This is a genomic window from Fulvivirga maritima (assembly GCF_021389955.1).
In the GTDB taxonomy this organism is placed as follows: Bacteria; Bacteroidota; Bacteroidia; order Cytophagales; family Cyclobacteriaceae; genus Fulvivirga; species Fulvivirga maritima.
Genome location: NZ_CP089980.1, coordinates 5,509,379 through 5,567,049 on the forward strand (window position 1 = coordinate 5,509,379; position 57,671 = coordinate 5,567,049).

The 57,671-nt window shown below is 39.1% G+C and carries 34 protein-coding genes and 2 pseudogenes (1 of these 36 cut by a window edge); 13 read left to right on the forward strand and 23 right to left on the reverse strand.

From position 1 onward, the window contains the following. Window positions 1-387 precede the first annotated feature (387 nt). The 9 genes from LVD15_RS23195 to LVD15_RS23235 form a co-directional block, all read right to left on the reverse strand. Window positions 388-2,352, reverse strand: coding sequence for a glycoside hydrolase family 97 protein (locus LVD15_RS23195; protein WP_233777570.1), 1,965 nt, complete (start codon window positions 2,350-2,352; stop codon window positions 388-390). Between the two features lie 71 nt (window positions 2,353-2,423). Continuing rightward, on the reverse strand, window positions 2,424-3,296 hold the full coding sequence (locus LVD15_RS23200; protein ID WP_233777571.1) for an alpha/beta hydrolase family protein: 873 nt from the start codon (window positions 3,294-3,296) through the stop codon (window positions 2,424-2,426). Window positions 3,297-3,396: 100 nt separating this feature from the next. Beyond that, a complete protein-coding gene (locus LVD15_RS23205) occupies window positions 3,397-4,644 on the reverse strand; it encodes a DPP IV N-terminal domain-containing protein (protein ID WP_233777572.1) in 1,248 nt (415 codons plus the stop codon). 11 nt (window positions 4,645-4,655) lie between these two features. Then, a complete protein-coding gene (locus LVD15_RS23210) occupies window positions 4,656-7,097 on the reverse strand; it encodes a glycoside hydrolase family 127 protein (RefSeq protein WP_233777573.1) in 2,442 nt (813 codons plus the stop codon). Window positions 7,098-7,218: 121 nt separating this feature from the next. Beyond that, on the reverse strand, window positions 7,219-11,130 hold the full coding sequence (locus tag LVD15_RS23215; protein WP_233777574.1) for a family 43 glycosylhydrolase: 3,912 nt from the start codon (window positions 11,128-11,130) through the stop codon (window positions 7,219-7,221). Between the two features lie 76 nt (window positions 11,131-11,206). Further along, window positions 11,207-13,537, reverse strand: a complete 2,331-nt coding sequence (locus LVD15_RS23220; RefSeq protein ID WP_233777575.1) for a glycoside hydrolase family 127 protein — start codon at window positions 13,535-13,537, stop codon at window positions 11,207-11,209. 508 nt (window positions 13,538-14,045) lie between these two features. After that, window positions 14,046-18,074: a hybrid sensor histidine kinase/response regulator transcription factor gene (locus LVD15_RS23225; protein WP_233777576.1), complete on the reverse strand. Its 4,029-nt coding sequence runs from the start codon at window positions 18,072-18,074 to the stop codon at window positions 14,046-14,048. Window positions 18,075-18,119: 45 nt separating this feature from the next. Further along, entirely contained in the window at window positions 18,120-19,832 is a 1,713-nt protein-coding gene (locus LVD15_RS23230; protein WP_233777577.1) for a DUF885 family protein, read from the reverse strand. 16 nt (window positions 19,833-19,848) lie between these two features. Then, window positions 19,849-22,623 (reverse strand): DUF5695 domain-containing protein, encoded by a 2,775-nt coding sequence (locus LVD15_RS23235; protein ID WP_233777578.1) that lies wholly within the window; start codon window positions 22,621-22,623, stop codon window positions 19,849-19,851. 324 nt (window positions 22,624-22,947) lie between these two features. Between LVD15_RS23235 and LVD15_RS23240 the strand changes: the two genes are divergently transcribed. Both LVD15_RS23240 and LVD15_RS23245 read left to right on the forward strand, forming a co-directional pair. Next, window positions 22,948-24,429, forward strand: a complete 1,482-nt coding sequence (locus LVD15_RS23240; protein WP_233777579.1) for a sodium-dependent transporter — start codon at window positions 22,948-22,950, stop codon at window positions 24,427-24,429. A 10-nt stretch (window positions 24,430-24,439) separates the two neighbouring features. Then, the gene (locus LVD15_RS23245) at window positions 24,440-26,074 is read left to right on the forward strand and encodes a M1 family metallopeptidase (RefSeq protein ID WP_233777580.1); all 1,635 of its coding nucleotides are present in this window, start codon (window positions 24,440-24,442) and stop codon (window positions 26,072-26,074) included. Window positions 26,075-26,213: 139 nt separating this feature from the next. On the opposite strand, the gene LVD15_RS23250 is transcribed toward LVD15_RS23245, so the two are convergent. From LVD15_RS23250 to LVD15_RS23265, 4 genes are all read right to left on the reverse strand, one after another. Then, entirely contained in the window at window positions 26,214-26,567 is a 354-nt protein-coding gene (locus LVD15_RS23250; protein ID WP_233777581.1) for a hypothetical protein, read from the reverse strand. Window positions 26,568-27,794: 1,227 nt separating this feature from the next. After that, complete coding sequence (locus tag LVD15_RS23255) at window positions 27,795-28,283, reverse strand: hypothetical protein (protein WP_233777582.1); 489 nt, start codon at window positions 28,281-28,283, stop codon at window positions 27,795-27,797. Window positions 28,284-29,950: 1,667 nt separating this feature from the next. Further along, window positions 29,951-30,976: a zinc metalloprotease gene (locus LVD15_RS23260; RefSeq protein ID WP_233777583.1), complete on the reverse strand. Its 1,026-nt coding sequence runs from the start codon at window positions 30,974-30,976 to the stop codon at window positions 29,951-29,953. A 164-nt stretch (window positions 30,977-31,140) separates the two neighbouring features. Further along, window positions 31,141-32,010 carry an AraC family transcriptional regulator gene (locus tag LVD15_RS23265; RefSeq protein ID WP_233777584.1) on the reverse strand — a complete coding sequence of 290 codons (870 nt, stop codon included), beginning with the start codon at window positions 32,008-32,010 and terminating at the stop codon, window positions 31,141-31,143. Between the two features lie 152 nt (window positions 32,011-32,162). On the opposite strand from LVD15_RS23265, the gene LVD15_RS23270 reads away from it, so the two are divergent. From LVD15_RS23270 to LVD15_RS23290, 5 genes and pseudogenes are all read left to right on the forward strand, one after another. After that, window positions 32,163-33,083 (forward strand): dihydrodipicolinate synthase family protein, encoded by a 921-nt coding sequence (locus LVD15_RS23270; RefSeq protein ID WP_233777585.1) that lies wholly within the window; start codon window positions 32,163-32,165, stop codon window positions 33,081-33,083. A gap of 16 nt (window positions 33,084-33,099) precedes the next feature. Beyond that, window positions 33,100-34,683: an aldehyde dehydrogenase (NADP(+)) gene (locus tag LVD15_RS23275; RefSeq protein ID WP_233777586.1), complete on the forward strand. Its 1,584-nt coding sequence runs from the start codon at window positions 33,100-33,102 to the stop codon at window positions 34,681-34,683. A gap of 123 nt (window positions 34,684-34,806) precedes the next feature. Next, window positions 34,807-35,809 (forward strand): annotated as a pseudogene (locus tag LVD15_RS23280) (4-hydroxyproline epimerase). 10 nt (window positions 35,810-35,819) lie between these two features. Beyond that, window positions 35,820-37,070, forward strand: coding sequence for an NAD(P)/FAD-dependent oxidoreductase (locus tag LVD15_RS23285; RefSeq protein WP_233777587.1), 1,251 nt, complete (start codon window positions 35,820-35,822; stop codon window positions 37,068-37,070). Window positions 37,071-37,098: 28 nt separating this feature from the next. After that, entirely contained in the window at window positions 37,099-39,321 is a 2,223-nt protein-coding gene (locus tag LVD15_RS23290) for a S9 family peptidase (RefSeq protein WP_233777588.1), read from the forward strand. 426 nt (window positions 39,322-39,747) lie between these two features. Here the strand turns inward: LVD15_RS23290 and LVD15_RS23295 are convergent, their stop codons facing one another. Beyond that, window positions 39,748-42,345 (reverse strand): T9SS type A sorting domain-containing protein, encoded by a 2,598-nt coding sequence (locus tag LVD15_RS23295; protein WP_233777589.1) that lies wholly within the window; start codon window positions 42,343-42,345, stop codon window positions 39,748-39,750. 394 nt (window positions 42,346-42,739) lie between these two features. On the opposite strand from LVD15_RS23295, the gene LVD15_RS23300 reads away from it, so the two are divergent. After that, window positions 42,740-43,276 (forward strand): RNase A-like domain-containing protein, encoded by a 537-nt coding sequence (locus LVD15_RS23300; RefSeq protein WP_233777590.1) that lies wholly within the window; start codon window positions 42,740-42,742, stop codon window positions 43,274-43,276. A gap of 68 nt (window positions 43,277-43,344) precedes the next feature. Continuing rightward, entirely contained in the window at window positions 43,345-43,713 is a 369-nt protein-coding gene (locus LVD15_RS23305) for a contact-dependent growth inhibition system immunity protein (RefSeq protein ID WP_233777591.1), read from the forward strand. A gap of 813 nt (window positions 43,714-44,526) precedes the next feature. Here LVD15_RS23305 and LVD15_RS23310 read toward each other — a convergent pair. Then, window positions 44,527-44,880 carry a hypothetical protein gene (locus tag LVD15_RS23310; RefSeq protein ID WP_233777592.1) on the reverse strand — a complete coding sequence of 118 codons (354 nt, stop codon included), beginning with the start codon at window positions 44,878-44,880 and terminating at the stop codon, window positions 44,527-44,529. Between the two features lie 816 nt (window positions 44,881-45,696). Between LVD15_RS23310 and LVD15_RS23315 the strand changes: the two genes are divergently transcribed. From LVD15_RS23315 to LVD15_RS23325, 3 genes are all read left to right on the forward strand, one after another. Further along, window positions 45,697-46,467: a sporulation delaying protein family toxin gene (locus LVD15_RS23315; RefSeq protein WP_233777593.1), complete on the forward strand. Its 771-nt coding sequence runs from the start codon at window positions 45,697-45,699 to the stop codon at window positions 46,465-46,467. Window positions 46,468-46,641: 174 nt separating this feature from the next. Next, window positions 46,642-47,181, forward strand: coding sequence for an SdpA family antimicrobial peptide system protein (locus tag LVD15_RS23320; protein WP_233777594.1), 540 nt, complete (start codon window positions 46,642-46,644; stop codon window positions 47,179-47,181). 54 nt (window positions 47,182-47,235) lie between these two features. Beyond that, complete coding sequence (locus LVD15_RS23325) at window positions 47,236-48,120, forward strand: HTTM domain-containing protein (protein ID WP_233777595.1); 885 nt, start codon at window positions 47,236-47,238, stop codon at window positions 48,118-48,120. A gap of 787 nt (window positions 48,121-48,907) precedes the next feature. Here the strand turns inward: LVD15_RS23325 and LVD15_RS23330 are convergent. From LVD15_RS23330 to LVD15_RS23360, 7 genes and pseudogenes are all read right to left on the reverse strand, one after another. Then, a complete protein-coding gene (locus tag LVD15_RS23330) occupies window positions 48,908-49,330 on the reverse strand; it encodes a hypothetical protein (RefSeq protein WP_233777596.1) in 423 nt (140 codons plus the stop codon). A gap of 116 nt (window positions 49,331-49,446) precedes the next feature. Beyond that, a complete protein-coding gene (locus tag LVD15_RS23335) occupies window positions 49,447-49,680 on the reverse strand; it encodes a hypothetical protein (protein ID WP_233777597.1) in 234 nt (77 codons plus the stop codon). A gap of 4 nt (window positions 49,681-49,684) precedes the next feature. Continuing rightward, a complete protein-coding gene (locus LVD15_RS23340; protein ID WP_233781001.1) occupies window positions 49,685-50,323 on the reverse strand; it encodes an RHS repeat-associated core domain-containing protein in 639 nt (212 codons plus the stop codon). Next, window positions 50,239-50,424, reverse strand: coding sequence for a hypothetical protein (locus LVD15_RS23345; RefSeq protein ID WP_233777598.1), 186 nt, complete (start codon window positions 50,422-50,424; stop codon window positions 50,239-50,241). The genes LVD15_RS23340 and LVD15_RS23345 overlap by 85 nt, the downstream gene beginning before the upstream one ends. A 1,004-nt stretch (window positions 50,425-51,428) precedes the next feature. Then, window positions 51,429-52,247: an RHS repeat-associated core domain-containing protein gene (locus tag LVD15_RS23350; protein WP_305038986.1), complete on the reverse strand. Its 819-nt coding sequence runs from the start codon at window positions 52,245-52,247 to the stop codon at window positions 51,429-51,431. Between the two features lie 1,251 nt (window positions 52,248-53,498). Continuing rightward, a pseudogene (locus LVD15_RS23355) lies at window positions 53,499-54,734 on the reverse strand (RHS repeat domain-containing protein); the annotation flags it as partial. Between the two features lie 391 nt (window positions 54,735-55,125). Continuing rightward, the gene (locus tag LVD15_RS23360) at window positions 55,126-55,602 is read right to left on the reverse strand and encodes a hypothetical protein (RefSeq protein WP_233777600.1); all 477 of its coding nucleotides are present in this window, start codon (window positions 55,600-55,602) and stop codon (window positions 55,126-55,128) included. An 80-nt stretch (window positions 55,603-55,682) separates the two neighbouring features. On the opposite strand from LVD15_RS23360, the gene LVD15_RS23365 reads away from it, so the two are divergent. After that, a complete protein-coding gene (locus tag LVD15_RS23365; protein ID WP_233775818.1) occupies window positions 55,683-56,921 on the forward strand; it encodes an IS256 family transposase in 1,239 nt (412 codons plus the stop codon). A 77-nt stretch (window positions 56,922-56,998) separates the two neighbouring features. Here LVD15_RS23365 and LVD15_RS23370 read toward each other — a convergent pair whose 3' ends face one another. Continuing rightward, a protein-coding gene (locus LVD15_RS23370) for a hypothetical protein (protein WP_233777601.1) crosses the window boundary here: on the reverse strand, window positions 56,999-57,671 show its 3' portion. Its footprint extends 74 nt past the window's final position; the window shows 673 of its 747 coding nt (coding positions 75-747); the start codon falls outside the window, past its right edge; it ends in the stop codon at window positions 56,999-57,001.

Below are 57,671 nucleotides of genomic sequence, written 5' to 3' on the forward strand. Positions count from 1 at the left end.
TTACTTTTTTGATCGATTGCAAAAAGGTAAGAAACCTCAGCTATGAAATGCAGACAGTGGATTAAGCAAGCAAACAGCTGTATGAAAAGCTTTACTTAAACCAATAAATAGATCTCTCCTGCCGTCGAGATGACCCTGATTTTTAGGAAGTAGATCATGAATCAGTACCGATCGTCTACACTTCGACGCGGCTCAATGTGACTCGATTGTGGTTTCATCTTGCTGTACTGTCGTGAGGTGAAAGAAGTTTGAAAAATAGGCCTTTCTTAAATCCTTAGCTTTATTGAAGATTTCTGCACAAAGGCTTAGTAAGTATACTTGATAATAATAAAAAAGCCCCTGAAATTTCTCTCAGGGACTTTTCCTCACTTCAATATAATTAACCAATTATTTCTTGCTGATAATAGCAGCCCAGCCGCCACCTTTGGCCATATGCAGGGTTACTTTCTTATTATCAGATAGTGTTTTTTGTTCTTTTTTATAGTCTTCAGCGTACTTTTCGGCGTTTATACCATCTTTCATCAGTTCTATAGTATAGTTTCCATCTTCCAAAAAGCTTAAGTCCAGCTCCATATCTCGGGCTGATGAATTGGTCATAGCTCCAATATACCATTTGTCGCCACTTCTGCGAGCTATTGCTATGTACTCTCCTATTTTACCTTCAAGCACTTTAGTTTCATCCCACGCAGCAGGAAATTGAGCAATAAAGCTGGTAGTTTCTTTATCTTCAAGATAAGCTGAAGGCGCATCGCACAGCATTTGTAAAGGGCTTTCATACACAGCATACATGGCTACTTGATGGCAACGAGTTCCTATGCTCATAGGTCTGTCAAAAGAGACGTGGTAGTTAAGAGGTTGGGCATTAGCCATTGCTCCGGGAGTAAAGTCCATAGGTCCGGCTACCATGCGAGTAAACGGCAAAGTGACCGTATGCTCTGGCGTAATTTGTTCGCTCCATTTATTGTTTTCATTACCTAAAACCCCTTCATAAGTCATTACGTTAGGGTATGCTCTCCTTAAACCAGCCGGCTTAAATGCACCATGAAAATCAACCATCAGCTCATTTTCAGCAGCAATTTTAGCAATGCGTTCATAGCTATTTACCATATACTGATCTGCTCGCTGCATAAAATCGACCTTAATACCTTTAACTCCCCACTGATGGTACAAGCTTAATATTCCTTCAATATTCTTATCTAAAGGATGCCATAATAACCAGAGAATAAGATTTACATTTTTACTTTTAGCATATGAAACTAACTCTGGTATGTCAATATCAGGGTTAGACTCCATCACTTCGGTAGTAGTTTTGGTCCATCCTTCATCCAGAATAACGTACTCTAAGCCGTATTCAGAAGCAAAATCGATATAATATTTATAAGTCTGTGTATTAATGCCTGACTCAAAATCAACTCCATAGATGTTGTTAGCGTTATACCAATCCCAGGCAATACGGCCGGGCTTTATCCAGTCGGTACTTTTAAGGGTATTAGGTCTTGAGAGTTGCATTACCAAATTGCTCTTCACAAAATCACGATCATCATCACTGATGACAAATACTCTCCATGGAAATGATCTGGAGCCTGTGGTTTCGGCAATATAATCGGCCTGCTTTACAAATTCCTCTGACCTATCTGATCTGCCTTTTAAAGGTCTGGTTTCAAGAACTACAGGTGCAGCCGAAGCTTCAAAACCACCTGTAGTCTTTTTCTCCAGAAACAAACAAGGGTAATCATACAGATCGGCCTCCGTTAAGAGCACTGCCGCTCCATCTTTGGCATCGAACCGTACGGGCATAGCGCAGAAATCACCAGCAGGTATAGTATCTATAGCCTGATAAATGAACTCCTGCTCAAAATGAGAATACATGCTTTTTTCCTTAGGGAAATAAGAAGTAGAGCCTTCCGGAAAATCAAGATCCAGCTGCTCATTATAAACCTGAATATTCTTCTTGCCTAATGCTGTTATAAATCGGTAAGCCACGCCATCATTATAAACTCTAAACTCAAGGCTAAACTTCTCCTTAAATTTTAAAATGAGTTCATTATAAGCGGCCGTCACTTCTTTGTCTTTACTAGAAACTACAAATGAGGTAGTCTCTTCTTTTGAATTGATGCTATTGGACTTTAGCCGAGCATCTTTTCCGAGCACTTTGCCAGAACCTAAGTCCAGTGCAATAGTGGCATTTTTTACGGTGAGCTTGTTTTTATGCTTCACCTGAAATGAAATCTGATCACCATGGGTCACCTGTAATTGCAGGTCTCCATCGGGTGATTTTACATCAAAACTTTGCTGTGCCTGAGCTGCAGACACCAGTAGTAGTAGCGTTATTATGAAAGAAAAACGAGTCATAAGTTATATTTTAGTTAGTATGCTAAAATTAGCCTAATACTATAAAAATCTACAATAAAGTACCATCAATCTTACTTATTCCAATCAGGTGTTTTTTCACCCTGAAGCTTTCTGATAAAGAAATCTCTTCGCTTTCTCTCTCCATACTCTCCACCCAAAGTATGATTCATACCTGGCAACACTACTAATTCGAATTCCTTATCTGCCTTAATCAGTGCATCAACCAATTGCATGGTAGAAGAAGGGTCCACATTATCATCCATTTCTCCCAGAATAAGCATGAGCTGAGACTGCAGCTTATCGGCATTTTCAATAGCCGAGTTTTCAATATACTCCTGCCCTGTCGGATACCCCATCCAGAGCTCATTCCACCAGATTTTATCCATACGGTTATCATAACAACCGCAAGCAGCCACTCCCGCTTTATAAAATTCAGGATATTGCAATAAACCGTTTACAGTACTCTGCCCACCTGCGGAACCTCCGTAAAGCCCTACCCTATCAATATCCATGTAAGGGTATTTTTCAGCGGCCTCTTTTATCCATTTCATTCTATCAGGGAAGCCCGAGTCCTTGAGGTTCTTATAGCACACTTCACCAAAAGCCTTAGAACGGTTTCCGGTACCCATGCCATCTAGCTGAACTACTATAAAGCCCAGCTCAGCTAACCCTGAAAACCAATATGAAGTAGTAAAGTCTTTTGGTACATAGTTAGAGCCGGGGCCTGCATATATGTACTCTATTACCGGGTATGACTTATTAGGATCGAAATTAGTAGGTCTGTAAATAATACCCCAAATATCCGTTTTTCCATCTCTGGCTGTGGTAGTAAAAACTTCTGGAGCCTTCCAGTTTTTAGCCGTTAATTCGCTTATATCAGCCTCCTCCAGTTTTTTAATCACTTTACCGCTTTCTCCATCTCTAAGAACGAGAACCGGAGCCATATCTACTCTGCTGTAACGATCTATGATGTGCTTTTTATCAGGCGAAAGCCAGGTATGATGGTTAGCATTCTCAGTTGTAAGGTCTTTAAAGTGCTTTCCATTAATATTTACTGTGCAAAGATGAATCTGATATGGATCTTCTCCCTTTTTTCAAGCCCGAAGCTTCAAACCAGATTTGTCCTGTTTCCTGATCAATATCTACCACATTACGCACAAGCCATTCACCTTTAGTGATTTGCTTCTGTTGTTCACCGCTCACTGCATCATACAAATACAAGTGAAACCAACCGTCGCGCTGTGATTTCCAAATAATTTGTTTATCATCGTTATACATCCATTTGCGCAGCTGAGGATATTCTACATAAGTATTGCTGGTTTCTTCAATAAGCACTTTGGTCTTACCTGTAGCAGCATTAACCCGCACTACCTGATACTTCTGATGACCTCTTTCATTAAAATCAAAAATAAAGCCTTTGCTATCTTCCATCCACTGGATGTGAGAAAGGTCAAATTGATTTTCAAAAGGCTGACCATCAACAGCTATTTGCTTTAAAGTTTCAATATCAAATAGTGCAGGCTGCTTAATAGGTACTGCGTCTCCGGGCTTTAGGTATTCCCTTTTGTGCAGCTTAGGTTGTAGTTGATCGTTTGGCGAAGATTCTATTAAATAGAAATACTTTTTCACGTTAGGACGAACCTGATACGTAGCTAATTTTTTAGAATCAGGAGACCAGGCAAGGTAAGAAGAATAGAGATTACCTTCAGCTCCATCAAAACTTAATACTGTTTCTTTACCAGAAGCTTTATCTTTTACTACTACATTATAGTTTTTGATAAAGGCAACCCACTTACCGTCAGGTGAAGTTACAGGATCGTTGCCCAATTCATCTCTGGCTTCTGCCCAGTAGCCCCAGTCAGGCCTTTCGGGTAGTTTTTCTTTAGATAATGATTTATTTTTTAGTCCATAGGTCCATTTAAACCCATCGAGGTGGAATGAAAATGAGGTTAAATCATCTGAAAATTTCTCATTTCTTAGGGGTAGTTTAAAAGGCTTAAAGTCTTTGCTTAAGCTATCATTAAGTTGGGCAGCCAGGTCTTCCTGATTAAGCGGCGTAGACGAGCTTTCCTGCTCCATATCATATACCACATACTCATTACCTTCCTTCCTGTTTATTTTATACCAAAATAAAGAACCATTGAGCCATTCCGGCTCTATTCTGGTACCATAAGCCAGCTTTCCATAACCTGCTACCTCATCAGCATGCTTATAATCCTCACGAGTGGGCTGCGCTTGCAACCCACCCATAAGGAAACATAACAAGAGGCAAAATAAAAATGCTCTTTTCACTTTCACGTTCATTAATCAACTATCCATTCATGAATACCGGCTGAGAATTTTTCAGGAAGCTGTATTTTAAGCTTCACAGCTGTAGCCGTAACCGGATCAAAAGAAACTGCACTCCAGTCATCTTTTACCACAGGATAGTCTGCTTTTATTGTTTTCCAATCTCCATTGCTGGTTTTGTATTGCATTTCCCATGAAGCAGGAATTCTGCACTCACCGAAAGGCTCATCATCAAACCAGTATACTTTAGATGAAGATATAGTTTTAGTACCTTCAAAATCATATTGTACCCACTCAGCTGTACCTTTTTTGGGCCACCAGTGATAGTATGGCCATTCACGGTCACCTGAGTTTTCTGGTAGCAACTGGTCGTTTAGCGCTACCAACATTTTGTTTTCTCTGGAAGCACTCACTTTACTGGTACTTGCAATAGTAGGTGAAGGCAATGGTCTTACACTGCTTTCGTTAACAGGTAACCAAACCATCATTTCACCTGCTCCACGGTTATTCCAGGTGTAATAAGGGATAAGTTCTATCTCTTGTTCCTCACTGTATTCAATACCGCCTTCAAGTTTAGCTTTGGCCGCTTTGGCTTTAGCTTTTACCACTACTACTCCACCTAATTTATCAGCTTCGTACGCACTAGTGAATTCTTGTTTCTCATCAAAAATAAGGTTAAGCACTTTACCTCCTTCAGCATCAGGCCACTCAGCAGCATATACTATTGGCCCTCTTTGGATAGCCATCTTACCTTTATCAGCAGCTACACTATCGCTAGCTTCCACTATGCGCGGAGTCATATCAAAATCAATAGTTACTACATCTCCTTTTGCCCAGCTTTTATTCACTACAGCATAGCCATTATCCATTGTGAAATCTACTTCCTCACCATTCACAGTAATGGAATATTTATCTTCATGACCATCAGCATAGTGATACAGATCTCCAGGGATAACATCATCATTAGCCCAGCCCGGAATACGCATTTTTAAAGCAAACTCTTTTTCAGTAGCAGGATCAAGTTTAATGTTAACCTGCCCTTCCCAGGGGTATTTTGTTTCTTGCTCTACTTTTACACTTTCACCGCCAAGGTCAATATCAGCCGTGTTAGCCATATATAAATTCACATAAATAGAGTTAGGGCCTTTAGCGTAAACATAACCAGGTACTGAAGGTAGTGTACGCGCTACGTTAGGAGGACAACAAGCAGTACCGAACCATGCACCTCTGTTATGCTGACCTAATGATTCCAACACATTTGGGTAGAAAAATCTATCTCCTGTAAGTGATACTCCAGAAAGGAAAGCATTATATAGCGTACGCTCCATCACATCTATATAACGAGCGTCACCATCATAAAGAAACATACGCTCGTTCCAGTTAATGTTACCTACTGAAGCACAAGTCTCACAATAAGCTGACATGTTAGGAAGCTTGTAAGCAGCGTCGAAGCCTTCATTACCTCCACCTGAACCAATACCACCGGTAATGTATATTTTCTTATGTACAAGATCATCCCAAATAGCGTTGAGTGCTGTTAAGTAATCTTTTTCATCATAAAGCGTAGCGATATCCGCCATAGCAGAATACATGTAAGTAGCTCTTACAGCATGACCTACAGGCTCTCTTTGGTCGATCACTTTTTTGTGCGCCTGGCTATATTCTTCACCACCGGGGCCACGTACATCTAGGAAGAACTTGGCTAAGTCTAAATATTCCTTTTTACCTGTAGCATGGTACATTTTCACCAAGCCCATTTCTACTACCTGATGGCCAGGGCCAAACTCTAGTTTTCCGGGGCCAAAATCTTTCACCAACAAATCAGCTGTTTTAGTGGCTATATCCAGAAGAGAAGAATTTCCTGTAGCAGCATAGTGAGCAGCGGCAGCCTCAAATAAGTGACCACAATCATATAGCTCATGGCTACCGTACCATCCTTTAGCAGCGGCAGTCCAACGGGTAGTATCAGCCCATGGGTGTGGGTGCTTAGGATCTATAGTACGGCTGGTATAAATATAACCATCGGGCTCCTGAGCTTTACCTATGTAATAAATTAAGGTATCAACACGAGCTTCTAACTGAGGGTCAGGATGGTTTTGTAATGAATAACTAGCCGCTTCTATAAGCTTGTAGATATCAGTATCATCAAAAGGCATTTGAGTCTGGTATTTACCTTCCATCAGTCCACCCGCAATTTTAAAATTATCAACCCTGCCAGTAGTATAGCATTGTTGAATGGCAATAGGTATAGTTACCTCACGGTTACGGTCTAGCTTCTCTGACCAAAAAGTGTCAGTGATCTTTACTGATGTAAATGGCACATTAGTAATAGGACCTTCTTCTGACTCTTGCGTTTGCTCAGCCACCTTCTTATCACAAGAAGTGAGCAGCATTACGCAGCATAAAGCGATCAGCATTATCCTGGTTACTTTCATTTTTCTTAATCTCAAATTCATGTTTATTAAATCTGTTATCTGCTTTCTCTTTCAAGTTTATCAAAAATCCGACTTTTTTAACCTCACTTATGTTCTATTGACCAACACAAATGTTTAAATAAGGTCAGAATGCGCTTACCTGCTACTTTTGTTCTGATAATCTAAAATCATCAAACTCCACATACCCTTCATTATTAGAATAAGTAGCATGCCATAGACCTACCCACAATTTCTCGCCCTCAAAATCATCTCTTTCTACCGGTGAGCCGGGCATCTCTGTCCACTCTTTGCCATCTTCACTGGTGCGTAAATGCAGCTGCTTGCCTGATTTCTGAATCTGTAGAAAACGGTGCGCTTTCCACCCCAATAAGTTACCCTGCTGATAGCGCATATGTTGAGACTGATTAGTGAGCATGTTACCCTGATTGTATAATGGGAAAAAGCTCAGGCTTACCAAACTCCAGTTTGACTTCCCTTCTGCTTTGGGTAAAGCAACCATCAGTCCGCCATCATTATAAGCTACTGACTCATGATTAGCCAGGCCAGCATAATCTTTCACTTCTACCTCTACCACAAAATCACCCTGTACTTCTTTATAAATGAAAGCGCCATTTTTAAGCTGGCCGTCCCAGCCACCACCTACAGATGCTAATTTTATGTTTCCGTCGGTTGTTTTTAGCTCTGTGGCACCATTATCTGTATTTCCGGGCAGCAAAGCGCCATCAAAGCCCAAAAAGTCATTTGACTTCACTTCTTGCTCTTGATCAAAAGTTTGTAAAAACTCATTATAAGTACTTTTGTTGGTAGCCACTGAAACTTCATCAGAGGTGGCTATTATATTACCATACTGATCCTGCACCAGGTATTTGTATGTGTAAGAATGATCAGGTTGTAAAGAATGATCAATATATTCTGCTGATCGCTGCCACTGTGAATGTTTGTTTTCACCACCAATAAACAGATATTTCACTGGCTGCCCTTCAAATGACTTTGCGACCATATGAGCTGCTACAGAATTCATAGCCTCAGGCTTTTGAGCAAATGAAGCTTTGGAACTGGTTTTATTAATTCCTTTTAAAGTTTGCTGCCACTGCGCTTGCACTTCAGCAGCAGTAAGAGATCCTTCAGTGAAAGTAAGTGATGCCATTGTAAGGCTTCCCTTCCAGTACCAATGACCGGTAGAAAGTAGACCATGGTTCATCTTATCTAATATTTTGGCTTTACCTGGTTCGCCATCTACGTAAGTAGTGATATCAGCTCCTTTTTTAGTCAGCACATATTCATGCCATTTACCTTTATCATAAGCATTAAGAACTATGTGATAATCTCCCGTGGTTTGCACTTTATTATCGGCTTTCCATGACCATAGCCCCTTTTTATTCACTACCAAAGCGAGCTTACCATCTACCACTTCTACCTGAGCCTGTTCCCCTGCCACAGTAAGCTTACCTGCTGCCTTTCCTTGATTAGGCCAGCTATCGAATTGATCATAGCCCAAACCTGCTGCAGAGAAGTAAACCGCTATTTTATCATTATCTCCTTCGGCTGTATAATGGCTTTTGATTTCATCATAGCTGAGCGCTTTATCATACATTTTTAAAGAAGCCAAAGCACCAGAGAAAGGCACTTCTTTATTAGCCGAATTCCCTACATGAATGTAACTGCCAGGCTCGACAAACAGCATTTTCTGTTCTTCACCATTTAGTACCCCATCAACGTACACCTTTTCCATGTAGCCATCGAAAGTAATAACGATGTGATGCCATTTTGATGCTTCAGGAGCTCCGCCATTGAAGCCCATATCAGCCCACTCCTGATGGCTCACCGCTCCGCCTTCAGGGTTACTGCCATACAAAACCCTGGAAGAAGTGAGCAGCCGTCCTTTCTGAGCAGCCCAATCTACCAGGCACTCGGCAGGAGCGATTTGTTCATTGTACACCCATGATTCTACCGTAAAAGGATTATCACCAGTTAGGGTAATGAGTGTTATAAAATCAGATTTCAAAGATTGATGTCCATCAAAAACTAAGGCCTTTTTACCGGCTACTAATTCCACTACCGGAGCACTGCCTTCCGCCTTAAAGGTGCCGTTTACTTCACCATTATTATCTAAAGCCTCAGTAAGGCTACCTAACTCCAGTTGATCCGCGTTTAATGAAACCACTAAACCTTTTGATTTTACAGAGGCCTTTGTCGGTTCTTTATAGGCAAGTTTACCATAGTAAGCTGCTTCTGAAGGAGCTAACATGCGATTAAACACCTTTAAGCTTACCAGTTTTTCATTGGTTTGTAAACGACCCGTTTCAAAATATGGTTTGAGTACCTTATACCATTTATTGTGTGTTGCCTGATTGATTTTTATCGATCCTTTCAAGCTTCCAAATGCATCTTTAGCAAAATGATTCCAGGTGAAATAGACATATTCCAGCTTGTCATCCTTCATAAAAGAAGCTACTAGTGTATAATCCATTTTAGGATTAGTTTTAGCAACCACAGGCACATTTCCTGTGATGCCTTTTTCTAAACTCACCCAATTATTCCCTGCTAAAACACCAGTCTCAGCACCAACTAACTGATATTCTCCTCCGTACATACCCCGGTTATTTTGCCAAACGGCACCATCAATATCTGCGGCTTGCAGGTTCACGAGCATTTGTTCCGGGTCTTGCTCATATCCTTCATAGGCTCCAAAATCCCATAAAGCCAATGGGAAACCCTGCTTACCTACACCGGTGATGGTTAACTTCAGATAGCGAGCCTTCACCTCATTATAGTCCGTCATAGGGCTACCATCCTGAATGTTATTTCTTTTGTCAGCATATACTTGCCATGTCTTGCCATCAAGCGAATACTCTATGAGGTACTGAAAAAAATGAGTGGCATATTGAAAAGCAATGCGTGTTCTTTTAATGTCTTTTTCGCTTCCCAGATCTACCTCCAGAGTTGGGGTATAATCATCAGAAGCAGGCATCCATAAGGTGCCATAATTATTATCTACAGCATAAGCCGCTTGGAAATCTTCACTGTACTGAGATGAAGCTTTTACTTTTTTCTGGTAAAGAAGGTTAGGAAACGGATTGGTGTCTTTACCCAATAACCCGATACCTTCATGAGTAGGAACAACTTTTTTAATTCTTCCTTCATCATCAAACTCCAACTTATCGGCAGCTACCTGACGGTGAAAGCCATTACTGGAATGAGGATTATCATGACGATGATAAATGATATAATACTGATCACCCTCCTTCAATATAGAGTGGTGCCCAGGACCGTGGACAGAACCATCTGCATTAGTAGACAGAATGGGATTATTATCAGCAAAAGTGAAAGGCCCTGTAGGTGATTTGCTGGTAGCATACTGCACGCGGTAGGTACCATCATGGCAAGAGCCTGAAGAGTAAGTAAAATAATAAGTATCGCCTCTTTTAAACATAAAAGGCGCTTCAAAAAAATCTGTAGCCTGCGTATTAGGAATGATGCCTTTGCTCTCGAAGGACTTCATATCAGGATTAAACTTACCCCAACCTGCACCAAAGCCATCATAAATACCCCAGGTACCCCAATATAAGTATCTGGAGCCGTCATCATCCAGAAAAGACTGTCCATCCAGGGTAATTACATTTTTAACAAAACGGTCAGGCACTATAGGTTCATCATCTGGAGTAAGCCCTTTCCATGGGCCATAAGGTGTATCTGCCGCGCCACCATGCAGCTGCACTGGCTGACTGTAATACATGTAATACTGATCATCTTTACCCAACCATACATCTGGCGCCCAGTATACTTCTGTGGTAGGCCAATTCATTTCTGCTTTGGTCCAGTTTACAAAGTCATCAGAATACCACACTTGTGAAGGGCCCAAGCCCCAACCGGTACCATCAGTAGTAGCATAAATGAAATAGCGGCCATTGAATTTTTTAACAGTAGGATCTGCAAAATAGCCGGGTAATATAGGGTTGCCTGCTCCTGGTGAATTATGTTTAAGCTGCTGCGCCTGAAGTTTTAGACTGGCACCAGCTATTAGCAGGGCAAGACATAAGATTAGTCGATTCATAGTATGATTAAAAGAAGTTAAAAGGAAAGCCCGAGAGCTCTCCCTTTAACTTTTGAAACGTTAAATAAAAAATACACTAAATACTCTCACGCTTCATTGTCCTTACGTTGAATACAGGGCCTGCTCTGTGACCTTCGTGAGGTTTAAAGGACACTTTAACCTTATCCTTACCTGAGGTAAGCTCAGTAGGAATTTCGTATTCCACGTATAAAAATTCTCCTGGTTTTTTATCTGTGATATTTTCTGTGGCGATTTTCTCACCATCAACCAGTATATCAAATGTTTTAGATCCGGTATAACCGCCCCAATATTCTGCTACGAGCGTCATAGGGGTGTCTCCTTTCACTTTCATAGTAAACTCAAAAGAACCGCCTCTTTCTGCCTGACGAGCCTTTCTATGTCTCATTTCTACCACATGTACTTTGTCTCCAGTAAAACTATGATCTCTCTCTGGCTGCATCTCTCCCATCTGGAAGAAGTCAACAGTTTTAGCTTCCATTGCTTTTTTAGCCTCTAGCTTAGCCTGGTATTCAGCCTGGTATGCTTGCCATTTCTCTTGGCTGAACATATCAAAGTATACTGAATATCTTCTATCAAAAGTTTTATTGAAAGGCTTAAGCACAAACTGACGAGGTGTACCTACTTCTACAGTTTCAAAAGTATTAGGCTCCCCTTCTACTGGTCTTAACCAGTTAGCAGGATCACGATCTGTAGACATAATTACTGGTACATATAAAGGATCATAAGCAGATGAGTCTTTTACTTCACCTAAATCTCCGGCTAATACTAACGGTCCGTACATTACAGCTACACGATCACTATCATCAGGCATGGTTTCTAATCTTAGAGAGAACGGGAATTTAACCTCAATTACATCTCCATCTTGCCATTCTTTCTTAAGTGTTACAAAGCTTTGAGCATCTTGAGATACTTCTTGCTCTTTACCATTTACAGTTAACACTACACCATCTTTAGCCCAGTATGGATATCTTATTTTAATAGCCAACTCCTGAGGCTTTTCTGTATTAATTGTAAGCTTAGTGCTTTGCTCTTCAGGATATGACGTATTTTGAGTTACTTTAAATCCATTTTCTTCCCAGTTAAGCGTAGAAGCAATAAACTGAGCTATATATAATTCGTCTTCACTATGGTAATAGATGTTTCTACCATATTTAGAATGTGTTTCCAAGGCACTTGCCACACAGCAAGTAAACCAGTAAGGGTCTTGATACTCTTTATAACCACCCATTTCTAAAGACAGGTTGTAAATCACCTTACCTGTTTGAGGATGTTGAGAAGCAAGAATATGGTTAAACAATGCTCTTTCGTAGAAGTCAGCAATTTCGGCATCAGGTTTCCACTGAAATAAATGACGAGAAAGCTTCAGCATGTTGTATACATTACAAGTTTCTGTAGTCTCGTTGCTTAAACGGTTAGTAAGGTGATCTGGCTCACCAAAATATTCATGATTACAGTGACCTCCTGTAACATAAGAATGATGATGCACCACTCTGTCCCAGAAGAACTTAGCCATTTTCTTATCCTTATCATCACCAGTTATTTCATACCTTCTGGCAGAAGCAATAAGCTTAGGAATTTGAGTGTTTGCGTGTTTTCCAGGCAACACATCTACTTCATTAGCCAGTGAATCTAGTATCACATTATCATAAAAAGTTTTAGAAAGCTCTAAGTACTTTTCATTATTAGTAATGCCATAAAGCTCTACAAAAGACTCGCTAATACCACCATATTCGCAATGTAGCATATCCTGAATCTCTTCATGGCTCAGATCGTTAACAACAGTGTAAACCCAATCTGAGAACTTTTCAGCTACTTCTATTCCTTTTTCATAACCTACTAATTCATAAGCAGCTATAAGACCAGATAATACTTTGTGCTGAGTATAATATGGAGCCCAGATGCCGTTAAGGTCAAAGCCTTGAGAACGGATTTCTCCTTTAGCTATCTGCTCAGTAAAAATTTTCTTTCCGTTAGCGAAAGCACCGATGTACCCATCAGGGTCCTGAGCCTGACACTCGGCCAGCTCGTCTACTATATGCCTTACAATATCAGCAAACCTTTCATCGCCCGTAGTTTTATACATAAGCGCACAGGCTTTTAGATAATGACCCAACGTATGCCCTGCAATGGTCTCTGCTTCCCAGCCACCGTATGGTTCTGCCTTTGGCTCCAGACCAGCCTCTATTCTAAACCTGGCTAATAAGCGATCAGGTTCAAAAGTCTCTAATAATGTCTTAATGTTTAGCTCTGTAGCATGTTTAAAAGGGCCATCCAAGAGTTCTACCGCTTCGATATCGAACTTCTTGGCCTCCTTGAGCTCTCCCGTTTGTTTTACAACGAATGAGTCAGAAGTATTACTACACGAATATGAGATTGCTACAAGCAAAATCAATAAAGCACATTTCCAATGCCGGGTGTTCATTTTTACCTCCAATATTATTTGATATTAACACTAATAAATTAACCATCAATGTACCCTGTTATTGCACATCAAATTAACATAACAGAAAAGGATGGGCATACAAAATTGTATGTTACAAAAAACGATGAATTGGTTTATTAGTAAGCCAACTAATGTTCACAAAACCAGCACATAAGTTGAATTTCACCTTAAAACATGTGCTATAGAGGCCATTCTGCACTATTGTTCACTTTTAAGGCTTTACTAAAACATAAGTTAGTTTTTCTCATAAATCATTGCTCCTCACCTCCTAACCAGCGAGTTACGGAGTAGAAATTTTATGACTTTGAGAAGGAAGAAATAATTGCTTTTGCAGAAATGACTCATGGGGATAAAACAAGAAGAGGTGCCGCAATCCCGATTACAGTCACCTCCTCTTATAAAAAGTATCAAAAGCGTTATTTATACAACAAACAGTCCCTTGTAAGTTCCCTTATGAAGGCTCTTTTTGTAAAAAATCTCTTGGGGTCTGTCCATAATACTGTTTAAACCTGCGAGTGAAATAGGTAGGACTAGAAAAACCAGTTCTATATGCAGCCTCTGAAACATTACAACCAGAATCCGCCATTAACTTCAGAGCCTCCTTCAGCCTTACAGTATTAATAAACTCCGTAGCAGAATTACCCGTTATTTTCTTCAATTTAATATGTAACATTGAGCGGCTCAGCCCTATTTCATTCATCAGAAAGCTAACATCTAAAGAAGGCTTATCAATATTCTCTTTAATAATGTCAGTAAGCTTATTTATAAATTCTTTGTCGGCATCTGAATGGGTCAGTTCAGTCACAGGCATCAGTGCGTCTACTTTAAACCTTTTGATCAGGTTTCTTCTGGTATTTAAGGCGTTGAAAATATTATATTCGAGAATATGAGCCATAAAAGGCTTTTCAATATAATAATCAGCCCCTGTTTTCATGCCTTCAAAAGTATTTTCGGGTCCTCCTTTAGCGGTAAGCAACATCACGGGTATATGAGAGGTCTCAATATTACTTTTCACCTTACTGGTAAATTCAAGACCATTCATAAGCGGCATCATTACGTCACTCACAATAAGATCTATCTGCTGATCTTCCAGCACTTTTAAACCTTCCAATCCATTACCAGCCTTAAACACCTGATAATGTTCACTTAGCGTGCCCGAAATAAACTCTATAAGCTCTAGGTTATCTTCTACTACCAATATAGCCGGCCTCTTATCTTCCTCCTGTCCTGCTTCTTCATTTTCGTCATCGATAATAGCTGGAGTAAGCACTAAAGGTTCATGCTGTAAGTCTGGAACATACTCAGAAGTACGTCTTTCATCTTCAGAATAAGATTCCATATTTACAGGAATCTGCACTTTAAACACCGTACCTATATTTGGAGTACTTTTCACTTTGATAACTCCTTTATGCAGCTCCACCAGACTTTGAACGAAAGCCAGACCAATACCAGAGCCAAAGTATTTCTTCACATCCACATCATTTTTCTCTGATTGGTAAAAGCGATCGAAAATGCGGCTTACTACGCGCTGTTCCATACCTCTGCCGGTATCCTTTACCTTAATGGTGAGCCTGTTTTCTTTTACCTCCGCACTTACCGTAATGGTTCCGTTTTGATCGGTAAACTTAAAGGCATTAGAAATCAAATTGATGAGCACCTTCTCTACCTTAGATTGGTCAAACCATATTTCCTGATTAGCATTTTTGTAATCAAAATTTAAGGTAAGCTTATTCTCCTTAGCGGTATTTTTAAAAGATTGCTCCAGGTTATCCATAAGATCACTGATGCGCGCTTTGCTCACTTTCAACGCTGCATTTCCGCTTTCTATTTTCCTGAATTCTAACAACTGGTTAAGCAATTTCAACAGCCTTCTTGCATTTAAATCAATGGCAGAGAGCCGCTTTTTTACCGTTGGACTCACTTTAGCATCAGAAAGCAATTTAGAAAGTGGCCCAATAATGAGCGTCAATGGTGTTCTGAGTTCATGAGATATATTGGTGAAAAACTCCAATTTCACCTGATTAAGCTCTACTGCATGCATACGCTCTTTCCGCTCAATCTCCACCATGGTTTTCGATTTTTGAATGCGTGCACCAACCCAATATATGATTACAAAAACAGTAAGAATAATGAACGCATAAAGCGCATATCCCCATCCGGACATCCAAAAGGGAGGTTTTACCACTATTTTAATCTCTGTAACCGGGCTGTCCCAATTAACATTATTGAGTGATGCTTTTACCTTGAAAGTATATTCTCCAGGGCTCAGGTTAGTATAAGAAGCAAAATTACGACTGCCGGCATAGTTGTAACCACTCTCGAAACCTTCCAAATAATAAGCATAATGGCCTTTTCCCTTATTGGCATAATTCCTCACGGAGAATTCTAAAGTGAATACATTCTGTTCATATTCCAGCTCTATCTTGTCAGTAAGGTTAATAGACTCATCTAAAGGTGAATTTTCAGTTCCTGGGCGAACAGATTCATTAAACAGTTCAAAATCAGTGAATGCTACCCTTCCAGGACACTCATTGAGCAAACCACTTTTCTCTTCATCAAAGTATATAAGACCCTGATTACTACCAAAATAAATAATTCCCTTACTGTCTTTGAATGCAGCTCTATAGTTAAACTGACTAAAAGGAACCCCTGAATCATTATTAAACACAGTGGACGTAGAATCTTCCAGGTTCAGCCGAATCAGCCCTTGATCAGTACTCGCCCAAAAATGGCCATCAGCCCCTTCTTGCAAACCGTAAAACCAAGTGCCAACAAAATCATTATGTTTATTGAAGCGATAGACCTTATCAGCCTCCTCAGAATAGCAATAAAGACCTGAAAAACTGTCCCCAATCCATAACCGGCCTTTAGAATCACTTTTTACGAAGTTGATGCCTTTTAAATCTATTTTCTCTAACTTCTTAACTACTTTTTTCTTCGAATTATAGCTATAAATGGCTTCTCGGGTAGAGAACCATACCAGATCCTTAGTTAAGGCTATGCTTTCGACTACCAGACCTTCAAATACATCCTCAAAGAATGGCATCAGGTTATCTGTTGAACGCTGATAGACATTTATACCATTACTGGTAGCTATAAATATTGAATCTCCTTTATTCTGAAGATCATATATATTATTGGCCATCAGCGCACTATTAGTCTTATTGATATAGTCAAAATGCCCTGTTTCGGTGTTGAGAATATTAATACCTCCGGTATAAGTGGCTATCCAAAGCTCGTGTTTACTGGCGAAATACAAATCATGAACATTACCATAGCTTAAACCATGATGTGCTCCATTGTCAATAGGATAGTTCTTTATTCTTCCCGTGCGCTTATTAAGCATGTTAAGTCCCATATCTTCCAAGCCGATCCAAATATTGCCCTGATCATCTTCGGTTAGAGAGCTAACTGCATTCCCCCTCAGGCAGAGGTCACAGATACCGGCTGGCAGCATGTTAAAAAAGCTACTCCCAGAGTTCCATAGATTGATACCACTAAAGTAGGTACCCAGCCATATGTTATCAGACCGATCTTTAAATGCGGTGTAGATAGGGTTAGAACTTAAGCCATCAGTTTCTTTGAGATCATGCTTATAGTAGGCAAAAATCTGCTTTTCAGGAGTCCATAGACAAAGACCTCCTTCGGTACCAATCCATAGGCGTCCTTGTGCATCTTCCTGCAGGCAGTGCACCATGTTATGAGGCAGATGCAATCCGTTTTCAGCATTACTAGAGAAGAACTCGAGGCTGTGGGTATCCAGATCTATGCGGCATAACCCATTTTGGTGGCAACCCACCCAAAGGTTATTATAGTTATCAAAATAAAAGGCCGCTATATCTTCCTCAAAGGGCAAGTTGTAATAAGACACGCCTGCCTTTTCGGCTATTACAATATCAGAATGATCTCCCGCTATCGCTAACTTACCTCCTTTTGATACTACTCTGGTAGCTGAGATTTTACTCATATCCAGATCAGGGAAATAATTAGATAGCTGAATAAGCTCATCTCCTTGTTCCTTTAAGTGAAATACCTGCTGCTCTTTGAGCACCCAGAAGCCGTTATCTACTGCAGGAATCACTTCATCAAAGCCTCCAAATTTATTGAAGGCTTCATAAGGGCTGAACACCTCGCTTTCCTGATTGAAATAGTAATATTGGTTATCCATTCCTTTGCATACCACCACAGAATCTGAGGTAGTAATCAAGGCACTTGTTCTGAGATTAAACTCTACTCCATCAGCAGTATAAGCGGGGAAGGTTTTAAAATTATAACCATCAAAACGGCATACATTCTCACGGTTAGCCAACCAGATGAAGCCATACTTATCCTGAACTATGTCTTTAACATAGGAAGATGGCAGCCCCTCCTGCGATGAATAATGAACAAATTTAAGATCAGGCTGCCGCCCCTGAGCCAGGCCTAACCTGCTCAGGGAAAGCATAATAACTATGCTGCAAATTATAACATGAGTCTTCAAGTTATTATTTAGGTTTAATCGTCTCTTAAATATTAAAATATCTTATTATCTAAAATCAGTGGAGAACTTCCATTTGGTTTTGAAGTTTTTGTCCAGCTTCTTCTTCATCAAAATAGATCTCAATATTTCTATAGGCATATTGCCTTCTTTCATTACAGCGTCATGATATTGCTTTTCTGTCCAGCCCTGAGCGGTTAACTCTTTTTGCAAGGCGAAAAACTGAAGACCACCAATCATATAGGCCACTTGATACAAGGGATCATATCCTCCTACAAACGAACGTCTTACCTCAGCTTCAGCGTTAGCATACTCATGCCCCACTCTGTCTACCAACATATCAATACACTCTTGTGGAGTCATTTTATTGAGATGGTAGCTTAAAGAGAAAATGATTCTTGCACAGCGGTGCATTCTCCAGAAGAGCATACCAATTTTTTCTTCTGGTGTATCAGGAAATTGCTTATTCCACAGGTTAATCTCCCAGTAAAGTGACCATCCTTCTGTCCAGAAAGGGGTCCAGAATATTCGGCGATAAGGCTTGTATCTTTGGTTCATATACTGCTGCATGTGGTGACCAGGTATAAGTTCATGATGCACAGTAGCACTAGAGAAATTAGGGTTATTGCCCCTCATACTCATCATTTTATCTTCATGAGACATGGTGTTAGTAGGATATGAAATACTTATTACTTCCCCACCTGTGAAAAATGGATTCACTTTTTGTCTTTCAGGAGTCATCATAATCATTCTCCAGGTCTCTTTAGCCATTTCAGGAACGGTGATGAGGTCATTATTTTCTACAAAAGCAGTAGCTTCCCAAGCCAGAGAATCTATTAACTTAGGTTGTTCTGCTGGTGGCACATAAGTGTTTTTCACATATTCCAAAGCCGCTTTCCAGTCTTTACCAAAGCCTAGCTCTTTTGATGCCTTCAACATTTCTGCCTCACAGTATTGAAACTGTTCTTCCGCCGCTTTGATGAGCTCCTCAGGACCGTAAGGGATCATTGAAAAGCTCAGACTTTTACGTATCGCCTTCTCTCCTATGGGCTTACCTATAATACCACTGCCATCATCTTTTATGCTGGTTGTATTATAATTCTCTTTTAAAAACTCACTGTAAGTGCCCAGGGCTATCTCTAATGTTTTATAAGGCTCTTCCATCCACCAGGTAAATTGCGGATCATAGGCATAATAAAAATGATAGGCCTCATCTAATGATCTCTTTAAAGATTCCACAGCATCAGAAGCCTTCTGAGCTACCAACCAGTTTTCAAATGGTTCCTTTTTTAATGATTCTTCCTCAGTCTTTAACTTCTCAGCAATAGAAGCAAATGAAGCGGCCAGCTTTTTATATTCAGGCACAGCTCCGTGTCTGCGAGATTTAACAAATGCATATAAAGGCTCTGCTACCTCTAACACCTGACTGATTTCATCAAACTTATCATGCTCGATATTTAGAAAATACAGCCTTTTTTCTACCAGATTTTTGAGTAATACATAATCTGCCTGACCTTGGGCTGACATGGCATCAAAATCCATATCACTGATGCTCTTGTTCCAGCTATCATAAAGCTTGGTCATGCGCTCATAATACTCTGTACTCTCATGTATATTATAGGTTCTGCTCAGTGCTCTTTCATCTGCTTCAAACTGAGCAATGGGTTCGTACATTTCACTTCCCTGCGCATAAGAAGCCGAAATAGTAATACACTGCAAAAGCACAAACACCAAGAAACAAGAATGTATATTCTTTCTCATAAAGTTTTATATAGGTTTAATGTTGTATAATAATAGTCACCTGAGGTGATTGATCTCTCATTTCTATATTAGCATAGTAACTCCCCTCTTTTCCTTTATTAATCTTCACTTCTGCCCCATTTACTAAGCATTTAAATTTCAGATTCTGATAATTCTCTATGTACAATCGGTTAGTATGATCAGTACCTGATCTGTTTTCAATTTCAAAGCTGATCTCCTTCTGGTCTTTACTTACCGTAATGGGTTGATTTTTGGCAAAACCATCCGTTTCCAGCCGAAGCTGTATTCTTTCTTGATCGGTAACTACAGCAAACTGAGCCCTCAGCCCATCTTGAGGTATGATATGAAAAGCCTTTTTCTTTCTGTCTAACTGCCCCCCATAAGCTATCCACCCGAAGAGAGGATCTTCAGTAAGAATAGTGGCTGCCATTCTAAAAGCTGCTCCATTACCAAGATCAGCCTCACCATCATAATACCACGGTCCGCGATCCATTTCCTTTCTTATCCAGCTTGGGCCTCTTTTCACTGAAGTGAATGCCCAGCCCATAGCGCCGTCATTTTCTTTACCCGGAAACCAAAAGCCATAGTTACTTGCCTCGGTACCGGTATTCATTAATGACCAGGGGCTTAAATAAGATGCATACCCAAGCTGTAGCCAGTCAGAAGGTTGTTCTGAAAAATGAATGCCATAATCAAGCACAGACCAGCCGCCCATACGCGCCATATAACTGAGTGCATGATGATCAGAACTGCCATTGAAATCTGACCCGAGTAGAAAATATTTAGCTTCTAACCATCCTCTTACTGACAGGTTAGCATAATGCTGTCGATCCATAAAATCACGTGCTGCCTTTTTATTCACTTCCGGGTGAGACATCCATTTTTCAGCAGTTTTATCATACCAAAGGCGCTCATCAGATTGCATATCATGGGTAAATCCGTATTTGGCAAAAGCATAGCTAGACTCAAAAGCGGTCCTATCAAAAGAATATTCAGAACCATAAGGATAGGGATCATCATAGATAAAGTATTTTACCTTTTTCTCATATTCATTTCTTAGCCAATCAGCATCCTTTTGCCTGCCTTCTTCTTCAAGATATGCTATCAGGTTTTCAATCACCAACTCGTTATAGCACCCTTGCTTATAGGTCTCATAATACTCTCCGAAAATCTCATAAGGGTAAGTAAAATAGGCTTTCGCTGTTTGGCAGGCTCTTTCCAGATACCCTTCAGCATCCAGGTAATGTACCTTTTCAGGATATAGCTTAGCCACCTGATACATGTGATAGTAAAGCATCACAATATGAGGATAGTCATATGATCTCCAAATCTGCATCCGATCCAGCTGGCGACTACGCGTGCCCGCTCTGGCCAGAGGATCTCTGGCTACCTTCCAATTAGGCACTCCATATATTCCATAAGGATAAGGATCATCTTTATCTGTACGTTGTAACTTATCCCACACGTAGTTCTCAAGGTAATATTCCACAGAAGCTATCTCTTCCTCATTAGGATAATAAACATTTTTGGCAGCCACATAAGGTGCCTTACATAAGCCAGGATCATCACTGGCAAGAACATAACCCCACCAGCCATCAAAGCCATCAGTATTATCCGGACCACGGAGTACGCCATGCTTCATATCATAAACGGAATATAGCCCGTTATACCATTTGGAAGAATCTCTATGCTGCTGAGAGTGAACAATAAAATCACTACGCTTTTTATATAAGGTTTCTAAAGGTTCGGTGACAAAGAATTCCAGATTCATATAATGATCACCGTTATAATGCACAGTAATTAAATTCTCACCTAGTTTTTTAAAAATGGCTTTATAGATATGATGCCCTTTTTTTGTTTCCCGCACATATTCAATAGAAGTCTGCTCAGGAAATTCAGCTTGTAGTTTATCAATTTTGTTTTTAGTTCTCAGAGAAAAAAGCACTTCCATACCCGTAGGCACTGACATACCTGGTACTAATCTAATGTCAAAAAGGCCTTCATCATAAAGAACCTGCCTCATGTCATCCCAGTTTTTAGCCCAGCGGAACTTCACGCCGTAATGAACTTCTCTACTTTCGCGCTTAGCACTATCTAAATGAATACTTGTATGAGGCTGCCTCCAAGTACCGCCTTCTATTTCTGAGGCTGATTTAAGTGAATGGATAAATACCTCATAATTGCCCTCATGGCTTTCATAATATTCGAATTTTGTCCCCTTTTTAGGTAAAACCATGAGAAATGGACCTTTGCCAGAGGGCCTGGTGAAATAAATAAAAGAACCATGCCCTGATATAAAATGGTGTTTTGTGAAGCCTCTTTCAAAAACTTCTACCTGTCCTCCTCCTGCAGGTAACTTCCACGGTAGCTTTATAGATAAATCTCCTATTTCAATAGGAAATTGCATAGCTGCCTTCACCGTCACGTCCATATCAATAGCATTGGGTTGCAGTGAAAAGTGCTGCTCCATCACTACCGGCATTCCGGGTTGGTTATCTATAATGGTGGCAGTACTGTCTGTGGCTTCAAAAGTGGTATTATATTTATTGATAGAAAGCCATTCTCCTCCAGGCACCCTATACATTAGGTTTACTCTACCCCAATCTGACCGACCTACCACATTCGCCTCATAGCTATCGTCAGGATCTATTAGTGTAGGCATGCCTCTCATAGTTACAGTACCAGAAATGGACTGATTATTCAGCTCAGCGGCGATGGGAGATTGCGCCTTGATACTGAAGTAAACAAATAGAGATAACACCCCAAATGTTGCGGATACACTAAGTTTCATAAAAGAGGTTCTATAAATATTCTGCTAATGAACATTAAATCTATAAAACATATTTCATATTAGCACTAACGAATCAAAATAAGGAAACGATCTGTCAATATAGTATCAAACAGAATATTATATGGCACACTTCAAATAATACAGTTTAAAATCGATAATAGGATATTTACTATAAAACCACACTTATAGAAGGAAACAAAGTTAAAATAATACCTATTCTGGCTAATATTCTCTCTGTTTGGCAGTTGGGTGCCATATATATTTGTGATTACACTCTTTATGCTGCATTGTGCAGTATCACCATTGTCTACACTAAACCAAATTATGAACAAAACATCCAACCAAAGATTTTCTTCAAAACTTGCATTTTTACTCAGTGTTTTAGGTATAGCCATAGGCACAGGCAACATCTGGCGCTTTCCCAGAATTGTAGCACAAAACGGAACCACAGAAGGAGCCGGAGCATTCATTTTTGCCTGGATTATATTTCTATTCATGTGGAGTATACCACTTATAATAGGCGAATATGCCATTGGTAGAAAATTCCGATTAGGCCTTGTGGGTGCATTTAAAAACGCCACAGAAGGCAAGCTTACCTGGATGGGCGCTTTCATGGCTTTTGTAGCCACTGCCATCACCTTCTTCTATTCTGTAATAGTAGGCTGGTGTATTTACTACTTTATATACATGATCATAGAACCTTTGCCACTAAACACCCAAAGTGCCATGCATATTTGGGATAGCTACCAAAATAGCGTTTGGCCTTTGGTAACACATGCTATTGCTTTAATAGTTGGTTGTTTAGCCATATGGAAAGGGGTTTCTTCTATAGAAAAGATTAATAAATTCCTTATTCCCAGCCTGTTAGTAATCATACTAGGTTGCCTGGTAAGAGCGCTTACCTTAGAGGGCGCCACTGAAGGCATTGCTTACCTGTTTACCCCTAACTGGTCACAGTTAACCTCTCCCAGAATATGGATAGAAGCCTTAACTCAAAATGCGTGGGATACCGGCGCCGGCTGGGGCATGTTTCTCACCTATGCTGCTTATATGAATAAAAGCCAGGGAATAGTTAAAAATGCCTTTTTCACAGGGCTCGGAAACAATACCATTTCGCTACTATCAGCCATGATCATTTTCGGGACAGTATTCGCCATACTGAGTAATGAAGGCGGCATGAGCAGAGGGGAAGTACTCAATATTGTAAAAACCAGTGGCCCGGCTTCTACCGGACTTACTTTTATATGGATGCCGCAGCTATTCGCTAAAATGTTTGGCGGGCCGGTTTTAGCTGTTCTATTTTTTATGGGCTTAACCTTTGCAGGCTTTTCATCATTAATCGCTCAGCTAGAACTACCCACGCGTATAGTTATAGATTGCGGCGTTACACGTCCGAAAGCGCTTTTTATAGTAGGCGCTATCAGTTATGTACTAGGAATACCCTCAGCTATTAATCTGGATATTTTAACTAACCAGGACTTTGTTTGGGGTGTTGCTCTATTGGTATCCGGCGTATTCTTTGCCATAGTGCTCATTGTTTATGGCCTTGATACTATTAGAAATGAAGAAAACCAATTTGCCAATTCTGATTGGTCTATCAATGTGATATGGAAGTATATCTTGAAATTTTTTATACCTGTAGCCGGTCTGGTACTCATTGTTTGGTTTCTGGCCGATGCCGCTCAGGTAGATCAGTGGTATAACCCCCTTGAATCTTACAGCTTAATGACCTGCATTGTTCAATGGGTTTTAATCATTACAGCATTGTTTTTACTAAATAAAAAAATAAATAAGAAAGTTGTTTAACGTATTTTACATGAAGAAAAACTTATTATTCCTCATATTTTCATTTATCAGTATATGTGCTTTCTCGCAAAGCTACACTCATCAGGACTCACTACGAGGAACCATAACGCTGGAAAGAGCCTGGTGGGATTTAAAATATTATCATTTAGACATTAAAGTAACCCCTGCTGATAGCAGCATCAATGGTAGTGTTACTGTTGCCTATAAAGTACTCAAACCCTACCAGGTTATGCAAATAGACCTGCAAGCCCCACTAAAAATAAAGAAAGTGGTAGATGAGGCAGGCAATGAGTTACCGGTAAAACATAATGGCAACGCACATTTTATCACCTTAAAGGAAACACAGAAAAAAGGTGATTTTAAAAGTGTAGTAGTTTATTATGGCGGGCGCCCTCAGATTGCCATTAGACCACCCTGGGACGGAGGTATTTCGTGGGATAAAGATGAGGAAGGTAATGATTTTATTCATACCAACTGCCAGGGCATCGGAGCCAGCATCTGGTGGCCTAATAAGGACCACATGTATGATGAGCCGGACAGCTTGCTCATGAGTGTAAATGTACCTAAGGACCTGATGGATGTTTCCAATGGCCGATTAATTAAAACAGACAAGCTAAAAGATGGTACTACCACTTACCACTGGTTTGTGAGCAACCCGCTCAATAACTACGCGGTAAGCATTAACATAGCTAATTATAAGCACTTCTCTGAAGTGTATAAGGGAGAAAAAGGAGACTTGGATATGGACTACTATGTGCTCCCGTATAATTTTAAAAAGGCTAAAAAACAGTTTAAAGATGCTCCAAGAATGATGGAAGCTTTCGAATACTGGTATGGCCCCTACCCTTTTTATGAAGACGGTTACAAACTGGTAGAGGTACCCAGCACCGGCATGGAACACCAGAGTGCAGTAACTTATGGCAACCGATATGCTAACGGATACCGTGGCAAAGATGCCAGCGGCACTGGCTATGGTTTGAAATTCGACTTCATCATTATTCATGAATCAGGTCATGAGTGGTTTGCAAACAGCATCACCTACAAAGACATGGCTGATATGTGGATACACGAAAGCTTCACCAATTATTCAGAAAGCCTTTTCATCGAATACTTCTATGGTAAAGAGGCAGCGCAGGCCTATGTGAGAGGAAACAGAAGAGGCATTTCTAATGACAAGCCCATCATAGCTGACTATGGTGTTAACGCTAAAGGAAGTGGAGATATGTATCCTAAAGGAGGAAATATGCTCAACACACTCCGCACGGTGATTAACGATGACAAAGTTTGGCGTTCTATCTTAAGAGGACTGAATGAAACCTTCTATCACCAAACAGTAGAGACAAGCCAAATAGAAAATTATATCAGCGAAAAAAGCGGAATGGAATTAAAACCATTCTTCGATCAATACCTTCGAGACACTAAAATTCCGACTTTAGAATATTATCAAAAAGACGGGCAATTCTTTTTCAGGTGGGGTAATGCTGTTACTGGATTTGATTTACCAGCCAGAGTTTTGCTAGATGGAAAAGAAGTTTGGATTAAACCAACAAAAGAATGGGGCAATATAGATATGAGCACCCCTTTTGAGCATTTAGAAATGGATCCTAACATATATGCAGGAATTCTTAAAATAACTGATTATTAAGACAATGAGGCAGTCTTAAAAGTAAATTTCTGATCAGATTGAAGTCACTCGAAATCTTTGCTATTTTGAATAGAAAGACATTTAGAGAACCAAGTGATATTCACCAGTGATAACTTTTAAGACCGCCTTATTCTATTTTTCAAAAAGTAGCCGCTTCGTATAGGTTTTTAAAACCATGATTTTTAACAAACTCAGCCAGCTTTTCCAGATCATCTCTTTTTTCAAGTTCTGTCTCCTCTTCCTTCTGACTGATCACTGCCTTTAGTCCAGCTTCTTTTATAGGGAGTATAACAAATCCACCATCTGCATCAAAGAGTAAAGGTTGCCCTCCGCTCCACCGTTCTTCCACATCACTTGCCATAATTTCAAAATCCAATGTAAGTAAAACGTCAAGTTCTACTTTTGGAAGTATAGCTGCTTCCATCATGTCATCAAATGTCATATCAGAAACAGCACTGGCATCATCCACCTTAATAATTGTACTTCCTACCATATAAAATCATCTACTTTATTAATATTCTATACTCATTTTGCACCGCCTTTTTAATTATAAGGCCCGTTAAGATCAAACTAACAAACCTTATAGCCCGGCGACATCTTTTCAATTTTTAGCGCTGAAAATTAATCAATACGATCCACCTGTACAAAGTGACCAGTGAAAATAAAATACATTCAGAATCACACTCAAATTATAGAATCACTAAAACCAATTACACATTAGGAAAGTACCATTTTACTTATAATACGAGTATCATAATCCTGGACGGAATGAAGTGAAGAGTTGGGGGCTCAGCGATCAGTACTGATGGCCGAGCAGAAAGATTCCTGATATCATTCCGCTATTGCTTCATAATTCAGGAATGACGTCTTTTTTTTACCTGGTAATTACGAGGAAGACATGACGAAGTAATCTCGGAACTATGGAATGCAAGCTGCAATAGACTGTATTAGTAACTTCGAGATTGCTTCATTCCGCTTCGCTGCATTCGCAATAACCAGTTTTCAAAGGATAAACCAACATCAAACCGTCATCCCGGCCGTAACGAAGTGGAGAGCCGGGATCTCACTGCTCGGGTAGTGCTGGCTGATCAGCAAGATTCCTGATATCATTCCGCTATTGCTTCATGATTCAGGAATGACGCCCTATCCTACCTGTTGATTACGAGGAAGTTATGATGAAGTAATCTCGGGACTATAGAATGCAGGCTGCAATGGACTGTGGTAGTAACTTCGAGATTGCTTCATTCCGCTTCGCTGCATTCGCAATAACCAGTTTTCAAAGGATAAACCAACATCAAACCGTCATCCCGGCCGTAACGAAGTGGAGAGCCGGGATCTTAATGATCAGTACCGCTGAGTGAGCAGAAAAATGGTTTTAATACCGTGTCTGAGACACTAGTGATCATTTGAAAGTTAGTAGTCACAGACTACATACAACTGGAGGGATTAAATCATTATTAGAAAAAATTTACATTATGAAAGAAATAGATTTACAAGAAGCATACGCATTCATTAAGAAAAATCATTATAGTTTTTATGAAGAAATGATCTATAATTATGAAAATTGACAATACCAACTGGTGCAAGGCTATTAGAAAACCTGGTGCATACATCCCATTGCACCTCTAAATTATAAATTTGACCGGTACTCAATTGATAAAGGTACCCCATGCAAATGAGTCGAATATACAAATTCAGAGATCAGGAAAAACAATTAACGTTATCTTCCCTTCACATAAAACACCTCCTCCACTGAAAAGGTGGAGTCATAGTCATGCGATGTATCACTTTTCCATTTGATTCTAAACTGATATACCCACTTAAATTCCTCAATACTATCTCTTGGCAACTCCGGCACTTCAATATCTAGCTCAACAAAAGCGGTATCATTATTAAGTCGTGGTTCTTCGTACACCTGTGCACCCTTATATAAAAAGGTATACTTTACATCCATATAATTCTGTATGCCATTTTTTTTAGCTAAGAGAATCAAACTGTCTTGATTGAAAAACAGCTTAGTTCTGTATGTAGTATTATTAAATATAGTATTTACATAATTTGATTTAACAGGTCTTAAATAGCTGTATGTTCTTCCTACTTGATCACTTTCAATCTCCCCAACGTCATATTGCTTTTCTTCATCCTGCTGTTCGGAATTGTTACAGCTCAGTAAAAAAATTATACCACAAAACAACAATACTCTAATCATATCATTCAAATTAACTAATTCAATTGAGTCTGTTAAACTACACCTATATCAAAAGCAATGATTATCTATTTATCAAAAATACCGTAAGCCATTACTGAATTAAATCCATGTATACCTCTATCGTGAATATTAATTCATATGTCAAACAGAGCCATTGCTACTCAACTATTAAAAGGAGTATAGCTTAATCTGCATCCTTCCAATTTTTTATAAACTCAACACAGAACCGCCAGATAGTAATACCTAAACTCAACAAAAAAACATTACTTCATAAATAGAGATACATCCACCATAATCCATTTTTATCTGGCGGTAATATATAAATCCACCGATTAATTACGAGGAAGTTATGATGAAGTAATCTCGGGACTATGGAATGCATGCTGCAATGGACTGTAGTAGTAACATCTAGATTGCTTCACTGCACTTCGTTTCGTTCGTAATTACCAGTTCATTTTGGTTAGTACGTTATTGCTGCACCGTCGTGTGATGAAATAGGGTTGAAAAACAGGCTATCCTCAAGTCCTTAGTGGCAGTTCATTACTATGGAATGCTTCAGCGAGCGGAAGACCTCACAGCAAGAAAGAGTTTTTTGTTACTTTTTTGATCGATTGTAAAAAAGTAAGGAACACAAACTATGGAATGTAAACTGTGTGTCAACAAGTTGGCTGTTCTCTGAAAAGCCTATGTTAATTCAATACATAGATCTCTCCTTTCGTCAAAATGACAATCGACTTTTTTTAAAATTATTGAGAGGAGGTCTATATAAAAACCGTCATCCCGGGCCGTAACGAAGTGAAGAGCCGGGATCTCACTGCTCAGGTAGTGCTGGCTGATCAGCAAGATTCCTGATATCATTCCGCTATGCTACATGATTCAGGAATGACGCCCTACCCTATCTAGTGATTACGAGGAAGTTATGATGAAGTAATCTCGGGACTATGGAATGCAGGCAGTGGCTTCTTAAAGCCAGCAGATCTTTGAAAAGCCTATGCTAATTCAATACATAGATCTTTCCTTTCGTCAAAATGACAATCGACTTTTTTTAAAATTATTGAGAGGAGGTCTTCAGAAAAACCGTCATTCCGGGCCGCAACGAAGTGAAGAGCCGGGATCTCACTGCTCAGGTAGTGATGGCTGATCAGCAAGATTCCTGATATCATTCCGCTATTGCTTCATGATTCAGGAATGACGCCCTATCCTATCTGGTGATTACGAGGAAGTTATGATGAAGTAATCTCGGAACTATGGAAAGCGGACTGCAATGGACTGTAGTAGTAACTTCGAGATTGCTTCATTCCGCTTCGCTGCATTCGCAATAACCAGTTCATTTTGGCCAATACGTTATCTTGCTGTACCGTCGTGAGGTGAAATAGGGTTGAAAAACAGGCTATCCTCAAGTCCTTAGTGGCAGTTCATTACTATGGAATGTTTCAGCGAGCGGAAGCCCTCGCAGCAAGAGAGAGTTTTTTGTTACTTTTTTGATCGATTGTAAAAAAGTAAGGAACCTCAGCTATGGAATGTAGGCAGTGGCTTCTTAAAGCCAGCAGATGTTTGAAAAGCCTATGCTTGATGAATATATAGATGTGTATTCAACATAAAAAAACCACCTTGTCTCCAAGGTGGCTCCTAATCAATTGCACAAGTATTTATTAAAGATTAATTATTTAGTTCCAAGGCCAGCTACCCCAAGCTTCGCAGTAGTTACCTTTATCGTTTTCGCCTAAGAAACTTCTATCTTCTCCTATGTAACTGGCATTCATAGTGTTCACTGGTTGGTAAACCAATTCACGCACGCCATTTTCATACATAGCTTGTAAGATACCGAAGTGTCCTAAATTTAATGAATGACCAAATTCATGCAAAACTACAGATTCAATATCTATAGCTCCTGGAGTAACACCTTCAGACCAGGCGAAACCATCGTTAAACCAAATTTCAGCAAATGCTTTATCTGTTTTTCCTCTGGTTGTACTGGTGGGATTACCATCTTCATCTACAAAAGTAAATGAAAAGGTTACCCCTAAGATGTTCTCAGCTCCTAACAAAAGCTCAAATATGTAAGATGGTAAATAACCTACTACAGAAATATCTACATAAGGACCATTGTCTGGTAAACCAAAACCTAGGATCTGACTTGGGTTACCCATATCTAAACTATATGGTACCTCATCTATAGCTACTGTGGTACAATATCCATCATTCTCCCATTTATCAAACATAGCAGAGTAAATAGGCTCTACATCTATACTTCCGTTAGCCACGGCATAAGGAGTAAATGAAGACCAATCGATATCATCCAAATCCCCGTCACCATTCCAGTCACGGCGAGTATCTCCAGGCACCCAGCGAGAGGGTATAGTACTTTGAAATTGACTGTCAAGAGTAGTCACTGAATCATAACGATCTACATATCTATATAGACTCACTTCTTCCACTTTTATATTTCCTTCTTTAAAAACGGTTTCGTTCATCATTATTTTGATTTCTTCTTCATCAGAAATCCCACTTTGTCTTGCGTTTTTAGGATGTGCTGACCGGTAGTCTAATAATTTTTGAGGTATAGTCAGGCTCAGTTGATCCTCACTTTTTACCATTTCCTGATCAGTATCCTTTGCTGATTCCGGCTCCTGGCACGATGCGAGTGCACATAATAATAGAGCCAATAAAATTAAGTTGTTTCTAGTTCTCATTTAAATACGGTTTAAGTCGATTAATATATTACTAAATACTTAGTGCAATATTATCTTCAATATAACCGGTTTATATTACAATTGAAAGAGAAATAATTAAAATAAAAGCTAAAATCACATAATACATTACCTTGATAGGTATATTTCAATGATATATTAGAATATCACTTTTTATTGACCCCTTTTAAGGCGTTATGATACTTTAATGGGGAGTAACCTGTCATCTGTTTAAACTTTCTATTAAAATAGGATAGGTTATTAAATCCAGACAAAAAGCAAATTTTAACAATGGTCATATCCTTGTTGAGCAGTAACCTACAGGCATGCCTTATTCTAATTTCATTGAGAAAATCGAAATACGTTTTTCGTGTTCTCTGTTTAAAAAATCTACAAAAAGCAGAAGGAACCATGTTGGCAATTTCGGCTACTTGCTCCAATGTTATCTTTTCGGCATAGTTCTCAAATGTAAATTGTATTACATCATTGAGTCTTTTACCATCATTTTCATCAATAGATTGTTTAATAATCTCCTGGTTGAGGAGCATCATATTTTCTTCATCAGCCAGCATATCAATTATGCTAAGCACCTGTATGAGTCTTTCTAAACCTTTTACCTGTAATAATCTCTCTATACCTCTACCTACCTTTTCTTTCAGATCTCCTTTTAATTTTATGCCCTGCTTAGCCGCCACAAAAAGATCCTGCACCAGCTGATAGTTTAACATAGCATTATCAGGCATCAGCTCGTCAAGAAAAACATAAATTACATCTGCCTCTATAAGATCAGTGTTTTCATAAAATGATTCATCATTCCTAAACACATGAGGCACATTAGATCCTATTATAAAAACATCTCCTTCTTCAAATTCCCCTATATGACCTCCTATTACAGCAGTGCCAAAGCTCTTCCTAATAAGAGTCAGCTGCAGCTCAGGGTGCTGGTGTAAAATATGATATATATGGCTCTCCTGATCATGTTGCACCATGATCATTTCAGCATTGTTTCTAGGTATCTTAAAGGGTAGAACTTTCATGAGAAATTGAATTTAGTTGTAATATATACCTATTTTAACTTATAAAAGCCACACCAAAGCTAATATAGTACCTTATTTAGTCAAAATACTGAAAAATTCCGGGCATAGATAAAACTACATTTGTAAAAAATTAATAACTAATCCGATAATAGATGAAAGTTACATGGACAGGGATTTATCCTGCAATAACTACCAAGTTTACCGACAACGACGAACTAGACTTACCTTTATTCGAAAAGAATCTTAAATTTCAACTAGAAGCAGGTATCGAAGGCTTGATCATAGGCGGAACTCTTGGAGAAGCCACTGCGCTTACTGATGAAGAAAAGAAAACGCTTATAAAATCTTCTCTGGAAACTGTAGGACACACCATACCTGTCCTTCTAAACATTGCGGAGCAAACTACAAAAGAAGCTATCCGTCAGGCGCAAATGGCCGAAGAGCACGGAGCACACGGGTTAATGTTACTCCCTCCTATGAGATATAAAGCTACTGATTATGAAACAGTAGAATATTTCAAAGCTGTAGCTAATGCCACTTCACTGCCTATCATGCTTTATAACAACCCTGTTGATTATAAAATATTGATCACTTTAGATATGCTAGATGAGCTCAAAGAATGCAGCAATATTCAGGCAATCAAAGAATCAACCAGAGACATCACCAACATCACTCGTATGAGAAATAAATTTGGTGATAGGTTTAAAATATTAGGTGGAGTAGATACCCTGGCTTTGGAAGCACTACTTATGGGTGCTGACGGTTTAGTAGCTGGTCTTGTTTGCGCTTTCCCTGAAGAAACAGTAGCCATTTACAAACTAGCAAAAGCTGGTCGTATAGAAGAGGCTTTAGAGATATACAGATGGTTCATGCCACTTTCTGAGTTAGATATAGATGCTCAGTTGGTACAAAATATTAAATTGGCAGAGGTATATACAGGCATAGGTTCTGAAAATGTAAGAGCTCCACGCCTTATACTAAGAGGTAAGCGTAGAGAAGAAGTGATCAAGGTAATAGAAGATAGCCTTGCTTGCAGACCTACCCTGCCTAATTACAAGAAAATAGAAATATAATTTAAAAAAATCAAATATGCACGGAAAAAACAGAATAGGATATAACCTTTTAGAGACCGAACTCGGCACTGTTAAAGCTTTTAGTCCTATCACTAAAGAATCCTTGCCTGAAAAATTCGATGTAGCCGGACAAGATGAAGTAAATGCGGCACTGGAGCAAGCCGAAAAGGCATTTGGTGCTTATAAATACGTCAGCGCAGCTAAGAAAGCTGATTTTCTTGATGCCATAGCTGATGAAATATTAGCCCTTGGAGATGCGCTTATAGAAAGAGCCTGCCTCGAGTCTGCATTACCAGAAGGACGCATAAGAGGAGAAAGAGGGAGAACCATGGGGCAGCTTAAAATGTTTGCCACACTACTTAGAGACGGCTCTTGGGTAGAAGCCAGTATAGAGCCTGCTATGCCAGACAGGGAACCTTTACCTCGTGCAGACTTGAGAAAAATGCTTAGACCTGTAGGGCCAGTAGTAGTTTTTACTGCCAGTAACTTTCCATTGGCATTCTCTACTGCAGGTGGAGATACCTCTTCGGCGCTGGCCGCAGGAAACCCTGTGATCGTAAAAGCTCACGAATCTCATTTAGGTACTAACGAGATGGTTTCTGATGCCATAGCCCGAGCTGCAGAAAAAACAGGAATGCCTGACGGTGTTTTCAGTAGCCTTACAGGAAATGGATATGAAATAGGTAAGCAATTAGTGCAACACCCTAAAGCTAAATCTGTAGCCTTTACAGGTTCATTCAAAGGGGGTAAAGCGCTATATGACCTGGCTAACGAAAGAGAAAACCCCATTCCGGTATTTGCAGAAATGGGAAGCATCAACCCTGTTTTTGTAATGCCAGATAAAGTAGCAGCTGATCCTGAAGGTTTAGCTAAAGCTACAGCGGGCTCTATTAACATGGGTGTAGGTCAGTTTTGTACTAATCCAGGCCTTATCATAGGTATTGAGTCAGATGCACTCAGCACTTACATTAGCACCCTAGCCAAAGAAACCGAAAGCATGCAAGCTACTGCTATGTTAAATAGCGGCATAGCTAAAGCTTATAAAGCTGGAGCCGAAAATGCCGGTTCTCAGAATGGAGTACAAGTATTAGCTAAAGGAGCTGAAGCAGAAGAAGGCCTGGAAGGGCAGTCTACTGTGGCCACCGTTTCGGCAGCTGACTTCTTGAAAAACCCTGAACTACAGCACGAAGTTTTCGGACCATTTTCATTAGTAGTAACCTGCGCTGATAGTGCTGAAGTAGAAAAAGTAATTGCTTCTTTATCAGGACAGCTTACCACTACCTTCTTAGCTACAGAGAAAGATGTGGCTGAGTTTGATCAAATTATTAAAGATGCCTCTGAACTATGTGGAAGACTTATCTTCAATAGCTTCCCTACTGGCGTAGAAGTGTGTCATAGTATGCAGCACGGTGGTCCGTACCCTGCGGCTACTGATTCTCGCTTTACCTCTGTAGGTACTGGAGCCATCAAAAGATTTGTAAGACCAGTTTGCTATCAGGATGCCCCTAAAAGCATTCTTCCTGAAGAGCTTCATGATGATAATCCTCTTGATATATGGAGGTTAGTCAATGGCGCTTGGACTAAGGACAAAATAGCATGATAAAATATAGGTTTTGATAATGAGTGATAGCTGGGTATAATAAGGTTGAAATTTCTTTGTCATCTGCCAAATAGCTATCACTCTTTTTTTTAATTATTGACATTAACACCCCGTTAAAATTAAATGGCAGTAAGTGAATTCATCTGCATTGATGCTCATACCTGCGGCAACCCGGTAAGGGTGGTAAAAACAGGCGGCCCTCAGCTAGAGGGCTCTACTATGAGCGAAAAAAAGACAACATTTCCTGAAGGAATATGACTGGATAAGAAAAGGACTCATGTTTGAGCCAAGAGGCCATGATATGATGTCTGGAAGCATCCTCTACCCTCCTGCTGATCCTCAAAATGACTCAGGTGTATTGTTTATTGAAACCAGTGGCTGCCTGCCTATGTGTGGCCATGGCACTATTGGTACAGTAACCATAGCTATAGAACAAGGCCTTATTATACCTAAAACTCCTGGCAGACTGCGTTTAGAAACCCCCGCCGGATTAGTTTTGGTAGAATATCAGCAGACAGGAAAGAAGGTAGACTGGGTAAGACTTACCAATGTAAAATCATATCTGGCAGCACAAAACCTCACTATAGAAGCCCCAGACCTAGGCACACTAACCTTTGATGTAGCCTATGGTGGTAATTTTTATGCTATTGTAGATGAACAGGAAAATTTTTTAGGAGTACATAATTACGCAGCTGCAGAGCTCATACGCTGGAGTTTGGTAATCAGGAAAATGATCAACGAAAAATACACTTTTGTTCATCCTGAAGACGAAACGATAAGAGGCCTATCACACATGCTCTGGACTGGTGCTCCCTTAGACGCTAAAAGTACAGCTCGTAATGCTGTGTTTTATGGAGACAAGGCCATAGACAGATCACCATGTGGCACGGGCACCTCTGCCCGTATGTCACAGTGGTACGCTAAAGGCCTTCTTCAAAAAGGAGAAGAATTTATCCATGAAAGCTACATCGGCTCACAATTTATAGGAAGAATAGAAGAAGAGACCGAAATAGACGGCAAGCCAGCAATCATCCCCAGCATACAAGGTTGGGCAAGAGTTACTGGCTTTAACACCATCCTTATAGATGATGATGATCCATACGCCTTTGGATTCCAGGTTATTTGATAAATAAGAAATGAAAAAGAAAGTTGCCATAGTCGGAGCCGGTATGATCGGGCTCTGCAGCGCTTATTACTTGCGCAAAAAAGGTCATGAAGTAATAGTTATAGATGATCACGATGGTTATGGAGGAGCTTCTGTAGGTAATGCAGGCTTCCTATGCCCTAGCCACGTAGTCCCTCTCGCCTCTCCGGGTATTATTACCCAGGGTATCAAATGGATGCTAAACGAAAAAAGTCCTTTCTACATTAAACCCAGGTTAAACAAAGAGCTGATCTCCTGGGGACTTAAATTTAAAAAGGCGGCTACAGCCGAAAAAGTAAAAACAGCGGCTCCTTTTCTACACCAGATTACTACTGCCAGTCAAAAATTAGCTGAACAGCTGCTGGAAGATGAAAAAATTGATGCTGGCTATAATAGAAATGGCCTGCTTATGCTGTGCCAGTCAGAAAAAGAGCTACACCATGAGCAAGAGGCAGCAGATATAGCCAAAGGTTTTGGCCAAAGTGCCGAGATACTTACCCCAGAAGAAGTGGCTAAGCTCAACCCGGGCCTGGACCTCAACATCTGTGGCGCGGTATATTTCCCTAACGATACTATGATTAATCCACACATCTTCCTGAAAGAATTTCAGAAAGTGCTAAAAGCTGACGGCGTGGAGTTTATGTTCAATACTAAAATAAAAGCTTTTGAGAAAGAAAATGGTGAAGTCACCGGACTAGTCACCTCTTCTTCTACTATAAAAGCTGACGATTATGTTTTAGCTGCAGGCAGTGCAACCTCTCAGTTGTTAAGGTTACTGGGAGTGAGCCTGCCTATGGTGGGTGGTAAAGGCTATAGCTTTACCGTTAATAATCCTCCTGCCACGCCTAAAGTACCAGCTATTCTGGCCGACGGAAAAGTGTCTATGTCACCAATGATGGATGGCCTGCGTTTTTCTGGCACTATGGAAATCAATGATCTGAACAGCGCCATCAATCACAAAAGAGTGCAAGGTATAATAGATACAGTTACTTCATTTTTGCCACAGTTTAAAAAGAGTAATTTTACTGATATTAAACCCTGGTCTGGCTTCAGGCCGTGCTCTCCTGATGGGCTGCCTTATGTGGGTAAATCTAAAAAGTTTAGTAACCTTACTGTGGCTGCAGGCCATGCCATGCTAGGCATCACTCTTGGGCCGGTTACTGGTGATATTGTAGCTAAAATCATCAATGAAGAGCCTAGTGACATGGATTTATCTTTACTGGCAGTAGACAGATATAACTAAATTTAAAATCAAACAAACCGAATATTAAATGATATATAGAGCCATTACTTTCATCATTACCTGCTGCTTTCTTGTGGGGCAAGCACACGCACAGGATGACACGATCACCCTGGAAAAAATATTTTCAACAGCCGAATTTCGGTCTGATTATTCAGGGCAAAAAAGGTGGATAGATGAAGGTGATGGCTATACTATGCTTCAAAGAAATGAAGCCGGCACTGGCCTGGACATAGTAAAATATAATACGGCTACGGGTGATCAAACTGTACTCATTAGTGCTGCTTCTTTAATACCTAAAGGTGCCAGTGAACCTCTGCGTATTGAAAACTACGAGTGGTCTCATGATAAATCAAAGTTGCTTATCTACACTAACTCCAAGAGAGTATGGAGGCAAAATACAAAAGGAGATTACTGGGTTAAAGATCTGGAAACCGGCGCTCTAAACCAACTAGGTAAGGACTTGCCTGCTTCTTCACTTATGTTCGCGAAATTTTCACCTGACGATAGCCAGGTAGCTTATGTTAGTAAGCACAATCTATACACAGAAACTGTGGCTAATAATGAAGTAACGCAGCTTACTTTTGATGGAACCGAGAAAATAATCAACGGTACTTTTGACTGGGCTTATGAAGAAGAATTTGGCTGTAGAGATGGATTTAGATGGAGTCCTGACAGTAAAAAAATAGCCTATTGGCAACTAGACGCCAGCCCTATCAAAGACTTTTTAATGATCAACAATACTGATTCTTTATACTCTTATACCATTCCTATTCAATACCCTAAAGTAGGCATGGATAACTCCACTTGCAAAGTGGGTGTGCTTAGCCTTTCTGATAAAAAAACCACCTGGATGAAGGTAGGTGAAGACGAAAGCAATAACTACATCCCGCGTATGTACTGGGCTGATAATTCTGACCAAATACTTATTCAGCGACTGAACAGAAAGCAAAACATTAATACCGTAATGATGTGTAACGCAGCCAGCGGAGCATCTGAGGTTATTTATACTGATAAAGATGACACTTGGGTAAACGTAGTGGACGATCTACTATTCTTCAACAAAGGAAGAGATTTCACTTGGGTGAGTGAAAAAAATGGTTGGAACAGTGTTTACAAAGTCAGTAGAGATGGCAAAAAGGAGACTTTACTTACTCCCGGCACTTTTGATGTTATCAATATTGAACTTATTGATACCAAAAATGGCTGGATTTACTACAAAGCTTCTCCTGATAATGCCACCCAGAAATACCTGTATAGAAATAAGATTTCTTCCAACAAAAAATTTGAAAGACTCACTCCTAAAAACCAGCCCGGCACACACAGCTATGACATTAGCCCCAATGGAAAATGGGCTTTTCATACTTATTCTAAAGCAGGCATGCCTCCTGTAACTAATTTAGTTTCCTTACCTGATCATAAACAGGTACGCATGATAGTAGAAAACAAGGACCTGAAAAATACGCTAGCCAAACTCAACATCTCAGAACAGCAGTTTTTCACCATTGAAAAGGAAGGCATTTCATTTGATTATTACATGATCACACCTCCTGATTTTGACGAAAGCAAAAAATACCCCGTGCTATTCAATGTTTATGGAGAGCCTGCTGGCCAAACAGTACTTGATGCCTGGGGCGGCAGAAACTTCCTTTACCATCAGATGCTAGCACAGCAAGGTTACATTGTAATGAGCATAGATAACCGAGGTACACCAGCACCAAAAGGTAGAGAGTGGAGAAAAAGCATATATGCTAAACTGGGCGTAATTTCATCTAAAGACCAAGCCGATGTTACCAAACTGCTTATTGATAAATATTCGTTTATTGATAAAGACAGAATTGGCATCTGGGGCTGGAGTGGCGGCGGATCTATGACGCTCAATGCACTTTTCCGTTATCCTGAAATTTATAAAGCCGGCATCAGCGTAGCTCCTGTTGCGGACATTCATCTTTATGACAATATTTATCAGGAAAGATATTGTGGATTGTTAACCGAAAAAGCTGAGGAATACATCCAGAGTTCACCAGTAAACTTCGCTAAAAACCTGGAAGGAAAGCTTTTATTGGTTCATGGTACAGGAGATGACAATGTTCATTATCAAAACTCAGAAGTGCTTATTAATAAACTCATTAAACAAAATAAAGTATTCTCTTTCATGTCTTACCCTAACCGATCTCATGGCATCTATGAGGGGTATAATACTTCAAGACATCTCTATGAAACCATGTTTAGTTTTATAAAAAGTAATTTGTAAAAAAAGAGGTTGTATATAAAATATCAAAACAGTTGAGATGTGATAAATTATGAATCAGTACCGATCTTCGACTCGCCTCAGTGAATCGGCTTTGTTACTTTTTGATCGATTGTAAAAAAGTAAAGAGCCTAAGCGATGGAACACAGGCACTAGATGATCCAAATGGATTGGTATTTGAAAAGTCTTACTTAAAAGAATAGATTAATGTATACCTTCAAACCAATGATTTGTCATTATTCTTGGTACGATTGAAACAAGTATTAGGTCTCAACATAACCTCAATTTAAGAAAGTCAATATAACTCAAAGCGCTTTACATTTTGTTTGCTTTGAAGCCGCAGAAACAAAAAAGCCCCGCAAGAATTAATCTTGCGGGGCTTTTGTATGTTGTATATTAGCTACAACCTCTTCTAATTTACACTAAGTGTTATTTTATCTGCACTTTTCTTTTCACATCAGTCACTGCATTCTTTATTTTAATAATATACATTCCTGACTTCATTTCTGCTCCACTTAGCAAGTCAAAACTATTAGTATTAGTTTGACCTTTATACACTTCTTTACCATAGATATCTACTACTGAAATATCTGTAGGCAAGGCATTTTTATTAGCAAATTCTACTTTTAGCACTCCACCTTCTGCTACTGGGTTAGGATATACCATCAGGTCAGCATCGGTAGCAGCTTGTGCCACTTCCATATCTGAAACCGGAGGATTAGAATGGAAGCAGTATTCTGCCCAGTCAATACCTGTTTGAGTTTCTACACTACCCGATCTGGCAGAAGAATTAACGCTATTAAATCTATACCATCTGGTATAAGGACTAGCAGCACCAGACACCCCTGACACTAATTGTAAGCGATAATCAAAATGCGCAGTTCTTGTAGATTCACCTTCATAAATATAATCAGTGTTAGTAACTACAGCTATAACCACTCCATTAATAGAAGGCTGATCAAGCTTTAAGCTTACAGGGCCGCTCTCTACTAAAGCACTGTATACTGGCTCACCACTTGTGTTTCTGTATACCAACTGGCAAGTCATATTTTCTCCTATTGGCTGGAAATTAACCGCTACAGAATCGCCTGTTACTGTTAAAGGAATCTGGTTAGCACCTGACCAACCCGGAGTAGTACGAGACTCAGGAGTAAGTAGACCTGAACCATTATTAGTAGTTTTAACATAAGGTGTAGCTACCCACACTTCAGGGTTCAACCAAGAAGGTTGCCATTCTGCGCCAATATTAGTTTGGAAGTTACCATCTATAAGATTAACAATAGCATTTCTCCACGGACCAAAATCTACCAAGGCTTGCTTGGCACGATATTCAGAAATCAGCCTTCTAATCTGAGCTTCTCCTATACCATCAGCCATACCTTCCAGCACTCGACCTTCACAGTATCTCCATATCCAGGGAATAGCACCATCACCAAGCGTAAGCCCTACAAAAGTGGGGAATGAAGTACTGTATTGATGTCCTCCTAAATAGGTTCTCCAGGTACAAATCTGCTGATTACCATCAAACATGTTTACACCTTCAGCAGAAGGTCCGCCAAAGCTACCATCTTGCAACCAGCCAGAATAACATTCTATAGGCATAAAAGGAGCTATAAAATCTGTACCATTAAGGAATCCCATTGAGCTGTAGTTCTGATTTCTTCTGGCATCGGCAGTTTGTTGTAACCACACGTTACCTCCTTCATGGAACCATGCTGACTGTTTTACACCAGGTAAATCAGCTAACAAAGCATGAATACCTTCATGAACCATAGCACTTTGTTGCGCCTCTTTATCAGGGTAAGTACAAGCAGGGTCAAAGCTATAAATAGGGTAATATGAAGCCAATACCATCGGCCAGCTCGTTCCATTATAGTAAATAGCACTTTGCCATCCGCCAAGGTCAGTATTAGAAGCATTATCAGTACAAAGCCCTGAACCATACAGGTATACTGCACTTCTGTAACCATTTTTAGCTCTCAAATCTGGTGGCCATCCCATTTCATCTCTGAAATAAGCAAAATCAGTATTCATTCTTTGTAATAAAGGAGTGATGGCTGCAGAAGTAACTAATGAATTAGCATTAGGTCCCCAGCGGAAAGTCCACCAGTCAGAAGATGATGTTCCAACTACCTGAGGGCAATCATCTAACACCTGCGTAGGTGTAGATAATGATGGAAACTCATCAGCAAAGTTATAACTGATATTAGGAGAATATTCAGGCCATTCGAAAGACTCACCGCTATTTGTGCTTACAGACACATAAAAAGAAGCGGAACTTGTAGTGCCACAACTGTTAGTATACACTGCAGTGTAAGTACCTGTAGCTCCCGAAGTAACGTTACTCACTACTGCCTGTCTGGTTGTAGAAGTATAACCCGCAGGACCAGACCAGCTCCAAGAGCCACCTGATGTTGGTTGAGGACCAAAGCGAATATCATCACCAGAAGCCACAGTAATATTAGTGCCAGAGCTCCAGCTGCCGCCATTTACCTGATAATAAGGAGTAATAGAAGTAGCAGGACATCCGCTGTTGCCTACATAACCAATAGCTCTCCACTCTAAAATACCAGTACTCTGACTAGTATTAGACATTGAAAGGCGTAGACGCGTGGTGGTTACATCATTTATGGAAAGTGTATTCCATGCATCTTTTACTCTTGGCACATTACCAAGACTCACCCATGATGATCCGTTCCAGTATTCTGCATAGGCAGTGGTTGGGGTTAATACCCCGCCCCCATCATCAAACCAATACACTTGAGTGGAAGTGAACGTTACATTTTCGGTCCAGTCATATTGTACCCACTGAATAGAGTTTGGGTTGTTCCAGTTTCCATAAGCACCTTGAGAGTTATCACTAGAACTAGACGGACTAGAGCCATCATTAATAGCTGAAAGCGTTTCCCAAGGCGATACATAGGAGGTAGAACTGGTGGCCGTAATGGCCATGTTAGTCTGAGCTTGCAAGCTCGAGCAAAATGCCAGAGCAAGACTCAATAAAAACAAGAATCTTAATTTTCTCATTTTAAAACAGTTTAAGTTGATTAAAAAATTATTGGATGGTACATAAGACCATATTTGGTAAGTACAAGTTATAAAGATCAGGTGGCAGCTTCCAGCACTTACCTTACAAGAAACAATGCTTTTTTAACCGACACCTTCTTTCTTTTATTATTTCAAAATACGCCAGTCACTGTTATACTCATATGAATTAAATGCAATACCCAAATAACCAGCAAGTTGACTGTATCTTTGATCAAATAACCTACATTTAACATTGGTTTAATTTTTTTCATATTATTTAAGACTATATTCGTATGAAGTAGATGCACAACCTAAACCTATGTTCAACCTAATCAGTGCAAAGGAAAACCTATGCATATGTGTTTCTATGCCGCGCTGATCACTAACTATTAAAATGAAAAATCTGAAATCATTCAAAACCAACCTTAACCATTTATTCGGTCTTTTTCTTATTGGTATTACCCTTTCATTGGGTGCCTGCCAAGAACAAGATCAGGTAGTACCACAAGCTGAACCAGTAGCTGTAGAAGCTGATCAGCAGGGAGACGTTCATGAAGAAAATGCACCTTTTCTACGACAACAAGAGAGTCTTGGCGGACATACTATAGAAAGGCATGTGGCAAAATCTGACTCATATTTGAGAAACCGTTTAAACACCAGTAACATTAGCGCAGCCAGTACATTCTATGAGCTCAACCAGGCAGGACAGGTAATTGTAAATGCAATTAATGCCAATAGTAACAGTATAAACAACTGGAAAAATGGCAGTAGCTCTAGAATTTCTTTTACTTACACACACCATAGAGCCATAGGCAAAATACTATATCGTGGTAGTAGCAGCCCAGTAGCTTCAAGCAGATTTTTGGTAGTATTGCAGAAAAAATCCAGTGCTCCTAATGGCTATTATGTATTAACTTCTTATCCGAATTAAATAAAAACCAAAATTACGGTTTAGAAATGCATATATCTGTATAAGAAGTAATTACAAAACATATTGAGGTGCTTACCATTCATTTTGTTGAGCACCTCAATAACACTAAACACCCCTACTCCATATACCTGAATTCGGCCTTTTTAATACATATGACCTTCGAACAAAAGTACCCTTTCACCTTTCAATTCTTTGCCAGCTACTTTCCCGAAGCCGACCTTGACGGCCTTACAGATCAGGAAGTAGTACATCAGTTCACACAGCAAAACCCACCAGAAGTAATTCAGCAAACCCTGGATGAGCTCCATCTACTCATAAATGACAACAGCTCCTGGCCAGAAGCTCTTAGCACCGCTAATCGCTACTTCCCGAACAACTCAGAAATTCAATCATGGCTAGAAATGATTAAGAATCAATTGATTGAGAGAACAAGCTAGATTTTGGAATGCAGCACTTCAATTGCCTACGAAGGACAGTTCGAGATTGCTACACTTCATTGCATTCGCAATAACCATTATAATTTTAAGTACCATAATCATTATCGTAATCCCGGACGTAACGGAGTGGAGAGCCGGGGTCTTAATGATCATGTAGTGCTAACTGAGCAGAGAGATTCCTGATATCATTCCGCTATGCTGCATGATTCAGGAATGACGCCATATCTTATCTGGTTATTACGAGGAAGGTATGACGAAGTAATCTCGTGACTATGGAATGCTGGCTACAATAGACTGTAGTAGTAACTTCGAGATTGTTTCATTCCGCTTCGCCGCATTTGCAATTACTAGTATAATTATAAGTTACTATAATCATTATCGTCATCCCGGCCGTAACGGAGTGAAGAGCCGGGATCTCGCTGATCAAGTACTGCTAAAGGAACAGTGAGGCGAGTTTCATACCGTGACGGAGACACTCGTGATTCTTTAGAAAGTTCGTAGTTGCAGACTACGAACAACTAGTTAGCTAAAACCAAAATAGGCACAAGTGGACATTTGCGCCAGTTTGGGTGCTGCACTTGCTAAAGGTCGCAATTCTTGAAATACGGTAATAGATCTAAAACTCTCAACGACGGCGTCACTAAAATCTTGTTAGGTTTCGTTTTATCTATAAAACAATACCATGACAATTCGGAAATAATCTGATATTCTTTTATATCTTCAGTTGCATAATAACCATCAGAGTCCACTTCAACTATTAGGTTATACTCTTTAAGAGTTTGCCTAACCTCTTCGTAGTTATATTCATAAAAATCAGAATAATGGAATGTGACTAAAAAAAAAACTTTCATCATTAACAATTGTATAGTGAAAGGGCATATCTTGGTTTTCAATCGGCCTGATAAAAGAACTTACAGATAATACATAGATATTGTCACACCCTTTATAGCTATACTGATGCTTAATAGTTACATAAACAGTATCTACTTTTAAGTCATTATCACTAATAATCGACTTCACATATCTAAGTGCAAGACTGTCAGCTTTATCTACAAAATATTGTTCATTAAGCTGCCCCTGAGATCTACAAGAACTTGAGACAAACATCGCTATTAAAAAGATGCTAAAAAGGACTGATTTTTTCTCCATTCCACAGGTTATATTCAAAAGTTATATGTCTCCCCAAAAACTGGTTCAAGGTAATAAGAAAATCTGGCGCAAACCCTCTTGTGCATCCAAATTATAAATTTGACTAATATTCCATTTGCTATACTTCTACCTTTTACTTCAAGAAATATGAAGGCTGCACTAGGTTCAAGCAATGTATAAGTTCTAGGCCATTTTTGAGATCGAAAAATAGAAATAGACAGCCAAAACCAAGAACACCCAGAAGCACTTGAAACATTCAAGAAACTATTGTCTTAGACTGTGATATTTTTGATAAGTATGATAAACATGATTTCAAAAGATTTTTATATGATTGATCATCCCCAGCTGGTTCAAGGTAATAAGAAAATCTGGCGCAAAACCGCTTGTGCCTCTAAATTATAAACTTGACTAAAAACCAACATCACACCGTCATCCCGGCCGCAACGAAGTGAAGAGCCGGGATCTTACTGATCAATACTACTAAGTGAACAGTGAGATTCCTGATATCATTCCGCTATGCTACATGATTCAGGAATGACGGCCTATCCTATCTGGTAATTACAAGGAAGGTATGACGAAGTAAGCTTAAAGCAATGGAATGTAGACTGCAATGAGCTGCATTTTATCATAGACATATACTTGTATATCAACCGTCACAAAACACACTATAAACAAAACCCTTAATTCGTATTATCTCAAAAATACCCACCGCACCTAATTGACTTAAAGAGATTATTTATTTAACTTATTATAGATTCCTTGTTCAACCCAAAACCCCAAGAAATCATTTGAAATACCTCATTTCAAAATCATTAATTACCTAAAACTAACATTATGATAAACTCATTTAAAAACTTTGCAAAAAGTTCAATTGCAATATTTTCTCTTTTAGTACTAACCACAAGTTGTAATGACAGTGACCAATCTGCACAATCAGATTCGGTAAAAGATTATAGCGGAGAAGAAATTTTCAATGCTATATTTTTCATGGAAGGTGAACTGGCTAACTCCATAGACGTGCTTAAGCCTGGCGTTGATCAGCTGCAAGCGGCTACTCAGGATGAGACCGTAGAAGTTGATTATCAATACTTCAAAACAGAGATCATGGGAACAATTCACGAATTGGATCCTCAGTTTTTCAGCAAATTTGCTGAGAACATGAAGTCTGAAAATCTATATGAAGTAGAGATGGGACTTAATAATGCTCGTCAGATGTTTAAAGCTGCCGGTTTAGCTTCTGAGTATGGAGACTATTTCAAAATTATGCAGGAGATAGACTCTAAAAAAGTGAATCTTAACGATTCACGTATTAAAAACCTAAACTTTAACAATGCTGAAGATGTAGAAAAGCTGGCTCAAATATTCAAAGAAGACTACGATATTGATTTTGCTAATTTTGACTCTACCGTAGGCAGAGGACAGTGTGTATTTGCCTTTGGCGCCTTAGCGGTAACAGCTGTAGTTGCTGGTAATGTGGCTGTAGTAGTAAATGCCGTATATGCTGGTAACGTGAACTGGTCAGTAAATTGGAAAATACCTATTTCTCCTGCAGATGATTTCAATGATGCCCTAGTGGCTCAGTTATCAGAAAAAAGTCTGAGCTGATTGATTTGGGTTAAGCAATGAATCATATATTGTGGTTTGGAATTATGCCTGTCGGCATTAATTCCTTTCCACTTTTTTCAAACTTAAAAAATCAATCATCATGAAACCTATTCCTAAACCTACCTCCTACCCCTTTATAAAATTCTTTTATCATTTAGCCAATGTCACTATACTATGAAGAAAAATATCTCGATTATTCTGATATGGAGCTTCTGGATATTTATGGCGTTAATGCTCACCCGAATATATAATACACCAGACTACAAGCTACCCTATCCCGTTAAAAAGCTTTCAATGTCCATGTTTCCTCAAGGTTGGGGCTTCTTCACCAGAAACCCACAAGAAGGAATTACAGAAGCCTACGCTATAGAAAATAATACACTTAAAAACATCACCATAAAAAATGCGTCTGCCCAAAATCTATTTGGTTTCTCCAGAAACGCCCGTTTTGTAAGTATAGATGTAGCTATTTTGCTTGAATACCTACCTGAAGATAAATGGACTTCCGGCAAGGGAGATTTTAAAGATCACCTACCCAAAGAAACTGTAAAAATTGAGGTGGATCGGTCTATCCAACATTTTCCTGATGGTGAATACCTTATTTATCGCTATGAGCCCATTTCATTTTTGTGGGCAGGCAAAAATCAGGAGCATTACAGGCCCTATAGAGTTATGCGTATAGCACTTAAATACACTAAACCTGACCCTTCATGAATACCTACGCAAAAAACGTTCATACCAATATCTACGGATTGGCCAGAGTCTCTCATGGCCTTAAGCCTACTGATCACCTTTTTGTTTTCAGACAACGGCAGAAGCTTTCCCAATGAACTATTCTCGCCGTCTCACGATACCCTCTCATGGAACTTCTTCGCTATCATGGGGCATAATAACCTTACTCTGTCAGTGGTTATTGCCTGCGTTATATTATTATGGGTTATTTCCGGATATTTACCACAGCTCAGCTGCTTGCTACACGCCTGGATAGCCATCAGCTACTTCAACGTGGCCCTGGTCATTGAAGGCGGAGATCAGATAGCTCAGATCTTAAGCATATTCATCATTCCTATTGCCATTACCGATCCAAGGCTCAATCACTGGTATGCACCAGACCAAACATTTTTCAAAAGGCCTGGCTTCTTTCTGCGCTACTTTGCTTACTCCAGCGCTCTGATTATACAATTGCAAATGAGCTTGCTGTACTTCTTTGCTTTTGTAGACAAGTTTGGTGTAGACGAGTGGAGAAATGGAACTGCATTTTATTACTGGTTTAACCACACTCCTTTCGGAGCAGATGATTGGCTCAGAAGCCTCTTTGGTTGGGTCGTAGCCGATCCGTTTTTAGGTAGAGTATTAGACTGGGGTGTATTAGCACTAGAAGCGGCTCTCTTTGCTGCCATTTTTATGGAGCAAAAGAAGAAAAGGCGAATGCTGTATGCGGCCATAATCTTTCACTTTGCCATCATTCTGGTACATGGACTAGGCTCTTTCTTCTTCGCCATGACTGCAGGACTCATTCTATACCTCCACCCGGTTGATCATGAGTTTTCCTGGTCTGCTATTGTTGATTCCATTAAAGGACTTAGAACAAAAAACCCAACATTGCTTATGACCAATAAGCTATCCCGAATACTCAGTAGGAGTAATCAGTGAGTTAAAAGAAGATACCAACAACGAAGTGAAGTGCAGGGATCTCACTGATCTGATAGTGCTAACAGAACAGTGAGATTCCTGATATCATTCCGCTATGCTGCATGATTCAGGAATGACGTCTTACCCTATCTGGTGATTATGAGGAAGGTATGACGAATTAATCTCGGGACTATGGAATGCAGGCTACAATAAACTGTAGTAGTAATTTCGAGATTGCTTCGCTGTATTTACAATGACTAATTGCTGAAAATATAAACCAACATCAAAACGTCATCCCGGCCGTAACGAAGTGGAGAGCCGGGATCTTACAGATCAAGTAGTGCTGGCTGAGCAATGAGTGGGTTTTGATACTATTTCTAAGACATTAGTGATTCTTAGAAAGTTCTTAATAGCAGACCTCACACAACTAAATAACTGAAAACAAAATTGGCACAAGTGGACACTTGCGCCAGTTTCACTTTTTTATATGCTTAGACCAGATGGGGAATGATGTCATATCCTATCTGGTGATTGCGAGGAAGGTATGACGAAGTAATCTCGGGACTATGGAATACAGGCTGCAATGGACTGTAGTAATAACTTCGAGATTGCTTCGCTGTATTTACAATGACTGATTGCTGAAAGTATAAACCAACATAAAACCGTCATCCCGGCCGTAACGAAGTGGAGAGCCGGGATCTCGCTGATCAGTACTGCTAACTGAACAGTGAAGTGGTTTTAATACCGTGTCGGAGACACTCGTGATCATTGGAAAGTTAGTAGTACAGACTACGAACAACTAGGGTACTTAACTTCCCTCTACATAATCAAACAGATAAAGTTTCTGTTCCGATAAATCAAAAAAGAACTTGTAATAATAAAAATTATAAGAATAAGTTACAGATTTTCTAACGTCATAATATCCAGCAAAAAAAATTGAATCTGAATTATGCAATGCAGAAATTAATTGTGATACATAAATGTCATTTTTAGTTTGATTAGCATCTTGTATCTCTTTAATTAGCCTCACTTTATTCTCGTCACTTAATTCATTTAAATTTATCCATTTTAATGTATTCATATCATCTGAATTTTTAGGATACCCATCTAATTTAACATTAATTATAGAATCAGGTAAACTAACAGAATATATTGTTACCTCATCCAGAACCCCTTTAAAAGATTTTTTTTGAGACAAAACACAATAGTCAGGTAAAATCTGATTTTTCAAATCATTCGAACATGAAATGCAAAGAATCATTAATATGGAACAAAAAAACCTATATATCATATCTGATTTAGGTTTAATAACAAGATAATAGGGTAAAAGAATCCTCCTTCTATTCTTCATAAGTTACCCCCTGGCTTAGGTTTGGTTATATGAATAGTACCTGTTCCATATCCCATGAAATTAAAAGGCACAGGGTTACTTGCTCCAAATCCAGTAATCTTTTTAAAAAGTCCAATATTAAAATCAAAACCATCAAAGCCTCCACCATATCGAGGACTGTTTTTAAGACTAATAGTCCCTTTATGCCTATCTAAAAGGTTAACTCTTAAGGTTCCGTATACCCTTGACATAGTATTATTCTCTCGATGGCCTCCATGGAATACTTGAATCAGTTATATGAGTATCAAAAAAAGCAAAAAAGTTTACTTGTGTAAAGGTACCCCCCTTAAAATCTGACACAGAAAAAGTACTAGCTTTAAAACCCATTTTACTTATATCAACATATAATGGCTGACCACTGCCACCACGGTACCATTCTTCAGCTTCCGATAATGTAACTATACCATCCCAATCAGGTCTCGAAGGAAGAGTTAGAAGATGAGAAACCACGCTTTTCATTGCTCCATCAGATAATGAAGTAAGGGCATCCGTAAAAAATGAACCTCCATTATTAAGGATCGAACTCTGGCTCATGCCATTTGTAAATGCACCATCATAAATAATAGCTTCACCTTGCAACCCAAACTCATCAACTCCTCTAAATATACCGTCTGAACCGTAAACTGGATTTAATCCTCCTGTAGGATCAATATTATTAATAGGATTATTCCCATTGCCGTTGTATGGGCTGGCATATTGTCTCATGGGATCAGTGCTAATCCACCTGCCCGTAACAGGATCATACATCCTTAATTCAAAACTATTCCAGCCGGTCTCTTCATCTTCTTCTGCAAAATTACCCTGGTAGCCATATCTAAATTCTTCACGGGTAATGTCTTTTCTTCCATGGTTAAACCAAAGGGATAGAAATCTGAGCCGGCTACTACGTTACCGAGGGTATGGGTTACTTTAAGGTCATCAAAATAAACATCCATATCTTGCTGGTCTTCGTTAGAAACGTAAATATAGATAAATCCTGGTTTTTCTATGGTTACATCTAACTCAGTTTTTGAAAGTATAAACCACCCCTCCTGCCGTAATGAAGTTGAGCCAGAATCTTAATCACCCGTACTACTGGCTTAGCAGTGAGATTCCTGATATCATTCCGCTATGCTACATGATTCAGGAATGACGTCATATTCTATCTGGTAATTACGAGGAAGGTATGACGAAGTAAGCTTGAAGCAATGGAATGCAGACTGCAATAGACTGTAGAAGTAACTTTGAGATTGCTTCGCTGTATTTACAATGACTAATTGCTGAAAGTATAAACCAACATTAAACCGTCATCCCGGCCGTAACGAAGTGGACAGCCGGGATCTCGCTGATCAGTACTGCTAGCAGAACAGTGAAGTGGTTTTAATAATGTGTAGGAGACACTTGTGATCATTGGAAAGTTAGTAGTCACAGACTACGGATAACTGAAAACAAAAATAGGCACAAGTGGACACTTGCGCCAGTTTGGGGAATTTGTATATATTAAAACCCGTATTTTTCGACTCAAAATTCATATGATTACATAATATTTTAGCTAAATTTTTAGATGAAAAAATTACAATTGAACCGTATAAGAAAAAAACTAAAGTATTGGCTATTACCCTAAAAATTATATTAAATTCCATTTTCCGAATAAATTTAATGACCAGCTCAAAACCTATAAAAAAATTTATATTCCACATTGTAATTAGTTCATCTATCGCTCCGTTATTTATAATATAATAATCATAAGAAATAAATAATAATTGTAAAATTGAAACAAATAATGGATAAAACCAGAATCTATATTTTTTTAAAAAAAACCATCCAAGGGTAAAAACAAAAGAAATTATTAGAGTAGGAATCCAGCCAAATGAAGAGGACGTATAAAACAAGTTTATACTTAAATTTATAGCTAAATTAATACTCGTAAGAATAATTATCACAATAAAATTATACATTATTATTTTTTCATCGTTTTGAAACCGATTTCTGTATGCCTCATCATTGAATTGACAAAATTGCTCTTATTATAATTAAAAGGGTTAGCAAAGTGCATATCCATAACTGCATCATCAGGAAAAAATAAAAATTCTCCAACTTCCCAACCAGCTTCCCAACTATGCAGAAAAAAATTGCTTTTCACAATCCCAAGAGCATGTATGTTTTCATGAGCTCCCTTATCCTGATAGTATTTGATTGAATACCCCATATTAGAAAATGTACTTTGCCTAACAAGTCCTGTTCCTGTAATGGAATAAGCATCTGACCACTGATTGCCACTTATATAATTGCTTGAATTATTTAAGGTAGAAAATTTCGTAAAATATTCATGATCACCATTCAGTAATTGAACGTCCTTTCTAACTTGAACCGGATCATAACCCATATCAGTCAAAAATGAAATATTTCCTTCTAATATCGTTAACGCTTCGATCCAGGCCCCGTAATTATCAGTTACTTTATTCCATTCTGTACCATTATTATCTACAAATGATTCTGAGGTTCTATCGTCAAACCATACATAATTACCATCACTATCACGATACCCATCAAGTGGCGCGCCTCCATCAGGGTCATACATTTTCAAAGGATTATTGCCCATCCCTATATAAGGTGAAAAACCTACTTTCTTAGGATCAGTGGCCATCCACCTACCAATAACAGCATCATACATCCTTAATTCAAAACTATTCCAGCCCGTCTCTTCATCTTCTTCTGCAAAATTACCCTGGTAGCCGTATCTAAATTCCTCGCGGGTAATATTTCTTTCTGTCATGATTAAACCAAAGGGTTAGAAATCTGACCCTGATACTACGTTACCGAGGTTATGGGTTACTTTAAGGTCATCAAAATAAACATCCATATCTTGCTGGTCTTCGTTAGAGGCGTAAATATAGATAAATCCTGGTTTTTCTATGGTTACATCTAGCTCAGTTTTTGAACGTATAAAACATCACCCCTAACGTAATGAAGTTGAGCCAGAATCTTAATCATCCGTACTACTGGCTTAGCAGTGAGATTCCTGATATCATTCCACTATGCTACATGATTCAGGAATGACGCCATATCTTATCTGGTGATTATGAGGAAGATATGACGAAGTAATCTCGTGACTATGAAATGCAGGCTAAGATGGACTGTAGTAGTAACTTAGAGATTGCTTCACTACGCTTCGCTGTATTTGCAATAACCAGTATAATTATACGTAACACAATCATTATCGTCATCCCGGCAGTAACGGAGTGAAGAACCTGGATCTCACTGATCAGTACTACTGACTGAGCAGTGAAGCGGTTTTAATATCGTGTCTGAGACACTCGTGATCATTGGAAAGTTAGTAGTCACAGACTACGAACAACTAGGGAAGAGCCGGGATCTCGCTGATCAGATAGTGCTAACAGAACAGTGAGATTCCTGATATCATTCCGCTATGCTGCATGATTCAGGAATGACGTCTTACCCTATCTGGTGATTGCGAGGAAGGTATGACGAAGTAATCTCGGGACTATGGAATACAGGCTGCAATGGACTGTAGTAATAACTTCGAGATTGCTTCGCTGTATTTACAATGACTGATTGCTGAAAGTATAAACCAACATAAAACCGTCATCCCGGCCGTAACGAAGTGGAGAGCCGGGATCTCGCTGATCAGTACTGCTAACTGAACAGTGAAGTGGTTTTAATACCGTGTCGGAGACACTCGTGATCATTGGAAAGTTAGTAGTCACAGACTACGAACAACTAGGGGACCTCACACAACTAGATAACTGAAAACAAAATTGGCACAAGTGGACACTTGCGCCAGTTTCATCTTTTTATATGCTTAGACCAGATGGGGACACTTGCGCCAGTTTTATCTTTTTATATGCTTAGACCAGAGGGGGGTATAAACCAACATCAAACCGCCATCCCGGCCGTAACGAAGTGGAGAGCCGGGATCTTAATGATCAGTACTGTCAACTGAGCAGTGAAGCGGTTTTAATAGCGTGTAGAAGACACTCGTGATCATTTAAAAGTTCATAGTCGCAGACTACGAACGACTAGGCTCAATAGTTTCGGTAAAAAAACGGATTTTTTGCTTCATAAATCTTTTTTGTCTAAGGTATGTACTAACGTAATTAGCAAAATGTAACCAAAAAAATATTATCGATAATATGAATGAATATTTATATGCAAATCCACAAATAAATGTGATTATAAAAAGAAAAAGAAAAATTTTAGGCAAGGTGTACAAAATAACAACTACAGATTTTTCCACCTTTATCTGCCCTCTAATAATATAAGCAAACCGGCTGTTTCCACTCTGTTTATTAAAAATATTATTTTTAAATAAAATATCATTTCCATCTATTATTACATTGTTATTTTTTTCTTTCACTAAAACGTTCTTTATATAATGCAAAATAGCTTCATTACGACTTAAATCTATTTCGATAGGTATTATTATTTTCATAAAATATTTATCATTTGGAAAAAACACGCCCTCCATGACCAACCCATTCAGCATAAGGATAAACTGATTTTCCCCATTTTGCACCAACTTTAAGCCCAGGAGCATCCCCCCTCCCAATGAAATCCCTTTCCAATCAACTACACCATGTTGCCCAGGATATATATCAACAACACCCTTCTCAACAGTACTCACCGAATTACTCCAAAAATATGATCCTCCATAATTTCCAACTCCTCCACCATACATGCTAAAAGTTCCAAGCCAACTATCCGCGGTAACATTCCCTAAACTTTTAACAGCTGCAAAACCATATACTCCAATACTTCCTTCCAACCCTATTTGCCCTCCTACCTTATCGTAAACCCAAAAAGAGCCTTTAACTTTCCCGGATAAAAAGTAAACCCCTTCGAATCCTCCATTTAGGCCACCTCCAAACGTGCCACTATACTCTACTCCAAATCCGATAGCATCCAAGTCAGGTATACTTACATTTAACGCTTTCGCGAATGCTTGAGGGTCAAGCTTAAAAGGGTTAGAAGTTTCATAATCAGTGTTTATTTGATAAGTAACGTCATCACCAGGTTGAATTATCCTCCCAATTTCATCGCCGTTTTTGTTTTGAAAAATTATGTCTAAAGGACTACCACCATCAGGGTCATACATTTTTAAAGGATTATTGCCCATTCCTATATAAGGTGAAAAACCTACTTTCTTAGGATCAGTAGCCATCCACCTACCAATAACAGGATCATACATCCTTAATTCAAAACTATTCCAGCCCGTCTCTTCATCTTCTTCCGCAAAATTACCCTGGTAGGCGTATCTTGCTGGCCTTCGTTAGAGGCGTAAATATAGATAAAATCATATATCATCAAATAGAGAAATTCACCTTGAATTTTTGTAACTCTTTTGATCGATTGCAAAAAAGGAAAGATAATTAGGCTATGGAACCCAGGCTGCAATAGACTCTAGAAGTAACTTTAAGATTACTTCATTGCACTTCGCTGGATTGGCAATGACCAGTTGTTGGAAGGATAAATCCACATCAAACCGTCATTCCGGCCGTAACGGAGTGGAGAGCCAGGGTATTAATGATCAGTACTGCTGGCTGAGCAGAAAGGGTATTTTAATACCGTGTCGGAGACACTCCTGATCATTTGAAAGTTCGTAGTTACAGACTACGAACAACTAGTAAAAAAAGTTTTTATTTTTTAAAAATTACATATAAAGTTTCTTCAAAGGGTGAGTATATAAATAAATACACTCCAATAGGATAAGCGCTAATGTAACTATAATAGTTACCGGACTGGCTCATTAAGTCATTTCTCTGAAATTCAGACGAACAGAAACTATTTGATAAATTACTAGAATATGCAATATCAAAATGATATGCCCCCCTCTCCTTTGGTATTGGAGTATGTTTCCAATATGAAAAATCCATATTAGTTAGTTGGTTGGTATTAAAGACTTTTTCATACTTAGGATAATTTTCTTTTAAGCTTAACTCATCTAAACCTCCTATTTCATATTCATAAAAATCGAAAGTAGCCCCATCTGTTGTTAATCCTATCAGATCTTCGTAACAAGTCAAATTTACATTAAAATTAGACTTGTTAAACAGATATCTTGTAAAACCTTTTCTAGTTATGACATCGTTATCTTTCCAAATAAAATAACGCATAGCAATGCACACTATGAGACTGTCAATTCATCTCTGTCTAAACTTTGGATATAAAGAAATAATGTTTAGACTAAAGAGCAATGAACAAACAAGAGAAAGAAGAATTAAAGGAAAAAGCACTTAAACAATTTTTAAAAGGAGAATCTCTATTTGGTAAGGATGGGGCTTTCAGCCCCATGTTGAAGGAGTTCTTAGAAGAAGCTCTGGAAGCAGAAATGGAGGATCACCTATCCAGTGAAGAAAAAGGACGCTCTCATGGCAATAAGCGCAATGGCAAAGGCCAGAAAACAGTTAAGAGTAGTTTAGGAGACGTTGAGATAAATACTCCTCAAGATCGTCATAGCAGCTTTGAGCCAAGAATAGTAGAGAAACGCCAGCGTATACTGGCAGACAATCTTGAGAAGCAAATAATAGCCATGTATGGGCTAGGTAATAGTTTGAGAGATATTCAAGAGCACATCAAGGAGATGTATGACACAAATATATCAACAGAGGTGTTAAGTGATATCACAGACCGAGTGATCCCTAAAGTAAAGGAGTGGCAAAATAGGCCATTAGAATCGGTCTATTGTATTGTTTGGCTAGATGCCATGCATTTCAAGGTGCGAGATGAAGGTAAGGTGAAGCATAAAGCCCTTTATAATATTTTAGGGATCAATAAGCAGGGCAACAAGGAGATATTGGGCATGTACCTATCAGAAAGCGAAGGAGCTAATTTTTGGCTTCAGATACTTACTGAGCTACAAAATAGAGGCTTGAAAGATATTTTGATAGCCTGCACTGATAACTTGAAAGGTTTTAGTGAAGCGATACACTCCATCTACCCACAAACAGATGTTCAACTTTGTGTAGTTCATCAGATTCGAAATAGCTTGAAATATGTAGCCAGTAAAGAACAGAAAGTGTTTATACAAGATCTTAAATTAGTTTATCAAGCAGACACAAAAGATCAGGCAGAGACTGCTTTATTAGAACTGGAAGAAAAATGGGGAAAGAAATATCCTGTGGTGATACGATCTTGGAATGATAACTGGGAACTACTTAGCACTTATTTCGATTACAGTAAACCCATAAGAAAGTTAATATACACTACAAATCCAGTGGAGGGCTTTCATAGACAAGTAAGAAAAGTTACCAAGAGTAAGGGAGCATTTACCAGTGATATGGCCTTGATGAAATTAGTTTACTTAGTTTGCAGACGTATTGAGAAAAAATGGACTTCACCTTTGCGGAATTGGGGTTTGACGGTGCAGCAATTAGCCATTAGATTTGAGGGAAGATTGGAACTGGAACTAAAAACCAGTCAAACCAAAAAATAAAAAATTCCCTCCCAGGGGCTAGCCCCTGGGAGGGAAGCAGACAGAGATGAGCTAACACTCCCCGATTGAGCTGGATTTTAAGCCGCCCAAATTGTGTTTTTTGCCCATTCGGATTTCTCAGGATTAAAGTATTCAGCTCCATCTTCTCTACTTGCAATTCTTAACCGTTCTCCAGTGGAAAGTTGATAGTCAAAACCAAATAGAAAGAAGCCTTCGTTAAACCCCTTGCAATGATGCTTGATTGTAATTGTATTTTCTGAACTCCAATCTATCCAAGTATTATCCTTGCTCTGATGATAAATAGTTATAGCATGAGTACAACCACTGTTTTCGAATCGAGAAAAATAAGTTCTGAATATTAATAGTTTGTCAGAAAGAACATTTTGGATTTCTTGACCTTCAACATAATAATCAAATTGAGAGAGTTCCTTGTGGATTTCTTTGAGATACTCCGTCAAAATTTTGTCGTCATAAATCCTCTTCTTTAATTCTTCACAAATGAAGTTTGCTGAGTCTATAATGTTTTCGTTGCTAGTGTATTGTGGATTACAATAGCCATTAATAGCAATATTGATTGCTACAGATAAATCTAGACTATTAAAGTAATGTTGGTTGGGATCAAACATTGAACTTATCAGTCCTTTAACAGGGGATTGGCTAAATGCATAATCCAAGTCAAAGTCATCTGCTATAGAAAACTTCGAACTAATGGTTTCTATAAAGTCTGGTAGAAAAAGTTCATTGAAGTAT

Bases quoted from the DNA above. Each gene is read 5' to 3' on its own strand.
- LVD15_RS23245 (WP_233777580.1), top strand. From the start codon at position 24,440: ATGAAGAAAAACTTATTATTCCTCATATTTTCATTTATCAGTATATGT.
- LVD15_RS23365 (WP_233775818.1), top strand. From the start codon at position 55,683: ATGAACAAACAAGAGAAAGAAGAATTAAAGGAAAAAGCACTTAAACAA.
- LVD15_RS23360 (WP_233777600.1), bottom strand. From the start codon at position 55,602: ATGCGTTATTTTATTTGGAAAGATAACGATGTCATAACTAGAAAAGGT.
- LVD15_RS23345 (WP_233777598.1), bottom strand. From the start codon at position 50,424: ATGGATGTTTATTTTGATGACCTTAAAGTAACCCATACCCTCGGTAAC.
- LVD15_RS23235 (WP_233777578.1), bottom strand. From the start codon at position 22,623: ATGAAACTTAGTGTATCCGCAACATTTGGGGTGTTATCTCTATTTGTT.
- LVD15_RS23300 (WP_233777590.1), top strand. From the start codon at position 42,740: ATGAAAAATCTGAAATCATTCAAAACCAACCTTAACCATTTATTCGGT.
- LVD15_RS23210 (WP_233777573.1), bottom strand. From the start codon at position 7,097: ATGAATTTGAGATTAAGAAAAATGAAAGTAACCAGGATAATGCTGATC.
- LVD15_RS23255 (WP_233777582.1), bottom strand. From the start codon at position 28,283: ATGATTAGAGTATTGTTGTTTTGTGGTATAATTTTTTTACTGAGCTGT.
- LVD15_RS23195 (WP_233777570.1), bottom strand. From the start codon at position 2,352: ATGACTCGTTTTTCTTTCATAATAACGCTACTACTACTGGTGTCTGCA.
- LVD15_RS23200 (WP_233777571.1), bottom strand. From the start codon at position 3,296: ATGGCTCCGGTTCTCGTTCTTAGAGATGGAGAAAGCGGTAAAGTGATT.
- LVD15_RS23270 (WP_233777585.1), top strand. From the start codon at position 32,163: ATGAAAGTTACATGGACAGGGATTTATCCTGCAATAACTACCAAGTTT.
- LVD15_RS23265 (WP_233777584.1), bottom strand. From the start codon at position 32,010: ATGAAAGTTCTACCCTTTAAGATACCTAGAAACAATGCTGAAATGATC.
- LVD15_RS23230 (WP_233777577.1), bottom strand. From the start codon at position 19,832: ATGAGAAAGAATATACATTCTTGTTTCTTGGTGTTTGTGCTTTTGCAG.
- LVD15_RS23325 (WP_233777595.1), top strand. From the start codon at position 47,236: ATGGCCTTAAGCCTACTGATCACCTTTTTGTTTTCAGACAACGGCAGA.
- LVD15_RS23250 (WP_233777581.1), bottom strand. From the start codon at position 26,567: ATGGTAGGAAGTACAATTATTAAGGTGGATGATGCCAGTGCTGTTTCT.
- LVD15_RS23295 (WP_233777589.1), bottom strand. From the start codon at position 42,345: ATGAGAAAATTAAGATTCTTGTTTTTATTGAGTCTTGCTCTGGCATTT.
- LVD15_RS23240 (WP_233777579.1), top strand. From the start codon at position 22,948: ATGAACAAAACATCCAACCAAAGATTTTCTTCAAAACTTGCATTTTTA.
- LVD15_RS23275 (WP_233777586.1), top strand. From the start codon at position 33,100: ATGCACGGAAAAAACAGAATAGGATATAACCTTTTAGAGACCGAACTC.
- LVD15_RS23315 (WP_233777593.1), top strand. From the start codon at position 45,697: ATGATAAACTCATTTAAAAACTTTGCAAAAAGTTCAATTGCAATATTT.
- LVD15_RS23290 (WP_233777588.1), top strand. From the start codon at position 37,099: ATGATATATAGAGCCATTACTTTCATCATTACCTGCTGCTTTCTTGTG.
- LVD15_RS23285 (WP_233777587.1), top strand. From the start codon at position 35,820: ATGAAAAAGAAAGTTGCCATAGTCGGAGCCGGTATGATCGGGCTCTGC.
- LVD15_RS23215 (WP_233777574.1), bottom strand. From the start codon at position 11,130: ATGAATCGACTAATCTTATGTCTTGCCCTGCTAATAGCTGGTGCCAGT.
- LVD15_RS23260 (WP_233777583.1), bottom strand. From the start codon at position 30,976: ATGAGAACTAGAAACAACTTAATTTTATTGGCTCTATTATTATGTGCA.
- LVD15_RS23320 (WP_233777594.1), top strand. From the start codon at position 46,642: ATGAAGAAAAATATCTCGATTATTCTGATATGGAGCTTCTGGATATTT.
- LVD15_RS23335 (WP_233777597.1), bottom strand. From the start codon at position 49,680: ATGTCAAGGGTATACGGAACCTTAAGAGTTAACCTTTTAGATAGGCAT.